Source organism: Frederiksenia canicola (genome assembly GCF_011455495.1).
Classification (GTDB): Bacteria; Pseudomonadota; Gammaproteobacteria; order Enterobacterales; family Pasteurellaceae; genus Frederiksenia; species Frederiksenia canicola.
The window spans coordinates 692,058-749,728 of record NZ_CP015029.1 but is presented as its reverse complement, the minus strand read 5'-3'; the positions used below and the strand labels follow the sequence as shown (position 1 = coordinate 749,728).

47 protein-coding genes, 4 tRNA genes and 3 rRNA genes (2 of these 54 cut by a window edge) are annotated in these 57,671 nt (G+C 44.6%); 19 read left to right on the top strand and 35 right to left on the bottom strand.

Annotated elements, in window-relative coordinates; genetic code table 11:
• The 3 genes in view from yceD to plsX are tightly spaced (at most 25 nt apart) and all read left to right on the top strand, a layout consistent with a single transcriptional unit that may run on beyond the window.
• A protein-coding gene (gene yceD, locus A4G17_RS03695; RefSeq protein ID WP_123957601.1) for a 23S rRNA accumulation protein YceD crosses the window boundary here: on the top strand, positions 1-101 show its 3' end. The gene continues 424 nt to the left of window position 1, outside the view; 101 of the gene's 525 nt are visible here — the last part of the coding sequence; its start codon lies beyond the left edge, outside the window; the stop codon is at positions 99-101.
• 16 nt (positions 102-117) lie between these two features.
• Positions 118-288, top strand: coding sequence for a 50S ribosomal protein L32 (gene rpmF / locus A4G17_RS03690; protein ID WP_121124072.1), 171 nt, complete (start codon positions 118-120; stop codon positions 286-288).
• A gap of 25 nt (positions 289-313) precedes the next feature.
• Complete coding sequence (gene plsX / locus A4G17_RS03685) at positions 314-1,339, top strand: phosphate acyltransferase PlsX (RefSeq protein ID WP_123957600.1); 1,026 nt, start codon at positions 314-316, stop codon at positions 1,337-1,339.
• 34 nt (positions 1,340-1,373) lie between these two features.
• Here the strand turns inward: plsX and A4G17_RS03680 are convergent, their stop codons facing one another.
• Entirely contained in the window at positions 1,374-1,784 is a 411-nt protein-coding gene (locus A4G17_RS03680) for a hypothetical protein (RefSeq protein WP_123957599.1), read from the bottom strand.
• A 318-nt stretch (positions 1,785-2,102) separates the two neighbouring features.
• Here A4G17_RS03680 and A4G17_RS03675 point away from each other — a divergent pair, with 318 nt between their 5' ends.
• The gene (locus A4G17_RS03675; RefSeq protein ID WP_123957598.1) at positions 2,103-3,053 is read left to right on the top strand and encodes a beta-ketoacyl-ACP synthase III; all 951 of its coding nucleotides are present in this window, start codon (positions 2,103-2,105) and stop codon (positions 3,051-3,053) included.
• Between the two features lie 46 nt (positions 3,054-3,099).
• Here A4G17_RS03675 and A4G17_RS03670 read toward each other — a convergent pair whose 3' ends face one another.
• Both A4G17_RS03670 and A4G17_RS03665 read right to left on the bottom strand, forming a co-directional pair.
• Complete coding sequence (locus A4G17_RS03670) at positions 3,100-4,809, bottom strand: ribonucleoside-diphosphate reductase subunit alpha (protein ID WP_123957597.1); 1,710 nt, start codon at positions 4,807-4,809, stop codon at positions 3,100-3,102.
• 29 nt (positions 4,810-4,838) lie between these two features.
• Positions 4,839-5,816 (bottom strand): ribonucleotide-diphosphate reductase subunit beta, encoded by a 978-nt coding sequence (locus tag A4G17_RS03665; RefSeq protein WP_123957596.1) that lies wholly within the window; start codon positions 5,814-5,816, stop codon positions 4,839-4,841.
• A 356-nt stretch (positions 5,817-6,172) separates the two neighbouring features.
• Between A4G17_RS03665 and uhpC the strand changes: the two genes are divergently transcribed.
• Positions 6,173-7,510: an MFS transporter family glucose-6-phosphate receptor UhpC gene (gene uhpC, locus A4G17_RS03660; RefSeq protein WP_123957595.1), complete on the top strand. Its 1,338-nt coding sequence runs from the start codon at positions 6,173-6,175 to the stop codon at positions 7,508-7,510.
• 100 nt (positions 7,511-7,610) lie between these two features.
• On the opposite strand, the gene putA is transcribed toward uhpC, so the two are convergent.
• The 19 genes from putA to wecA all read right to left on the bottom strand — a co-directional run bounded on the left by putA (position 7,611) and on the right by wecA (position 29,146).
• Positions 7,611-11,216 carry a bifunctional proline dehydrogenase/L-glutamate gamma-semialdehyde dehydrogenase PutA gene (putA, locus tag A4G17_RS03655; RefSeq protein ID WP_123957594.1) on the bottom strand — a complete coding sequence of 1,202 codons (3,606 nt, stop codon included), beginning with the start codon at positions 11,214-11,216 and terminating at the stop codon, positions 7,611-7,613.
• A 104-nt stretch (positions 11,217-11,320) separates the two neighbouring features.
• Complete coding sequence (putP, locus tag A4G17_RS03650; RefSeq protein ID WP_123957593.1) at positions 11,321-12,829, bottom strand: sodium/proline symporter PutP; 1,509 nt, start codon at positions 12,827-12,829, stop codon at positions 11,321-11,323.
• A gap of 336 nt (positions 12,830-13,165) precedes the next feature.
• Positions 13,166-13,281 (bottom strand): 5S ribosomal RNA (gene rrf, locus A4G17_RS03645).
• 190 nt (positions 13,282-13,471) lie between these two features.
• Positions 13,472-16,373: ribosomal RNA gene (locus tag A4G17_RS03640) — 23S ribosomal RNA — on the bottom strand.
• 216 nt (positions 16,374-16,589) lie between these two features.
• A tRNA-Glu gene (locus A4G17_RS03635) sits at positions 16,590-16,665 on the bottom strand.
• Between the two features lie 125 nt (positions 16,666-16,790).
• Positions 16,791-18,330, bottom strand: a 16S ribosomal RNA gene (locus tag A4G17_RS03630).
• The 16S, 23S and 5S rRNA genes sit together here with 4 tRNA genes alongside, the layout of an rRNA operon.
• 174 nt (positions 18,331-18,504) lie before the next feature.
• A tRNA-Pro gene (locus tag A4G17_RS03625) sits at positions 18,505-18,581 on the bottom strand.
• A 24-nt stretch (positions 18,582-18,605) separates the two neighbouring features.
• Positions 18,606-18,681 (bottom strand) — tRNA-His (locus A4G17_RS03620).
• 34 nt (positions 18,682-18,715) lie between these two features.
• Positions 18,716-18,792, bottom strand: a tRNA-Arg gene (locus A4G17_RS03615).
• Positions 18,793-18,928: 136 nt separating this feature from the next.
• Positions 18,929-19,651, bottom strand: a complete 723-nt coding sequence (gene wecG, locus A4G17_RS03610) for a lipopolysaccharide N-acetylmannosaminouronosyltransferase (protein ID WP_123957585.1) — start codon at positions 19,649-19,651, stop codon at positions 18,929-18,931.
• Positions 19,644-20,912, bottom strand: a complete 1,269-nt coding sequence (locus A4G17_RS03605; RefSeq protein ID WP_123957584.1) for a WzyE family oligosaccharide polymerase — start codon at positions 20,910-20,912, stop codon at positions 19,644-19,646. Before A4G17_RS03605 ends, wecG begins: the two co-directional genes overlap by 8 nt.
• Entirely contained in the window at positions 20,909-22,003 is a 1,095-nt protein-coding gene (locus tag A4G17_RS03600; protein ID WP_123957583.1) for a TDP-N-acetylfucosamine:lipid II N-acetylfucosaminyltransferase family protein, read from the bottom strand. Before A4G17_RS03600 ends, A4G17_RS03605 begins: the two co-directional genes overlap by 4 nt.
• A complete protein-coding gene (gene rffA / locus A4G17_RS03595) occupies positions 22,000-23,082 on the bottom strand; it encodes a dTDP-4-amino-4,6-dideoxygalactose transaminase (protein ID WP_236941036.1) in 1,083 nt (360 codons plus the stop codon). The genes A4G17_RS03600 and rffA overlap by 4 nt, the downstream gene beginning before the upstream one ends.
• Before the next feature lie 153 nt (positions 23,083-23,235).
• Positions 23,236-23,913: a lecithin retinol acyltransferase family protein gene (locus A4G17_RS03590; RefSeq protein WP_123957582.1), complete on the bottom strand. Its 678-nt coding sequence runs from the start codon at positions 23,911-23,913 to the stop codon at positions 23,236-23,238.
• Positions 23,914-24,022: 109 nt separating this feature from the next.
• Positions 24,023-24,850: a dTDP-4-amino-4,6-dideoxy-D-galactose acyltransferase gene (rffC, locus tag A4G17_RS03585; protein ID WP_123957581.1), complete on the bottom strand. Its 828-nt coding sequence runs from the start codon at positions 24,848-24,850 to the stop codon at positions 24,023-24,025.
• Positions 24,847-26,079 (bottom strand): UDP-N-acetyl-D-mannosamine dehydrogenase, encoded by a 1,233-nt coding sequence (gene wecC, locus A4G17_RS03580; RefSeq protein ID WP_123957591.1) that lies wholly within the window; start codon positions 26,077-26,079, stop codon positions 24,847-24,849. Before wecC ends, rffC begins: the two co-directional genes overlap by 4 nt.
• A gap of 115 nt (positions 26,080-26,194) precedes the next feature.
• Positions 26,195-27,340, bottom strand: coding sequence for a non-hydrolyzing UDP-N-acetylglucosamine 2-epimerase (gene wecB, locus A4G17_RS03575; protein WP_123957580.1), 1,146 nt, complete (start codon positions 27,338-27,340; stop codon positions 26,195-26,197).
• On the bottom strand, positions 27,330-28,076 hold the full coding sequence (locus tag A4G17_RS03570; RefSeq protein WP_236941033.1) for a transporter: 747 nt from the start codon (positions 28,074-28,076) through the stop codon (positions 27,330-27,332). Before A4G17_RS03570 ends, wecB begins: the two co-directional genes overlap by 11 nt.
• Positions 28,073-29,146 carry a UDP-N-acetylglucosamine--undecaprenyl-phosphate N-acetylglucosaminephosphotransferase gene (gene wecA / locus A4G17_RS03565; protein ID WP_123957579.1) on the bottom strand — a complete coding sequence of 358 codons (1,074 nt, stop codon included), beginning with the start codon at positions 29,144-29,146 and terminating at the stop codon, positions 28,073-28,075. The genes A4G17_RS03570 and wecA overlap by 4 nt, the downstream gene beginning before the upstream one ends.
• A 149-nt stretch (positions 29,147-29,295) precedes the next feature.
• Here wecA and hemL point away from each other — a divergent pair, with 149 nt between their 5' ends.
• The 8 genes from hemL (at position 29,296) to A4G17_RS03525 (ending at position 38,185) form a co-directional block, all read left to right on the top strand.
• The gene (gene hemL, locus A4G17_RS03560; RefSeq protein ID WP_123957578.1) at positions 29,296-30,579 is read left to right on the top strand and encodes a glutamate-1-semialdehyde 2,1-aminomutase; all 1,284 of its coding nucleotides are present in this window, start codon (positions 29,296-29,298) and stop codon (positions 30,577-30,579) included.
• A gap of 183 nt (positions 30,580-30,762) precedes the next feature.
• Positions 30,763-31,449 carry a hydrolase gene (locus A4G17_RS03555; protein WP_123957577.1) on the top strand — a complete coding sequence of 229 codons (687 nt, stop codon included), beginning with the start codon at positions 30,763-30,765 and terminating at the stop codon, positions 31,447-31,449.
• Positions 31,450-31,537: 88 nt separating this feature from the next.
• Positions 31,538-31,819 (top strand): DUF1427 family protein, encoded by a 282-nt coding sequence (locus A4G17_RS03550; RefSeq protein WP_032855451.1) that lies wholly within the window; start codon positions 31,538-31,540, stop codon positions 31,817-31,819.
• Positions 31,800-33,695, top strand: coding sequence for an amidohydrolase (locus tag A4G17_RS03545; protein WP_123957576.1), 1,896 nt, complete (start codon positions 31,800-31,802; stop codon positions 33,693-33,695). The genes A4G17_RS03550 and A4G17_RS03545 overlap by 20 nt, the downstream gene beginning before the upstream one ends.
• Before the next feature lie 83 nt (positions 33,696-33,778).
• Positions 33,779-35,362, top strand: a complete 1,584-nt coding sequence (locus A4G17_RS03540) for an MFS transporter (RefSeq protein WP_123957575.1) — start codon at positions 33,779-33,781, stop codon at positions 35,360-35,362.
• 129 nt (positions 35,363-35,491) lie between these two features.
• Positions 35,492-37,198: a 2-succinyl-5-enolpyruvyl-6-hydroxy-3-cyclohexene-1-carboxylic-acid synthase gene (gene menD / locus A4G17_RS03535; protein WP_123957574.1), complete on the top strand. Its 1,707-nt coding sequence runs from the start codon at positions 35,492-35,494 to the stop codon at positions 37,196-37,198.
• Positions 37,198-37,977: a 2-succinyl-6-hydroxy-2,4-cyclohexadiene-1-carboxylate synthase gene (gene menH, locus A4G17_RS03530; protein WP_123957573.1), complete on the top strand. Its 780-nt coding sequence runs from the start codon at positions 37,198-37,200 to the stop codon at positions 37,975-37,977. The genes menD and menH overlap by 1 nt, the downstream gene beginning before the upstream one ends.
• Positions 37,955-38,185: a zinc ribbon domain-containing protein gene (locus A4G17_RS03525; RefSeq protein WP_123957572.1), complete on the top strand. Its 231-nt coding sequence runs from the start codon at positions 37,955-37,957 to the stop codon at positions 38,183-38,185. The genes menH and A4G17_RS03525 overlap by 23 nt, the downstream gene beginning before the upstream one ends.
• A 41-nt stretch (positions 38,186-38,226) precedes the next feature.
• Here A4G17_RS03525 and A4G17_RS03520 read toward each other — a convergent pair whose 3' ends face one another.
• The 5 genes from A4G17_RS03520 to frdA all read right to left on the bottom strand — a co-directional run bounded on the left by A4G17_RS03520 (position 38,227) and on the right by frdA (position 42,144).
• Positions 38,227-38,679: a ComEA family DNA-binding protein gene (locus A4G17_RS03520; protein ID WP_123957571.1), complete on the bottom strand. Its 453-nt coding sequence runs from the start codon at positions 38,677-38,679 to the stop codon at positions 38,227-38,229.
• Positions 38,680-38,822: 143 nt separating this feature from the next.
• Positions 38,823-39,167 (bottom strand): fumarate reductase subunit FrdD, encoded by a 345-nt coding sequence (frdD, locus tag A4G17_RS03515; protein WP_123957570.1) that lies wholly within the window; start codon positions 39,165-39,167, stop codon positions 38,823-38,825.
• Between the two features lie 10 nt (positions 39,168-39,177).
• Positions 39,178-39,570, bottom strand: coding sequence for a fumarate reductase subunit FrdC (gene frdC, locus A4G17_RS03510; RefSeq protein ID WP_123957569.1), 393 nt, complete (start codon positions 39,568-39,570; stop codon positions 39,178-39,180).
• 12 nt (positions 39,571-39,582) lie between these two features.
• The gene (locus A4G17_RS03505; protein ID WP_123957568.1) at positions 39,583-40,353 is read right to left on the bottom strand and encodes a succinate dehydrogenase/fumarate reductase iron-sulfur subunit; all 771 of its coding nucleotides are present in this window, start codon (positions 40,351-40,353) and stop codon (positions 39,583-39,585) included.
• A gap of 6 nt (positions 40,354-40,359) precedes the next feature.
• Positions 40,360-42,144 carry a fumarate reductase (quinol) flavoprotein subunit gene (frdA, locus tag A4G17_RS03500; protein WP_123957567.1) on the bottom strand — a complete coding sequence of 595 codons (1,785 nt, stop codon included), beginning with the start codon at positions 42,142-42,144 and terminating at the stop codon, positions 40,360-40,362.
• A gap of 315 nt (positions 42,145-42,459) precedes the next feature.
• Between frdA and A4G17_RS03495 the strand changes: the two genes are divergently transcribed.
• From A4G17_RS03495 to A4G17_RS03485, 3 genes are all read left to right on the top strand, one after another.
• A complete protein-coding gene (locus A4G17_RS03495) occupies positions 42,460-43,023 on the top strand; it encodes a DUF5358 domain-containing protein (protein ID WP_123957566.1) in 564 nt (187 codons plus the stop codon).
• Positions 43,024-43,129: 106 nt separating this feature from the next.
• Positions 43,130-45,511 (top strand): penicillin-binding protein 1B, encoded by a 2,382-nt coding sequence (gene mrcB / locus A4G17_RS03490; RefSeq protein WP_123957565.1) that lies wholly within the window; start codon positions 43,130-43,132, stop codon positions 45,509-45,511.
• Positions 45,512-45,713: 202 nt separating this feature from the next.
• A complete protein-coding gene (locus A4G17_RS03485) occupies positions 45,714-47,486 on the top strand; it encodes an AMP-dependent synthetase/ligase (protein ID WP_123957564.1) in 1,773 nt (590 codons plus the stop codon).
• Positions 47,487-47,529: 43 nt separating this feature from the next.
• Here A4G17_RS03485 and hemB read toward each other — a convergent pair whose 3' ends face one another.
• The 5 genes from hemB to A4G17_RS10295 form a co-directional block, all read right to left on the bottom strand.
• Positions 47,530-48,555: a porphobilinogen synthase gene (hemB, locus tag A4G17_RS03480; protein WP_123957563.1), complete on the bottom strand. Its 1,026-nt coding sequence runs from the start codon at positions 48,553-48,555 to the stop codon at positions 47,530-47,532.
• A 177-nt stretch (positions 48,556-48,732) separates the two neighbouring features.
• Positions 48,733-49,476, bottom strand: coding sequence for a twin-arginine translocase subunit TatC (tatC, locus tag A4G17_RS03475; RefSeq protein WP_123957562.1), 744 nt, complete (start codon positions 49,474-49,476; stop codon positions 48,733-48,735).
• On the bottom strand, positions 49,466-50,026 hold the full coding sequence (tatB, locus tag A4G17_RS03470; RefSeq protein WP_123957561.1) for a Sec-independent protein translocase protein TatB: 561 nt from the start codon (positions 50,024-50,026) through the stop codon (positions 49,466-49,468). Before tatB ends, tatC begins: the two co-directional genes overlap by 11 nt.
• Before the next feature lie 3 nt (positions 50,027-50,029).
• Positions 50,030-50,254 carry a Sec-independent protein translocase subunit TatA gene (tatA, locus tag A4G17_RS03465; RefSeq protein ID WP_123957560.1) on the bottom strand — a complete coding sequence of 75 codons (225 nt, stop codon included), beginning with the start codon at positions 50,252-50,254 and terminating at the stop codon, positions 50,030-50,032.
• 252 nt (positions 50,255-50,506) lie between these two features.
• Complete coding sequence (locus A4G17_RS10295; protein WP_123957559.1) at positions 50,507-50,731, bottom strand: transposase; 225 nt, start codon at positions 50,729-50,731, stop codon at positions 50,507-50,509.
• Between the two features lie 355 nt (positions 50,732-51,086).
• Here A4G17_RS10295 and A4G17_RS03455 point away from each other — a divergent pair, with 355 nt between their 5' ends.
• On the top strand, positions 51,087-51,230 hold the full coding sequence (locus A4G17_RS03455; protein ID WP_207948563.1) for a hypothetical protein: 144 nt from the start codon (positions 51,087-51,089) through the stop codon (positions 51,228-51,230).
• 101 nt (positions 51,231-51,331) lie between these two features.
• On the opposite strand, the gene A4G17_RS03450 is transcribed toward A4G17_RS03455, so the two are convergent.
• The 3 genes from A4G17_RS03450 to purL form a co-directional block, all read right to left on the bottom strand.
• Positions 51,332-51,574, bottom strand: a complete 243-nt coding sequence (locus A4G17_RS03450; RefSeq protein WP_123957558.1) for a transposase — start codon at positions 51,572-51,574, stop codon at positions 51,332-51,334.
• Between the two features lie 328 nt (positions 51,575-51,902).
• The gene (locus A4G17_RS03445) at positions 51,903-52,913 is read right to left on the bottom strand and encodes a YiiX/YebB-like N1pC/P60 family cysteine hydrolase (protein WP_123957557.1); all 1,011 of its coding nucleotides are present in this window, start codon (positions 52,911-52,913) and stop codon (positions 51,903-51,905) included.
• A gap of 87 nt (positions 52,914-53,000) precedes the next feature.
• Positions 53,001-56,897, bottom strand: coding sequence for a phosphoribosylformylglycinamidine synthase (gene purL, locus A4G17_RS03440; protein ID WP_123957556.1), 3,897 nt, complete (start codon positions 56,895-56,897; stop codon positions 53,001-53,003).
• 245 nt (positions 56,898-57,142) lie between these two features.
• Here purL and A4G17_RS03435 point away from each other — a divergent pair, with 245 nt between their 5' ends.
• Both A4G17_RS03435 and trmA read left to right on the top strand, forming a co-directional pair.
• Positions 57,143-57,472 carry a MaoP family protein gene (locus A4G17_RS03435; RefSeq protein ID WP_123957555.1) on the top strand — a complete coding sequence of 110 codons (330 nt, stop codon included), beginning with the start codon at positions 57,143-57,145 and terminating at the stop codon, positions 57,470-57,472.
• Between the two features lie 51 nt (positions 57,473-57,523).
• Positions 57,524-57,671 carry the start of a tRNA (uridine(54)-C5)-methyltransferase TrmA gene (gene trmA / locus A4G17_RS03430; protein WP_123957554.1) on the top strand. The gene runs 944 nt beyond the window's last position, so the window shows 148 of its 1,092 coding nt (coding positions 1-148); it begins with the start codon at positions 57,524-57,526; its stop codon lies beyond the right edge, outside the window.

Sequence of the window (57,671 nt, the reverse complement as noted above, 5' to 3'; positions counted from 1 at the left end):
GTGAAGTGTCCGTGGCAGAACAGGTGTTTGGTGAATTGCCTGAAGAACTGGCAAGCAAACCGAATCCGTTCGCCGTATTAGCTAATTTAAAGAAAAACTAGATCTAGGAGAAAGCCCGTGGCTGTTCAACAAAATAAAAAATCTCGTTCACGTCGTGATATGCGTCGTTCACACGATGCATTAACTACTGCGGCAGTATCAGTAGATAAAGTAACTGGTGAAACTCACTTACGTCACCACGTTACTGCTGACGGTTACTATCGTGGTCGTAAAGTGATCAACAAATAATTCAAATTATCTCTCGAGGCATAATTTGACCAGTCTAACCATAGCGTTAGATGTGATGGGCGGGGACTTTGGTCCCCGTATTACTATCCCCGCTGCACAAAGGGCTTTGGAACACAATCCAAGGCTACATTTTCTTTTATTCGGCCATCAAGCCGAAATCGCCCCGCTAACTGACCGCTTAGATAGCGAATTGCAATCCCGCGTTCAAATCATTCACACCGAAAAAACGCTCAACAGCGATTTACCCTTCCTACAAGCGATCCGCCAAAGCAAAGGTAGCTCAATGCGTTTAGCCATTGAAGCCGTGGCAAAGGGCGAGGCTCAAGGCTGTGTAAGCGGTGGCAATACTGGTTTACTGATGGGATTGGCGAAGCAGTTGATTGAGCCGTTACCCAATATCGATCGCCCTGCCTTGACTTCGTTGATCCCAACAATGAACGGCAAATCCAGCGTGATGTTGGATTTAGGGGCAAATGTCGAAGCTGACAGCAAGCTACTTTGCCAATTTGCTGAAATGGGCAACATTTTTGCCCAAGTGATGTTGGATTTAGTTTTCCCTCGCTTATCGCTGCTCAATATCGGCACGGAAGAAAATAAAGGTAGCCCGCAAACTCGAGAAGCTCATCAACAACTCAAATTAACTAACCATTTGAATTATCAAGGCTTTATTGAGGGGGATAAACTGATGAATGGCATCGCCGATGTAATCATCTGCGATGGTTTTAGTGGCAATATTGCCTTAAAAACGATGGAAGGTGCAGCGAAAAACATCTTATCATTTTTCAAAAAGCCAACAGAAGAGTCCAACCTCTGCCGTCAAACTAAGCGGTTATTATTGCGAGCGATTTTCTACCGCTACTACCGCAAACTACAGCAAATCAATCCCGACCGCCACAACGGCGCCACTTTGCTCGGCTTATCGTCCGTCGTGGTGAAAAGCCACGGTGGAGCCAGTAATAATGCATTTTTCTACGCCATCGACCATGCGATTTCCCAAATTGAACATAAAATCCCCGAGCGGATTTCGCGGGGACTAGAAAAGTTGGAATAACAAGCGGTTATCTTCAGCACATTTTTTGCAAATATTATTCTAGATGATCAAGGCAATATACAGCACGAGAAGATGTGGACGCTTTATAGCATTGCATATTCCCATCTTTGGAAATTGGAACGCCTTTTGGGATCTCAACGTTAATCGTTTCTCTACTAGAATTCAATGTGACAGACCAATCACCTTGAATTTCATCATCTTTCCCAGTCTCCACATTATCAAGATCAAAGCGAATTCCTATTGATAGGGTGCTCCCATCTTCAAACTCATAAGCCGCGGAATATGCATTCACATTTGCACAGCTCCAAGCCTGTGCGGTATGTTTGGATACTTGATCATTTTCCACATAATAGTAACTGTTTGTGAAGTCAGTACACAGTGCATATGTATTCGGTGATAATGTCACAAAAGACAGCATAACGATGGATAAATACATTTTATTCATAGCCATTTCCTTTATTAAATCATTTCTTCAAATTATACACATTTCATAAATAGGGCCACAATTAACGCCTAGCGCTGTTTTCTATCACATTTGTAAATATGATGACAGTTAATGGATAAATTAGATTTTTGTATAAAACAAGAAATTGGTTTCAAGAACAAATGGCAAACAAGTAAATCTGAATAAATCATGGCATTATGATCGACTACAAGCGGTCAGTTTCGCCAAGTTTTTTGCAAATCTTCCCTTTCCTTACTTTTCGCAATAGCTTGCTTTTGCGTTATAATACGCCCCAGTGAAAATGATTGAGAACAAACTATGTACAGTAAAATTTTAGCGACGGGAAGTTACTTGCCCGCCCATATCCGTACTAATGCGGATCTTGAAAAAATGGTAGATACTTCCGATGAGTGGATTGTGACACGTTCTGGCATTAAGGAACGTCGTATAGCGGCAGCTGATGAAACCGTGGCAACAATGGGGTTTGAAGCGGCAAAAAAATGCTTTGAACAGACCGCTTGCGATCCGCAGTCTATCGACTTAGTGATTGTTGGCACTACCAGCAACTCTCACGCCTACCCAAGTGCAGCTTGCCAAGTACAAGGACTGCTCGGCATTGAAGATGCGATCGCGTTTGATGTAGCCGCCGCTTGTACCGGATTTGTGTATGCATTAAGCGTTGCCGATCAATTTATTCGCTCAGGTAAAGTGAAAAAAGCGTTAGTGATTGGCTCAGATTTGAACTCTCGTAAATTAGATGAAACTGATCGAAGCACCGTGGTGCTATTCGGTGACGGTGCTGGGGCGGTCATTTTAGCAGCGAGTGAAGAACAAGGTGTGATCTCCACCCATTTACACTCTTCACCAGATAAAACCAATGGGTTGTTGCTCACCAATGAAAAGCGTGGTGTGGAAAAATCAGGCTACATTGAAATGCAAGGCAATGCGACATTCAAACTGGCAGTGCGTGAATTAGCCAATGTTGTGGAAGAAACGCTCTCTGAAAATCAATTAGATAAATCGGCAATTGATTGGCTTGTGCCACATCAAGCGAATTTGCGTATCATCACTGCTACTGCGGATAAATTAGAAATGGATTTATCTCAAGTTGTAATTACGCTTGATCGCTACGGCAATACCAGTGCCGCCACGATTCCCGTTGCATTAGATGAGGCCGTGCGTGATGGACGCATTCAACGTGGTCAGTTACTGCTACTTGAAGCTTTCGGCGGCGGTTGGACTTGGGGTTCGGCATTAGTTAGATTCTAATAACGCAAAAAGCCATCGTTTTAAACGATGGCTTTTTAGTTATCTCTTAACCTTCACAACTACTACAGCTTAACAAGTTACGGTTAAATACCTGTGCTGCACTCATTGAGTATTGATAATAAATCGACTTAATGCCTAACTCTTCCGCGGTGAGATAAAGTTGGTTTAAATCCCTTGCTGGCGTTGCAGGGTGTACCATAATGTTGATGCTTTGCCCTTGGTCAATGTGTTTTTGACGCTGTGCGGCTTGCTGAATCACACTTAACTGGCTAATTTCTGAGAACGTTTTAAACACTTCTTTTTCGTGCTCTGTCAGCTCAGCTAAATGCTGAACCGAGCCATCATTTAATAGAATACTTTCCCACGTTTCTTCTGTATCTAATCCTTTTTCTTGAAGTAATTTTTCCAAGAATGGATTTTTATAAACGGTTTTGATCTTCGCTAAATCTTTTACATAGTAGTTAGATTTAAATGGCTCGACCGATGGCGATACGCTACCTAAAATAAAACTACTGGATTTTGTGGGTGCAATACTCATTAATGTCGTATTACGGCGACCATATCCCTTAAGTAGCTCAGGCTCTCCAAAACGCTGTGCTAATTCTTTTGAGGCTTTCAGTGTTTTCTCTTGCAATGTTTTGAAAATCAGGTTGTTTTTCTGCATCGCTTCAAAACTATCAAATGCAATATTATTCGCTTGCAAATAGCTATGCCAACCGAGCACGCCTAACCCTAAAGCACGGTGACGAGTTGCGAAACGATTCGCTCGGTCTAAGAATGGAATTTCTGCACTTTTCTCAATAAATTCTGACATTACCACATCTAAGAAATAGGTGAGAACCTCTGGTGCATCCGTATCTTTCCACTCATCAAAATAGAGCAAGTTCATTGAAGATAAACAGCACACGAAACTTTCGTCTTCGTTAGACGGCAACATAATTTCCGTACACAAGTTTGAGGCGTGTACAGTCATATTTTTATCTTTATAGACATCTGGGCGACCTGCATTCGCATTATCTTTGAAGAAAAGATATGGGATCCCTGTTTCGGTTTTGCGTTGCAAAATTTTTGCCCAAAGTTGCCGCTTGTATGGGTCACCCGCTTTCATTGACTCTAACCAATCATGGCCTACGCATACACCATAGTACATCAACTGAATTGGGTTGCCTTCAGTATGAATATCTAACCACTCATCAATATCGCCATGTTCAATGTCGATATAGCCAGCGAACTGCCCTTTACGAGAAGTGCCTTGAGAAATAACATCAATAACGGTATCGAATAGTTTACTAAAGTTGAAAGAACCGTCTGACTTGCCGTTATTTTTGATCGCAGAACCACGAGGACGAATATCGCCAAAATAAGCCGAAGTACCACCACCAATCTTACTCATCATGCCGACTTCCGCCGTCGTCACCATAATTTCATGAATGGAATCGCCGATGTAACTACCAAAACACGAAATTGGCAAACCACGATCTAAACCGAAGTTTGACCAAATTGGTGAAGAAAGTGAAAAGTAACCACGCCCCATGTAGTAATAGAATTTATCTGCATAGCCTTCGATACCGAGTTTACGCTCAGCATGTTCGGCAATAAAACGGATACGATCTAATGCAGTCGTGCCCTCAAGTAAATAACCACGCTGTAAGAACAGTTTGCTGTCATCATTTAGCCAAGCAAAATCAGGACGTTTTTCATCGGTGTAACCAAGTTCAAATAACTTGGGTTGGTAATAAGAGTTAGAGTAAGTCATCGGCAGTGTCGGTTCTATGTAAGTCAAAGTTAGAATAAGTCGTCAGCAGTAATCTGCTTCATTTTTTTACTGTAATCAGTACTACGTTTGTTAAAGAAGTCAGTCTCTTTGGTAGAGAGAATCTCAATATCAAACCACTCTGTTTCTTTCAGCATATCCGGATCGATATCATGTGGCGGTTCTAATCCTAATGCCATCAGAGAGTTGTTATAACGACTCATAATATAGTTTTCTACGGTTTTACGACTGATAAAACTTAAATCGCCTTCTTCGAAAATCCAATCCAAAATGCCACGTTCAGCTTCTAGTGCTTGATCTGCTAAAACTTTTAACTCTTCATAAAAGGTCGGAGTAAAGAGTTCTGAATGCTCATCACGTAAAATTTCGTATAACGCAATACCAAAACGGCCATGAATTTCTTCTTCTTTAGACGTTGCTTCTACCGCATTCGAAATACCTTTGAATAAGTTACGGTATTTATTGAACGACATCATGACAAGGAATTGTCCGAATAATGAAATATGTTCAACGAAAAGAGAAAAAAGCACTAATGAAAGCACAAATTGTTTATTGCCTTCATCTTTATCACGCATGAAATCTTCCATATATTCAATGCGTTTCATCAACGGCTTGATATCGGTAATTTGCGTGAACATTTCATTCAAACCTAATTTTTCAAGTAAGAACGAATATGCATCTTTATGGCGAACCTCTGATTCTGCGAATGTACCACCCACATCATCAATTTCAGGTTTTGGAAAATATTTATACAAATCGCCCCAGAAACGCTTCACATTCACTTCAACTTGCGAAATGGCTAACATCGTGCGGGTTAAAACATGGCGTTCGTGATCATTGATATTAGTACGATAATCTTGAATATCGCCCGTGAAGTTGAACTCCGTATGTAACCAGTAAGAATGGCGAATTGCATCTTTAAATTCGAGCAATTCAGGATACTCATAAGGCTTGATTTGAATGCGTTTTTCGAAAATATTGCGGGACATAATGGACCTTACACGAGAAATTTATCAGAATACCCTCGTATTCTAGCCATATTTTTTTACAGAACAAGTCTTGACAAAATGGCAGTGCTGATTGGCTCGTAGAATATTTTTGATTTTAAAGGGAATTATTTTTTTGTGAAGAAAGAAACGCAACATCTTGTGTTTACCTTTCAAACAAAACACAAGATGTTGTGGTTACAAGTGGTCAGCCCATGAATTCTTTTACACAAAGTGAAGTCCCATCATCTAAATTGATTATTATTCATCCAGCAAATGCCAAAATTTGATCTAAATAGCTTTTTTTCAAACAAGATCTTCTATACTTAATTTGAAGTAAACTTTATCGGAGATCTCCTATGAGTATTTTTAAAGAAGCTCCTGACCTTCCAGTTACAAAAAGTCAGGAAGAAATTGACAAAACATATCGCTACTGGCGACTTCATTTAATGATCGTAAGCTATATCGGCTATGCGGTTTTCTATTTTACTCGTAAAGGTTTTAACTTTGTAATGCCTGCAATGCTCACCGATCTCGGCTTACAAAAAGCGGATATCGGTATTATGGGTACGGCATTCTATTTAACTTACGGTGTTTCAAAATTCTTATCTGGCGTTATTGGTGACCGTTCTAACCCGCGTTACTTTATGGGTATCGGCTTAATGGCGACAGGTATCGTGAACATCTTCTTCGGAATGAGTTCATCAATCTTTATGTTTGTAACATTATGGATGATCAACGCATTCTTCCAAGGTTGGGGTTGGCCACCATGTTCAAAAATTCTCAACACGTGGTACTCACGTAATGAACGTGGTCTATGGTGGGCAATTTGGAATACTTCACACAACCTAGGTGGTGCGATTATCCCATTGATTGCAGGTGCAGTTACTCTCGCATGGGGTTGGCGCTACGGCATGATTATTCCTGGTATCATCGCAGTTGTTGTAGGTTTAGGGCTTTGTATTTTATTACGTGACCGCCCAAGCTCAATGGGCTTACCAACTGTAGGTGAATGGCGTAATGACATTGCTGAAAAACAACACGAAAGTGAAGGAGTTGGCCTATCAACTTGGGAAATTCTCAAACAATACGTGTTCAAAAACAGCATCATTTGGGCATTAGCAATCTCTTACGGGCTAGTTTATATCGTGAGAACAGGTATCAACGACTGGGGTAACTTATACCTTACCGAAACTCATGGTTACAACTTATTGCAAGCGAATGCGAGCGTGAGTTTCTTTGAAGTAGGTGGTTTCTTAGGTGCATTATTTGCAGGTTGGGGCTCAGACAAATTCTTCAAAGGTAACCGTACCCAAATGAACATTATCTATGTGGTGGGTATCATTGCGGTATCATTAACACTCTGGTTCTTACCAAGCGATAACCGTTTCTTAATGTCTAGTTTATTCTTCTTAATGGGTTTCTTCATTTTCGGACCACAGTTCTTAATTGCAATGGCAGCTGCTGAGAATTCACACAAATACGCATCTGGTGCATCAACAGGCTTCGTAAGTTTATTCGCCTATATTGGTGCGGCAGTGGCTGGTTTACCATTATCATTAATCATTGAACACTTTAAATGGAATGGTTTCTTCGGTACATTGTTCTTAATCTCTCTATTTTGTGCATTACTCCTTGTATTAGTGTATATGCTTCAACGTAGCCGTAACAAAGCAAGAGCACAATTAGCTCAATAATCTAAATAAACAAGCGGTCTGATTTCGTAAAAGTTTTACATTATCAGACCGCTTTTCTTTCCCATAAATCACTCTACTACACCGTAGAGCGATTTTTTTACTAATCCATATCGGCCATCAAACTTGCGTTACCACCTGCTGCTGCGGTGTTGATGCTGATGGCTTTTTCGTGGACAAGTGGCAGTAGCGATAAGGCTAAATCCAAACTTTCGACATAAGTCAAAATTGCCCCTGCTCGTTCGGCGTAGTGGGCTTTCTGATCTGCCGAAAGCGGATCAAGCACAATCATGATGCTGAGTTTATCGACCTTATTGAAGTCGTCCGTCACGCTAACTAAGCCGTCAAATTGGGCTGCGTGTTTGGTGAGATCACTTTCACGCTGTACCACCGCTTTACTGCCACATAATACCACGGCGATCAAGGCTTGGATTTGCTGATAGCGTGAGCCATTTCCGATGGCAATAACAGGACGAGCCTCCAACTTCATGACGTTGTCCTCACCCGTAATGCCTTGCATTTTGAGCACTTTACCAAGTGGTGATTGGCGAGCAAGGCTGGTAATAAGATCCAACGCATTTTGCAATTCTGTGCCAGAAAGCACCGCTTGAATACCCGCTTTGAGCGTGTGAGTATCTACGGCTTTTGCCTCGCCTGATAAACCATCTAGCGTCCATTCGCTGCGATTGACCAGACGTTGCAAATAAAGTGGACCACCTGCTTTCGGGCCGGTGCCTGACAAGCCCATACCACCGAAAGGCTGCACACCAACTACTGCCCCTACTGTGTTGCGGTTCACATACAAGTTACCTGCATGAATGGTGTCAAGCCATAAATCAACGGTTTCATCAATACGGCTATGCAAGCCACTGGTCAAGCCAAAGCCTGTTGAGTTGATATCCGCCATCACTTGAGGCAGTTGCTCCGCATCAAAGCGGATAACGTGTAGCACTGGCCCAAACACCTCGTGCGTGAGCTGGCTGATGTGGTCGATTTCAAGTAAGGTTGGGGGCACAAAAATCCCATTTCGGGCAACTTCAGGATCAATCGCCACTTGGTAGAAATCTTTCGCCGATTTTTTGATATTTTCAATGTGATCGAGCAAGCGTTTTTGTGCCACACCGTCAATCACAGGGCCTACATCGGTAGTGAGTTTCTGCGGGCGACCCACTGTCAATTCCGCCATCGCCCCTTTGAGCATCGTTAAAATATGATCAGCAACATCACGCTGCACATATAGCACTCGTAATGCCGAACAGCGTTGTCCTGCGGAGTCAAATGCGGAGTTCAGCACATCGGCAACCACTTGCTCGCCCAAGGCGGAACTATCCACAATCATCGCATTCTGCCCCCCTGTTTCGGCAACAAGCGGAATAATTTTTTCGTTTCGCTGCAAGTTGCGATTGATATGCTTCGCCGTGTCAGTTGACCCCGTGAAAATGACGCCGTTTACACGGGGATCAGCAACCAAAGCTGCTCCAACGACTTTGCCACTGCCACATAAGCACTGTAACGCCGCTTTTGGTACGCCAGCCTGATAGAACAAACTCACCGCATAATATGCCATCAATGACGTCTGCTCCGCTGGTTTTGCCAACACCACATTGCCTGCGACTAACGCCGATGAAACCTCGCCCACGAAAATCGCCAACGGGAAGTTCCACGGACTGATGGCAACAACAATGCCACGCGGGTTACGATAGCCCTCAGGGTTAAGTCTCACTTCTCTTGCATAATAGCGGCAGAAATCAACCGCTTCCCGCACTTCTGCAATCGCATTATTGAGCGTTTTTCCTGCTTCACGCACCGCTAAATCGAATAATTGCGGCATATTTTCTTCCATGAGATCCGCCATTTTTTCGAGTATTTCCGCACGAGCAACTGGCAAAGTCGCTTGCCATTCCGCTTGGTATTTTTCTGCTGCATCAAAGGCTTTAGCAACATCATCTGCCGTGGCATCGGTCACTTTACCAACAATCTCTTGCACATTGGCAGGATTGCAAATTTTTCGGCAGAACTGACCGCTTGTTGTGCCGTCTGCAAGCTGCGGCTCCGCATGGTAGGTCTGTTTTGCCAACTCATTGAGCTGCGTTTCCAGATCACGCAAGTGAATCGCATCGGTTAAATCGTAGCCTTTGGCGTTTTGACGTTGCTCACCGAATAGTTTAACAGGCAACGGAATTTTCGGATGCATTGTGCCATCTGTTTGTGCGGCTTTCGCCACAGGATCTTGGGCGAGATCGTCAATGCTTAAATTTTCATCGACAATTTGGTTCACAAAAGAGCTGTTTGCTCCGTTTTCTAACAACCGACGAACCAAGTACGCCAACAGGGTTTGATAAGAGCCTACGGGGGCATAAATACGGCATTGGACGTTGAGATTATTTTCACCAACGACTTGATCATAAAGGGTTTCGCCCATGCCGTGTAAGCATTGGAACTCAAAGCGTTTGCCTTTAGCAAGATGGTAAATCGTCGAAAGGGTTTGAGCATTATGGGTCGCAAATTGTGGGTAGATCACATCTTGTGCGGCAAGCAATTTCTTAGCACAAACGATGTAGTTCAAATCCGTATGCACTTTGCGAGAGAAGACAGGGTAAGCTTCAGCACAATCCGTTTGAGCACGTTTGATTTCAGTGTCCCAATATGCCCCTTTTACCAAGCGGATCATCAACTGACGGTTGTTGGCACGAGCTTTTTCAATCAAATAATCAATCACATACGGGCAGCGTTTTTGGTATGCCTGCACCACAAAGCCGATACCATTGAATCCAGCTAAATCAGGGTCTGTCAGTAATTTGTCCATTAAATCAAGGGATAACTCAAGGCGATCGGCTTCTTCGGCATCAATGTTTAAACCAATATCATATTTTTTGGCAAGCAAAAAGAGTTCTTTCAAACGCGGATAGAGTTCGTTCATTACGCGATCGTGCTGTGCCAAGCTGTAACGAGGGTGAATCGCAGAAAGTTTGACCGACACCCCCGATGATTTATACACCCCTAAACCACGAGAGGTGGCTCCCACGGCATGAATTGAAGCAACATAATCATCATAGTAACGCTTTGCATCGGCTTGGGTGAATGCGGCCTCGCCCAACATATCGTAGCTATAACGATAGCCCATTGCGAACCGTTTTTCGCCATTTTTAATCGCCGCTTGAATGGTTTCCCCTGTTACAAATTGTTTGCCGAGCAACCGCATTGCCACATCAACACCACGACGAATTAACGGCTCACCACCTTTTGCAATCAAGCGGGAAAGGGCGGATGATAAACTGCTTTCACTGTGGGTAGACACCAATTTGCCAGTAATCACCAACCCCCACGCCGCTGCGTTCACAAACAGCGATGGGCTGTTGCCCGTATGGGAACGCCAGTCGCCTTTAGCAATTTTATCCCGAATGAGTTTGTCTGCGGTTGCTGTGTCAGGAATACGTAGCAGAGCTTCAGCCAAGCACATCAACGCTACACCTTCTTGGCTCGAGAGCGAAAATTCGTGCATTAATGCATCAACCCCACTGGCTTTTTTACGAGCAGTGCGAACTTTGCCAACTAATTGTGTGGTCAAGGCTTTGATTTGTGCCGCATATTCATCCGTTTTGGCTTGTTCTAACAGTTGCTGCACGAGGATTTGTTCATCAGCACGGTAATGCTCACTTAAAGACGGACGAACGCCTGTAGATTTTGGGAAAATTTGGTATGAAGACATGTTGAACTCCTTTACAAGCGGTCAGATTTGCAAAAAATTTTGCAAATCTGACCGCTTTTGCATTGATAGAAAAAACGGCTGAACCTACGGTCAGCCGTTTAAGATTATTTCTGCATTTCGGTATGATAGGCTTTTTCTGCGTTATCAAAAGTGTCGACAATTTCTGCTTTTGGTTCAGGCGTAATAAGGGAAACAACAACAATAGCTAGTGTCGCTAAAATAAAGCCTGGGATCATTTCATAGATACCACTATCTGGCACAACTCTATTCCAGAAAACAACCACTAATGCCCCCGTGAGCATGCCAGCCATTGCACCTGCGGCATTTATGCGTTTCCAGAAAAGCGATAAAATCACCACTGGTCCGAACGCACAGCCGAAGCCCGCCCACGCATACGACACCAAGCCGAGCACTTTGCTCTTTGGATCTTGTGCAATCACAATAGCTACTGCCGAAATCACCAGTACCATTACCCTGCCTAACCAAACAAGCTCTTTTTGGCTCGCTTTCGGACGCAACATACCCTTATAGAAATCTTCCGTAATCGCACTTGAACAAATTAGCAATTGAGCACTTAAGGTACTCATCACTGCCGCTAAAATCGCCGAAAGCAATACGCCAGCAATCCACGGATTAAAAAGCAATTTGGATAATTCAACAAACACCTGCTCATGGTTTTGGTTCACAATCGCTGCTTGATCTGGATTTGCGAAGAAATAGGCTTGCCCGAAGAAGCCAATGCCAACGGCACCGAATAAGCAGATAATCATCCATGCCATACTAATACGACGAGCATTCGGAATGCTTTTGACGCTATCTGCTGCCATAAAGCGAGCTAAAATATGTGGCTGACCAAAATAGCCCAACCCCCATGCAGACAAGCTCAATAAGCCAATAAAAGTGGTGCCAGTGAAAAGATCCGTGAAATCTTTATTCACCGCTGCCCCCGCTTGCACAATCACATTGTGAGTTTGTTCAAATCCACCTAAATGGATCAATACAAAAATTGGCGTTAAAAAGAGTGCGAATAACATCAAGGTGGCTTGGATAGTATCTGTCCAACTCACAGCCAAGAAACCGCCTATAAACGTGTAAATAATCGTCGCTAATGCACCATACCAAAGTGCTGTCGCATAAGGCACACCAAACAGATTTTCAAATAATCTCGCCCCTGCAACCACGCCTGATGAACAGTAAATCGCAAAGAAGAATAAGATAATTGTGGCTGACACAATTTTCAGTACTCTGGTTCTATCACCAAAACGGTGATGGAAATATTCGGGTAATGTGAGTGCGTTAGCGTTGTATTCGGTGAACATTCGTAAACGTCCAGCCACGAATAACCAGTTCAGATATGCTCCAATGGTCAAACCAATCGCAATCCAGCCTTCGACTAAGCCTGAGGCATAAACTGCCCCGGGCAATCCCATTAGTAGCCAGCCAGACATATCTGATGCTCCAGCTGACAAGCCGGTAACGAAACTGCCTAAACGGCGTCCGCCTAAAATATAATCAGATAAATTGTTAGTAAAACGATAGGCAATAAAGCCAATTAAGATCATTCCGATGATATAAATCAGGAATGTGGTGGTGGTTGGATCAAAGCCAAACATTTGAGTCTCCTATTTCTAATTCGACTAAATATAGCAGAAATTTAATAAAAAACGTTTTATTACCAACTTAAGTGATGACTATTTACGCTTTTATCGATTTTAGAAATAGTATAGCTAAAAACCATGCAACAAATTACAAATCAATAACAAATTTGTGACATAGATAACACTTTTATTTTTGTTCAATAAAATATAAGTATTAGAATGGGATAAGAGAATCTCTTGGAATGCTTTTGCATGATGCAGCCTCCCTGCTTTTCTTTTCCTTTTCCCCTTCCCAAAACAAAAACCCCTTGCACTGTACTCAACCGAGTACTTGCAAGGGGTCCAATAAAACCCTGATGGTGCCCTACTCTCACATGGGGAAACCCCACACTACCATCGGCGTCACTGCGTTTCACTTCTGAGTTCGGAATGGAATCAGGTGGGACCACAGCACTATGGCCATCAGGAAAATCCTGTTGTTGTCTTTGTTCGTCTTTATTTTTTCGTTCTCTATTCTTGGCTTCTTACGTCGCCTTTAATCTGAAACAAGCTGTCTGTTTGATTTTCTTTCACTTCGCTCTCGCTTTGTCTTTTCGTTTAGCTTTCTTCTCAACCGCTTTTGGCTTCTTTCTTCTTTCCAAAAACGCTTGAGGTTGTATGGTTAAGCCTCTCGGGCAATTAGTATGGGTTAGCTCAACGTCTCGCAACGCTTACACACCCCACCTATCTACGTCGTAGTCTACAACAACCCTTACTGACTTAATGTCAGGGATGACTCATCTTGAGGCAAGTTTCGTGCTTAGATGCTTTCAGCACTTATCTCTTCCGCATTTAGCTACCCAGCAGTGCCTCTGGCGAGACAACTGGAACACCAGTGATGCGTCCACTCCGGTCCTCTCGTACTAGGAGCAGCCCCTCTCAATCATCCAACGCCCACGGCAGATAGGGACCGAACTGTCTCACGACGTTCTAAACCCAGCTCGCGTACCACTTTAAATGGCGAACAGCCATACCCTTGGGACCTACTTCAGCCCCAGGATGTGATGAGCCGACATCGAGGTGCCAAACACCGCCGTCGATATGAACTCTTGGGCGGTATCAGCCTGTTATCCCCGGAGTACCTTTTATCCGTTGAGCGATGGCCCTTCCATTCAGAACCACCGGATCACTATGACCTGCTTTCGCACCTGCTCGACTTGTCTGTCTCGCAGTTAAGCTTGCTTCTACCATTGCACTAACCTGACGATGTCCGACCGTCATTAGCAAACCTTCGTGCTCCTCCGTTACGCTTTGGGAGGAGACCGCCCCAGTCAAACTACCCACCAGACACTGTCCGAACACCTGTACTTGGTGTTTCGTTAGAACATCAAACGTTAAAGGGTGGTATTTCAAGGACGCCTCCACAAGAACTAGCGTTCCTGCTTCATAGGCTCCCACCTATCCTACACATCAAAATTCAATGTTCAGTGTCAAGCTATAGTAAAGGTTCACGGGGTCTTTCCGTCTAGCCGCGGGTACACCGCATCTTCACGGCGATTTCAATTTCACTGAGTCTCGGGTGGAGACAGCCTGGCCATCATTATGCCATTCGTGCAGGTCGGAACTTACCCGACAAGGAATTTCGCTACCTTAGGACCGTTATAGTTACGGCCGCCGTTTACTGGGGCTTCGATCAGGAGCTTCTCTTTCGATAACACCATCAATTAACCTTCCAGCACCGGGCAGGCATCACACCCTATACGTCCACTTTCGTGTTTGCAGAGTGCTGTGTTTTTAATAAACAGTTGCAGCCAGCTGGTATCTTCGACTGGTTCAGCCTTCGGAGGTAAACTCCTACAACCTACGCCAGCGCACCTTCTCCCGAAGTTACGGTGCTATTTTGCCTAGTTCCTTCACCCGAGTTCTCTCAAGCGCCTGAGTATTCTCTACCTGACCACCTGTGTCGGTTTTCAGTACGGTTTAGTTATATCTGAAGCTTAGTGGCTTTTCCTGGAAGCGTGGTATCAGTAACTTCATTCCCTTAGGAACTCGTCATCACTTCTCGTTGTTTAAATTGGGTAAGCGGATTTGCCTACCTACCCCAACTACCGGCTTAAACAGACATCCAACAGTCTGCTTACCTAACCTTCTCCGTCCCCACATCGCAATATAACCAAGTACGGGAATATTAACCCGTTTCCCATCGACTACGCTTTTCAGCCTCGCCTTAGGGGCCGACTCACCCTGCCCCGATTAACGTTGGACAGGAACCCTTGGTCTTCCGGCGAACGAGTTTTTCACTCGTTTTATCGTTACTTATGTCAGCATTCGCACTTGTGATACGTCCAGCAAACCTCTCGATTCACCTTCATCCGCTTACACAACGCTCCCCTACCCAACAGATTTGACTCTGATGCCGCAGCTTCGGTGCTATATTTGAGCCCCGTTACATCTTCCGCGCAGGCCGACTCGACTAGTGAGCTATTACGCTTTCTTTAAATGATGGCTGCTTCTAAGCCAACATCCTAGCTGTCTAAGCCTTCCCACTTCGTTTCCCACTTAATATAGACTTTGGGACCTTAGCTGGCGGTCTGGGTTGTTTCCCTCTCCACGATGAACGTTAGCACCCACCGTGTGTCTCCTATGCATTACTCTTCGGTATTCGCAGTTTGCATCGGGTTGGTAATCCGGGATGGACCCCTAGCCGAAACAGTGCTCTACCCCCGAAGGTATTCACATAAGGCTCTACCTAAATAGATTTCGGGGAGAACCAGCTATCTCCCGGTTTGATTGGCCTTTCACCCCCAGCCACAAGTCATCCGCTAATTTTTCAACATTAGTCGGTTCGGTCCTCCAGTTAGTGTTACCCAACCTTCAACCTGCCCATGGCTAGATCACCGGGTTTCGGGTCTATACCTTGCAACTAGACGCCCAGTTAAGACTCGGTTTCCCTACGGCTCCCCTATTCGGTTAACCTTGCTACAAAATATAAGTCGCTGACCCATTATACAAAAGGTACGCAGTCACCAAACAAGTTGGCTCCCACTGCTTGTACGTACACGGTTTCAGGTTCTATTTCACTCCCCTCACCGGGGTTCTTTTCGCCTTTCCTTCACAGTACTGGTTCACTATCGGTCAATCAGGAGTATTTAGCCTTGGAGGATGGTCCCCCCATCTTCAGACAGGATATCACGTGTCCCGCCTTACTTATTTTCAGCTTAGTTCCACACAAGGCTTTTAAAGTACGGGATTATCACCCTCTTTGATTGAGTTTCCCAACTCATTCCTCTAAGTCTTGTGCTATAACTGAATGGCTCCTTCGCGTTCGCTCGCCGCTACTAACGAAATCTCGGTTGATTTCTTTTCCTCGGGGTACTTAGATGTTTCAGTTCTCCCGGTTTGCCTTATTTACCTATGGATTCAGTAAATAATGATAAGCTCTTCGCTTATCGGGTTTCCCCATTCGGACATCTTGGATTAAACGCCTCTTATCGACTCATCCAAGCTTTTCGCAGATTAGCACGTCCTTCATCGCCTCTGATTGCCTAGGCATCCACCGTGTACGCTTAGTCACTTAACCATACAACCTCAAACATTTTTAGATAATATTGTTATTAAACAATCATCAAAATATTTAAAGCTGATAATCAAAAACTACTACTTGTGTGCTTTTGTTCACACAAGATTTTTACTACTCAGACTTTCTTTCGAAAATCTCTCAGTTTTTCAGCTTGTTTCCTATTTTTTAAAGAACATTAGACATTCACTTTGTCTTCCGACAAAAAACATCTTTAAATGGCGTCCCCACGGGGATTCGAACCCCGGTTACCGCCGTGAAAGGGCGATGTCCTAGGCCTCTAGACGATGGGGACAGCATTTAAAGATGCTTTCCTGCCATTTGCAAAACATTTCGCGGAACTGGCCGCTTGTCTTGCCTATGTTTCAACTTTCTATCAAACAATCTGTGTGAGCGCTTATTGTGTCATTTCTACTTCGGTAAGGAGGTGATCCAACCGCAGGTTCCCCTACGGTTACCTTGTTACGACTTCACCCCAGTCATGAATCATACCGTGGTAAACGCCCCCCTTGCGGTTAAGCTATCTACTTCTGGTACAACCCACTCCCATGGTGTGACGGGCGGTGTGTACAAGGCCCGGGAACGTATTCACCGCAACATTCTGATTTGCGATTACTAGCGATTCCGACTTCATGGAGTCGAGTTGCAGACTCCAATCCGGACTTAGATGCACTTTGTGAGATTTGCTCCATGTCGCCATTTTGCTTCCCTCTGTATGCACCATTGTAGCACGTGTGTAGCCCTACTCGTAAGGGCCATGATGACTTGACGTCATCCCCACCTTCCTCCAGTTTATCACTGGCAGTCTCCTTTGAGTTCCCGACCTAATCGCTGGCAACAAAGGATAAGGGTTGCGCTCGTTGCGGGACTTAACCCAACATTTCACAACACGAGCTGACGACAGCCATGCAGCACCTGTCTCATGGTTCCCGAAGGCACATTCACATCTCTGCGAACTTCCATGGATGTCAAGAGTAGGTAAGGTTCTTCGCGTTGCATCGAATTAAACCACATGCTCCACCGCTTGTGCGGGCCCCCGTCAATTCATTTGAGTTTTAACCTTGCGGCCGTACTCCCCAGGCGGTCGATTTATCACGTTAGCTTCGGGCACCAGAGTTAAACCCCAATCCCCAAATCGACATCGTTTACAGCGTGGACTACCAGGGTATCTAATCCTGTTTGCTCCCCACGCTTTCGCACATGAGCGTCAGTATATTCCCAAGGGGCTGCCTTCGCCTTCGGTATTCCTCCACATCTCTACGCATTTCACCGCTACACGTGGAATTCTACCCCTCCCTAAAATACTCTAGATTGCCAGTCTGAAATGCAATTCCCAGGTTAAGCCCGGGGCTTTCACATCTCACTTAACAATCCGCCTGCGTGCCCTTTACGCCCAGTCATTCCGATTAACGCTCGCACCCTCCGTATTACCGCGGCTGCTGGCACGGAGTTAGCCGGTGCTTCTTCTGTGGATAACGTCAATTACCAACTCTATTAAAGTTGATACCTTCCTCACCACCGAAAGAACTTTACAACCCGAAGGCCTTCTTCATTCACGCGGCATGGCTGCATCAGGGTTCCCCCCATTGTGCAATATTCCCCACTGCTGCCTCCCGTAGGAGTCTGGACCGTGTCTCAGTTCCAGTGTGGCTGGTCATCCTCTCAGACCAGCTAGAGATCGCGGGCTTGGTAGGCCTTTACCCCACCAACTACCTAATCCCACTTGGGCTCATCTTATGGCAACTGGCCCGTAGGTCCCAGTCTTTAATCTCTCGATATTACGCGGTATTAGCTACAGTTTCCCGTAGTTATCCCCCTCCATAAGCCAGATTCCCAAGCATTACTCACCCGTCCGCCACTCGTCAGCAAGAAAGCAAGCTTTCTCCTGCTACCGTTCGACTTGCATGTGTTAAGCCTGCCGCCAGCGTTCAATCTGAGCCATGATCAAACTCTTCAATTCAAAAAGTTTAATCGCTCAATAAATACTGACTATAAAAAAATCAATAATATTCATTATGAATTTCAAGTTAAGCACTTATTAAGACTTCAAAATTAAATAATATTTCACTTCAAAATCACATCAACAAGTGCCCACACAGATTGTCTGATTCATTATTAAAGAACAAAATAAAAGTGGTCGGCGAGATAGGATTTGAACCTACGACCCACTGGTCCCAAACCAGTTGCGCTACCAAGCTGCGCTACTCGCCGTCAGTTATACTTTCGTATATTAAATGGGGTGGCTAATGGGATTCGAACCCACGACAACTGGAATCACAATCCAGGGCTCTACCAACTGAGCTATAGCCACCGTCGTCGTTGGTTGCATTGTACCGAAAAGCTTTTGGCGCGCTCGACAAGATTCGAACTTGCGACCTTTGGCTCCGGAGGCCAACGCTCTATCCAACTGAGCTACGAACGCGTTGTTTTCAGTACTGCGTCGCAACGGGGGCGTATATTAGTGATTTCGTTCCCCCTTGTCTAGCACTTTTTGAAAAAATTTTATTACCTGCTCTTAATTTATTCAAAACGTTTACTAATTATCAAAAAAGGCGGTTTTATAGCTGATTTCGCCAATAATGATAGGCGTATTTTATCAGCCTGCGTTGTCGCTGCCAGCGAGTTGGCTGTTTCAATAATCGATAAAGCCACTCCAACCCCGCATTTTGCCAACACTTGGGGGCTCGTTTGACTTTCCCTACAAAGACATCATAACTGCCACCAATGCCCATATATAAAGCATCGGGATAATATGCCTGTGCGTTTTGCATAAATTGCTCTTGCTTGGGCGATCCTAATCCAACGCTGATAATTTTCGCCCCGCTCTGTTTAATTCGTTCAAAAATGGCAATTTCTTGATCTAATGAAAAATATCCATCTTGCGTCCCGACAACCTTCACGCTCATGGCATCTAATTTTGCAAAAGTTTCTGCCAAAACATCCGATTGTCCACCGACCAAAAACACGGGCGTTCCCAAATTCGCTGCTTGTTGCATTAACGCCAACCACAAATCCGCCCCTGCGATACGTTCTAAATCGGCAAATTGCGGATATTTCTTACGGATCGTCCACACTACACTGATGCCATCGGCATATTTATATTCCGCCTTGGCAAGCAGAGAACGAACTTCAGGTTGCTCATCGCTTAGCATGACTTTTTCTGCATTGATCGCCACCAGTTTTCCCGTTTTTACGCCCTGCTCATTCAGCAAAAACGCCAGCAACTCCGCCTGATTGCGAGCAGCAAGCAGCTCAATGCCATTGACGTCCACTTTATCCATTGCGTTTTCCTACTAATATATACGCCAATCCCCAGCACGCCAAAAATACGGCGGTAAAGAAACACCAGCGAGAAATAAACGCATCCGCCCCTTCTCGCACTAGCACGATCAAATTGAACAAATTTGCCAATAAATAACCTTGCCAAAGCGGGCTGGCGGAGCGAAACAAGCGGTCAGTTTCCGCCAATAATTTACCAATCAGCCCCATTCCAACTGCCACCAACGGCAAGCTGCCCATTAAATAGAGAGAACCGAGCAACGTCGGTGACATCGCTAAACCCGAGTGGTTGCCGAGCAGCTCTTTGGTGAAATAGTTCGCAGTATTCCACGCAATATCAGGGCGATCTGCCCACAACGATGGCGGAATATAGACGTAAAAATCCCGTACAATCGGCATTAAACCTTGAAATTCCACGTCCGTGGCTAAAATGCGGGCGAAATTTTCCCACGGTGAAAAGCTATCGCGGGTTAAATAAAGGAAGGTGAAAATCGCTTCCTTTCCCTGCACATCCAAGTTGTAGCGAGCCAACGCCAGCCCAAACATCGCCACCACGCCGAAAATTGCGACTACCACAACCGTTTTTGCTGATAAATAACGATCTTTCCAACCGATCAATAAGAAAAACATCACCGCCAATGCCAAATTCGCCCGAGTGCCGCCCACAGCGAAGTAACTCAGTCCGCCAAAAATCATTCCTACCGATAGCAATCCCCACCACATTCGGCGGCTTGGTGCGAGAAAATAGGCGATCAACAAGGCAGGAAACAGAAAATAGAAAAAGCGTTTTAACGCCACGCCACTGACCAATGGCGAGAAAATTTGGCTATATTTTTCAAGGCGAAGTAGTAAAAATCCGTTGAAATAAATAAAGCCAGCAAGGCTGACAATCGCCAATAATGCGAGCAAGCAAGCGGTCACTTTTGCTGAATTTTTTGCAAACGCACTACCGTTCAACACGCCACTGCGTGTTTTGACCGCTTGTACACGAATGTCAAAAAAACGATAACTCAAAACATAGAGAAAATAGCTCCCTGTCGCCACGGCTAAGGTTTCAAACAGCACTTCAGGGCGTTGCACGCTCACATCAAAGCCATATTTCAACGCCATCGACAGCGGAAAGCCGCCGAAAAAGGTCACGAAATACAGCCCGCTAAAAATCAAGTGAAACGAAAACCGCTCTGCTTGATAACTGCGAGCAATCAATGTTGCCACAGCAGCGGCACAAAGCAAGTAAAAGCAAGTTAATAAAAGGTCTGTCATATTTCTTTAAAAAGCCGCTCAAGCTGCTCTAGCCACATTTGTCGATAGTGTAGCGGAAAAAAGCGGATTTGCGATTTATCCCGAGCTTTCAACTGGTTGTGAGCCTCGGCAATATTGGCGACCGTAAGCTGATCAAGAAACAAAAATGGCACTTGCTCGGCAATCAAATCAACACAAAACGGATTGTTGCGGCTTAAAGCAAAGGGTACATTTAACGCAATCAGCACGCAGAGCGTGCCGATGCCTTGCTGGCGTTCAAACGGAAAATAGCCCAAGTCACAAGCGGTCAGATCCGCCACATATTTTGCAAACTCCACTTTTTCCCGCCAAATCTCACAATTTTCCCCAAACAGCTGCTTGCCAAGTGTAGCAACTTGCTCGATATAAGCATCATTATTTTCAGGATAGCCCATCGGTATTTTGATTTGAATAGCTGAACCAAATTGTTCATGCAGTTGTTGCAAACCAAGCAAATGGCGGTTGGACGGATCGCCCGAATTACCGAGAAGTACGACAAAATCAGCGTCTCTTTTTAGATCAAGAGACGCTCGATCGATGGGAATTTGAGTATTGTGTTCTTGCAAAAAATCCATCGGCATTTTCGTCGGAAAATAGAGCAACAAGCGGTGGGATTTGGGGTGAATTTTACCAAAGTAGTCCAAATCGCCTTGTGTACCGAGAACGAATGTCAGCCGTTTTTGTGCCAAACGGCGTAGCGGATAAAACAGGCGAAAGCCAAAAGACGTCGCATTTTCATACAAGTCCGCTCCCCAAATATGCCACGCACAACGTTTCACAGGCAACAAACCGACCAACATCACCAGCCATAATAGGGCGTTATATTGCCCATGAAAGAAAAAACAAGCGGTCGGATTTCGCCAACTTTTTACCATCACCGCCTTCGCCAACGCCAATTTGCTCGGAAAGAGACGAATGGAAAGCTGCGAAAATTCGCTCGCTAAGTCAGTGTTGCTCACCACCCAAAATTGCGGTTTTTCAGCAAAATTGGGGGCAATTTGCTCGTTAAAAAACGCCAACAAGGTGCGATTGTGATGGGGAATATCGGCACCGAGAATGTGTAGCCAGTTCATTTAAAATACTCCAACGCCACATCAATCACCCTTTGTTGATCGCCTTCGCTCAAATTATAGAACAACGGCAATCGCACAAGCCGTTCACTTTCTTGAGTGGTGAAACGATCTTCGCCCACAAAACGCCCGAAGCGTTGTCCTGCGGGGCTGGTGTGTAGGGGGATATAATGAAACACCGCCAAAATATTATGCTTTTTTAAGTGAGCAATAAATGCTGAACGATCGGCAAGATTGCGAAGTTTAAGATAAAAAAGATGCCCGTTTTGCTGGCAATCGGGCGGAATAGTTGGCAACTCAATTCTCCCAGTAGCAGCCAGTGCCGCAAAGGCCTGTTGGTAATTTTGCCATAAAATCAGTCGCTTGCGATTAATTTGCTCGGCACTTTCTAGCTGAGCGAAAAGGTATGCGGCTTGCAGTTCAGAAGGGAGAAAGCTCGAACCGAGATCCCGCCATGTGTATTTGTCGATCTGCCCACGGAAAAACTGGCTGCGATCTGTGCCTTTTTCTCGCACAATCTCCGCCCGCTCGATCAAAGCAGGATCGTTGATCAAGATTGCTCCACCTTCACCGCCTGCGGTGTAGTTTTTGGTTTCGTGAAAGCTGAAACAGCCCAAATGCCCGATAGTACCTAATGCCCTGCCTTTATAGCCCGCCATCACGCCCTGTGCGGCATCTTCCACCACCCACAAGCCGTATTTTTCCGCCAACGCCATCATCGCATCCATTTCACACGCGACGCCGGCGTAATGCACTGGCACAATCGCTTTGGTGCGAGGGGTGATTGCCGCTTCAATTAAGCCTTCATCCATGTTCATCGTGTCAGGGCGAACATCTACAAACACGATTTTCGCTCCCCGCAAGGCAAAGGCATTGGCGGTGGACACAAAGGTGTAGCTGGGCATAATTACTTCATCGCCTGCCTGAATATCGAGCAAAATCGCTGCCATTTCGAGCGATGCGGTGCAAGACGGCGTCAACAACGCCCGAGCTGTGCCGAATTGCTGCTCAAACCAACTTTCGCAGCGGCGGGTAAAATCGCCATCGCCCGACAGCCTGCCACTTGCCATCGCTTGTTGCATATAGCCTAATTCTGACCCGACCAAAGCGGGTTGGTTGAAGGGGATAATAGATAGATCCTTACTGTTCAAAGAATGATTTTTGGTTATAACGATAACAAAATAGGCGTGATATAGCGATTAAAGGTGATAACTACATCATGCCGTATTGAATAACTAATCAAAAATACTGCCGATAAAGTCAATTGCTCCAGTTACAACAGAATCAATCACTTCTCCGACTTCCTCAACGGTTTCACCGATAAATTCAGTCGTTGAATCCACTGCATCCACAAACGTTTGCTTAACTTCACTATCATCCGAAAGCACTTCTTCAACCATTTTCGTAGCAACCACAGTCGATGCAATTCCCGCTAAACCAGAGATTGCGGTTACTCCCCCACCTAACGATAAAGGAAGTGATGAAGTTGGTACTGTTGTTGCTATTCTCCCGCTGTCGAGCGAAGGTGAACTGAGAGATTTAGAATAAGAAACCGCATCATTTACTTTCTGCAAAGAATCCACTAAATCATTCACTTGTGAACTTTCATGTTTACCATTAATACACCAGTTTACAAAATGTTCACAATTATTCAGTAATACGTTATACCAGTCTTCACCTAATCGCTGATAAGCTCGCTCTACGGTTTCAGTATGGCTAAAAACTCGGAAAGGCCTTTCCAAAACATGCACTGGATTTCCATTACTAAATTCATCTACTGCTGCAATGCAAATTTCACCACTATTCATTCCATTTGCAAAACCAGAATAGTGAATCACTTGTTGATTACCGATATAAATACCGTGGTGAGTGTAACCCGTTCTCGGGGAATAGATATGATCTCCAGCAATCATAATTAGCTCCTTGAAAATAAGTAGTACATTCTCTGTTAGCTATACTGATGTCTAACATTGAGAAAAGTATAACAAAAGTGTTTTTAAGCTGCTTGACAGGGTATGTCGCTTACAAATATTTACAAAAAAATTGATAAAACCAATAATTCGTCTCAGAAATTGTCGCTCCAATAGATTGATAGAGCGAGATGGCGGCTATGTTACTCAGTTGAGTGGTGATGTGCAAATTTTCGGCATTATGGTGTTTGGCGTGTGATATGGCGGCGGAAAGTAATCGCTTCGCGATGCCTTGGCGTTGAAATTCGGAAGCAACGGCAAGTAAGCCAATTTTGGCGGTTTTGCCGTTGAATCTTAGACTGATTGTGCCTTGCAGTTTGCCGTCTTGTTCGGCGATCAAGCAAAGATCATCAAACTCACCTTTCACCGCATTTTCGATCCATTTTGCATAGAAACGTTGGTTTTCTGCTTGGCTGAAATAGGGTGGACGGAAGCGAGTGTGAGGAAAAGCGGAGCCAACGAGTTTTTTTAGGGCGGCGACATCCGTTTTTTCGGCAATTCGGCATTCGCAAGCGGTCAGTTTCTCGGGAAATTTTGCAAATTCAAGTACAAAGGTGATTTCCGTTTCCACCAGTTGAAAACCGTGTTGTTGCAACCAGTGGATTGTGTTGAGATCGGTGGTGGGGGTTTTGGCTTGGAGCAACGAGATACCTTCTATTCTGCCCCCGCTTGCCGGGGAAGTGGTTGAACAAAGCGAAACCGAAGGGGGGAAATTTGTAAAATTTTGGCAAAAACTGACCGCTTGTTCCCCCCTACTCCCTGCTTCGCAGGGTACTTCCCCCGCAAGCGGGGGCAGAATGTGATCCTCTAGCTCAAAAATCAACGAACCAATCTCTCTCCCAAAAAATTCACTTTCCCATTGATTTCGTTCGATTTTCATTGCCAGATTCCTTTTGCATCGACAATCCAACGCTGTGTGGGTTGGGCGGTTTTAAACAGATGATGATCAACCAGCAGTACGGCAATATCTGCTTGGGCTAACGCGGTGTGGAAGTCGGTGAGCGTGGCTTTGCCGTTTAGGCTCTCAGGCAAGGTGGTAATGTAGGGTTCAACAGCCAGTAAGGTGCCGTGGTGCCAATCGGCGAGTTGTTCGGTGATTTGCAAGGCGGGACTGTGACGAAGATCGTCCACATCCGCTTTGAAAGCTAAGCCAAAACAGGCGATGGTGATGTCGCTCGGTTTTCGGTCGGTGGCGGCGGCACAATCGGCAACGGCGAGTTTGATTTTATCTCGCAGCCATTGCGGTTTGTGGTCATTGATATGGCGAGCGGTTTGGATTAAGCGGCTCTGTTCTGGATCGAGCGAAACGATAAACCACGGATCAACGGCTATGCAATGCCCGCCCACGCCAGCTCCCGCTTGCAAAATATTGACACGCGGGTGGCGGTTAGCAAGGGCGATCAGCTCCCACACATTGATTTGGTGGCGGTCGCAAATCATCGACAATTCGTTAGCAAAGGCGATATTCACATCACGGAAGGCATTTTCAGTGAGTTTACACATTTCAGCGGTGCGGCTGTCGGTGGTCAAACATTCGCCTTTGGTAAAAAGCTGATACAAACTGACCGCTTGTTCGCTGCTCTCGGGAGTTAGCCCGCCGATAATGCGGTCGTTGTGGTAGATTTCTTGCATAATGTTGCCGGGTAGCACACGTTCTGGGCAGTAAGCAAAAAAGAGTTGATCGGTGAGATCGGGGCGTAATGCCGTTAGCCATTCGGCAAGTTTTTCCGTCGTGCCAACAGGAGAGGTTGATTCCAACACAATCAAATTACCGTTATTCAACACTGGAGCAAGGCTTTCAATCGCCGCTTGGATATAACTCAAATCGGGCTGATGATCCGCTTGGAACGGCGTAGGCACGGCGATGATAAAGGCGTCCGCAGGTTGGGGGGTGAGCGTTGCAAAAAATCGCCCAGAACTGACCGCTTGTTGCACCGCCTCTGCCAACTGTGGCTCGTGAATGTGAATTTTGCCTTGGTTTAGGGTTTCCACCACCTGTGGATTGCTGTCCACGCCAATCACGCGGCAACCACTTTGGGCAAACACCGCTGCCGTAGGCAAACCGATATAACCTAAGCCAATGATGGAAATACGTTGGTTTTTTTTCATTTTCATAGACATTCTATATGTTGTAGGAGCGGTCTATGTCTCCGCCCAGAACATGCTTTGCAAATTCTTGAATAAATTTGACCACTTGTTTTCGGGAGAATACGCAGCTCCGTCCCTACACTAAATGGTTTCCTACATTTTTCAAAATCCGTACCACGCTTTCGCTTGTTTTACCGTCGCCGTAAGGGCTGTGAGCTTGGATCATTTGGCGGTAACTCGTCTTGTTATGAAGCAGTTGATTGACCGCTTGGACGATGTTGGCAGTTTGGGTGCCAACTAATTTTACCGAGCCTGTAGCGATAGCTTCCGTACGTTCGCTAGTCTCTCGCATCACCAACACAGGCGTGCCTAGGGCGGAAGCCTCTTCCTGAATGCCGCCCGAGTCCGTCAGTACCAAATAAGCCCTATCCATTAAGTAGATAAACGGCAGGTAATCCTGCGGTTCGAGTAAAAACAGGTTCTCAATGCCGCTCAACAAGCGATTGACTGGCTCGCCGACCTGTGGGTTGAGATGCACAGGGAACACAATTTGCACCTCTGGCTGCTGGCGGGCGATTTCTGCTAACGCCAAACAGATACGTTCAAAGCCTTTGCCGATATTTTCCCGCCGATGTCCCGTGACCAAAATCAATTTTTTGTGGTCATCTAAAAACGAATAACGGCAAGCAAGCTGTTCAGCAAGCGGTGGGTTTCGGCGGATTTTTTGCAAAGCGTTGAGCAAGGCATCAATCACGCTGTTACCGACCACAAAAATCCGATCCGCTGGGATATTTTCCGCCAGTAAATTCTGCTTGGCATTTTCCGTTGGGGCGAAATGATACGCCGCCAACACGCTCGTCAAATGGCGGTTGGCTTCTTCAGGAAAAGGAGAATGCAGATCGTAGGTGCGTAGCCCTGCTTCGATGTGAGCGACAGGGATTTTTTGGTAAAAGCACGCCAAAGTAGCGGCAAACGTTGTGGTAGTATCGCCGTGTACAAGTACAATATCAGGAGAACATGCGGTTAAAACCGCAGGCAGCTCGAGCAAGATTTGAGCGGTAATGTCCGCCAAGCTCTGCCCTGATTTCATAATGTTCAGATCGAAATCAGGCGAGATCGCAAATAAATCAAGCACTTGATCTAGCATTTGACGATGCTGCCCCGTCACACACACGTTGGCATCAAAAGTGGGATCTTGGGCTAACGCCGCCACAATCGGCGACATTTTTATCGCTTCGGGGCGAGTGCCAAAGACGCTTAACACCTTGATTTTACGCTGCATTACGGCGGAAGCTCGCAAGTGAAAGAGAAAATAAGCCAAGCAGCAGACCACTTGCCGCCCCAATCATCATCCATAAATTTCGTATAGGCGAATGGGGTTGAACAGGCACGCTCGGTCTTTGCACTAAGCGATAGGCGATGAGTTGGTTGTCTAGTGGCTGCACCGATTTCATGAGAGTCAATTTGCCGTTCCAGTCTTGTGCAGCGATGTGTGAGCCATTTTGGATGGCGCCCAAATTGGTTTCCGCAGCCGTTTTCACTTGTTGGAATAGCACCTTCCATTGACTAATCAGCTCACCATTAAGCGCCGCTCGGCTACGTAAATTGGCGTATTGAATAAATTCGTCCAGCAACGGTTTGGCAGTTTCACGGTGGCTTAAGGTCAAATGCAGTTGTTGCGTTTTTGCATCAAACTGAAATGCATTGATAAGTTGCTCAGGTTGCATTTTTTCGGTTAGAAACTGTTTGATCACATCAGGCGAAGTCAAATTTCGTTTAAACTCGCCGTAGCTTTTTTCACTTAGCCATTGGTCAAATTGATCGATTTTCTCACCGCTTACCAAATGGTAAGTGCTGGCTAATGCATAGTAGTTGCCGAGCTCTTGGACGGTAGGTTGGTCGAATTGAGCGGTGGTTCGCCATTGTGGCGTTTGGATTTCAGCCAAACCAAAACCAACCGCAGCACCAAGAGCGATACAAGCGGTCAGTTTCGCTGTATTTTTTGCAAATCCCATCATGACTTCACGTTCCCTTGTTTTTTACGCAAACGGCGTTTGTGGCGGCGGACAAAACGGGTGATACGCCAGGCGTGCATAATCGAATAGGAATAGAGAAAAAACAGGGAGATAAAGCAAACGAACATCACCCATTGGTTCCAGTAATAGACTTCGCCTAAAATCCCGAAGCCCGCACAGAGTGCCGAGCCGAAGGTAATCACCGCAAGGGCTTGGCGAGAAGTGAGCCCCGCACGCATCATTAAATGGTGAATGTGCAAGCGGTCTGGGCGGAACGGACTTTTCCCCTTTTTCAGGCGACGGAAAATAATCGCCACCATATCAATCAGCGGCACGGCAATCAGCCATAACCCCGTGATTGGGCTAATGGCGTGCCCTTGTCCTTGTGTACTAAGTAGCAAAATCCAAATAATCGTAAAGCCGATGAGCGTGCTGCCCGAGTCGCCCATAAACACTTTCCACTTCGCCCCGAAAACACTCAGGTTGAACATCGCATACGGCAGCAGCACGCAGATAATACCGAAACACCAGTACGCTAGCGTATATTGATCATCGAGCCACATCAAAATCCCGATGCCCGCAAAACTAACGCTCGACAGACCTGCCAACAAACCGTCAATACCGTCAATCATATTGAAGGCGTTGATGATTCCGATAGTGATAAACACCGTCAGCACCACACCAACCGCTCCAAGTTCCAAGCTGAAAGGGGCGATAAGCTGACCCAAGCTGGCGATAGACAATCCACTGTAAATCATTGCTCCCGCCAATGCAGCTTGAATGCCCGCCCGCAAAAATGGGCTGATGTCGAAACGGTCGTCTAACACACCGATCACTAATAAAATTGTCACCGCAGAAAGATAGAGTTCGGGGAACTTCATCTGTTCCCACTGCATCAGGTAAAAAGTGAGATTACCGAGAAAAAGGGCAATCCCACCAATCAAGGGAATGACGCCCTGATGGCGTTTACGGAAATTCGGTTTATCGACTAAACCAATCCACTGTGCCACGGGACGCATGACAATCAATGTTGTGAATGAGACAATAATGACGGAGAGAAAAGTAAGCCACATCGTTTTCGCTTGTCCTAAAAATCACCGATAAAATTGCCATGAAGCATAACATAACCGCAGAAACTCTCAATTTTTTTCCGCTTGGTGGCAAGGATTTTCAATGTTTTTACAGTACAATGTCAGTCATTTTATTAAATTAAGGATTTGCTATGACTTCATCTCAATCTCTCTTCGAAAAAGCCCAAAAAGTGATCCCTGGTGGCGTGAACTCGCCGGTGCGTGCATTTAAAGGCGTGGGTGGCACGCCAGTGTTTATTGAAAGTGCCAAAGGGGCCTATATCACCGACAGCGAAGGCAAGCGTTATATTGATTACGTTGGCTCTTGGGGGCCAATGGTGCTTGGGCACAATCACCCTGCGATTATTGATGCCGTGTTACACGCAGTGCCAAATGGCTTGAGTTTTGGTGCCCCTACGGCGATTGAAATTGAGTTGGCAGAATTAGTCTGCAAACTTGTGCCGTCGATTGAAATGGTGCGTATGGTGAGCTCGGGTACGGAAGCGACAATGTCAGCTATTCGTTTGGCTCGTGGCTATACGGGCAGAGATAAAATCATCAAGTTTGAAGGCTGTTACCACGGGCATTCCGATTCACTATTAGTCAAAGCAGGCTCTGGAGCTTTAACCCTTGGTCAGCCAAGCTCGCCAGGTGTGCCAGAAGATTTTGCCAAGCACACACTCACCTGCGAATACAACAATTTAGATTCGGTGAAACAAGCCTTTGAACAATATCCAAATGAAATTGCTTGCTTAATTATTGAACCTGTTGCAGGCAATATGAACTGTATTCCGCCAAAAGCGCATTTCTTACAAGGCTTGCGTGAGCTTTGTACACAATATGGTGCAGTCTTTATTATTGACGAAGTGATGACCGGCTTCCGAGTCGCATTAGGCGGTGCACAGGCTTACTACGGCGTCACCCCAGATCTCACCACACTCGGCAAAATCATTGGCGGCGGAATGCCTGTCGGTGCTTTTGGTGGTAAAAAAGAAATAATGGAATATATTGCACCAACTGGTCCAGTTTACCAAGCTGGGACTTTATCGGGTAACCCGATTGCGATGTCTGCTGGCTTAGCTTGTTTAACGGAGCTTGCTAAAGAAGGCAATGAGCAACTGCTTGCCATGAAAACCAAAACCTTGGCGGAAGGCTTCAAAACCCTTGCGGATAAGCACAATATTCCGTTTACAGTACAATATGTCGGCGGTATGTTTGGCTTATTCTTTACCGAGCAAACCAAAGTGGAAAGCTATGCAGATGTGATGAAATGTGATGTGCAAGCCTTCAACACCTTCTTCCACAAAATGCTTGAAAAAGGCGTTTACCTTGCACCAAGTGCTTTTGAAGCGGGCTTTATGTCCCTTGCACATAGCGATGAAGATATTGCTTATACCTTGGCAATGGCGGATTTGGCTTTTGCAGAGATGAAATAATCCTCAATTATTCTCTAAAAATAAATGAGCTATGTCGTCTAAATAGCTCATTTATTTCAAAAAAAGAAATAAACAATCAATAAAACAGTCATTTATCCATCATAAAAAAACAATTACACTCGCTACCAATGAATCGGCCGATTTGTTACTACAGTGTTTTTTTATTTTCAATGGAGAATGACTATGTCAAATCGTAAATTTCTTGAAGTTTTAACCCCAGAAAACAGCCAACTTATTTTTATTGATCACCAACCACAAATGGCGTTTGGTGTTCAATCAATCGATCGCCAGACCTTAAAAAATAACGTGGTTGCATTAGCAAAATCAGCAAAAGTATTCAATATTCCAACGACAATCACAACCGTTGAAACTGATGGCTTCTCTGGTCACACTTACCCAGAATTATTAGCGGTATTCCCTGATCACAAAATCCTTGAGCGTACTTCAATGAACTCTTGGGATGATCAAAACGTGCGTGATGCGTTAGCCGCAAATGGCCGTAAAAAAGTAATCGTTGCGGGTTTATGGACAGAAGTGTGTAACTTAAGTTTCGCTTTATGTGCAGCTTTAGAAGGCGACTATGAAATCTATATGGTTGCAGATGCATCAGGTGGTACTTCAGTAGAAGCACACAAATATGCGATGGATCGCATGACTCAAGCAGGCATTATTCCTGTAACTTGGCAACAAGTGTTACTTGAGTGGCAACGTGACTGGGCTAAGAAAGATACCTATGATGCAGTGCTTGATATCGTGAAAGAGCATTCAGGTGCTTACGGTATGGGTGTTGACTATGCTTATACAATGGTTCACAAAGCACCTGAGCGTGTTGAACATGGTGAGCGTATCGGTCCAAACCCTGCGAAATAATATCGCTTAAAATTTAACGCTTAATAAAGTGCGGTGTGATTTTGCAAAAATTTGTCAAAATCACACCGCTTGTTTTATAGGTGATCGAATGAAACTTTATCTTCTCACATTTGGTGTGGGTGTCTTAGTTGGCGTCATCTATTATGCTTTAGATGTTCGCTCTCCTGCACCACCTATCGTGGCATTAGTCGGGCTGCTCGGAATTTTACTCGGCGAGCAAATGATCCCCGTCGCAAAACAGCTTTTTAAAGGCAATGATTTTGTGAATGCCTGCCACGCCACTCAAACAACGGAGCATGTTCTGGGTCAATTACCGGGTAAACATTCATTACACATAAAAGGAGAAAAGAATGACAGTACAAATTCCTGATCTCATTTTCTATAACGGAAAAATCACTACGCTTAATCGTGCACAACCTGTTGCTCAAGCGGTTGCGATCAAAGACGGCAAATTTTTAGCAGTGGGTAGCGATGCGGAAGTGATGCCACTTGCCACTGAAAAAACACGTTGTATCGACCTGAAAGGCAAGGGTGTTCTGCCAGGCTTATTTGATAACCATACCCACATTATTCGTGGCGGTTTGAATTACAACTTAGAATTACGTTGGGACGGCGTTCGTAGCCTTGCTGATGCAATGGCAATGCTCAAAGCACAAGTGGATATTACGCCTGCTCCGCAATGGGTGCGTGTGGTCGGTGGTTTTACGGAACATCAATTCGTAGAAAAACGCCTGCCAACTATTCAAGAAATCAACGCTATTGCACCAGATACGCCAGTCTTTATTTTGCACCTTTATGATCGTGCACTATTAAATGGTGCAGCATTAAGAGCGGTGGGTTATACCAAAGATACGCCAAATCCTGTGGGCGGTGAAATTCTGCGTGATAGCAAGGGCAATCCAACGGGCTTATTATTGGCTAAACCGAATGCGATGATTTTATATTCAACCCTTGCTAAAGGACCAAAATTACCCTTTGAGTATCAGCTCAACTCTACTCGCCATTTTATGCGTGAACTGAACCGCTTAGGCGTAACGGGCGTGATTGATGCAGGCGGTGGTTTCCAAAATTATCCTGATAATTATGAAGTCATTCAAAAATTATCGGACGAAAATCAGCTCACTGTGCGTATTGCCTATAACTTATTTACGCAAAAGCCAAAAGAAGAGAAAGAAGACTTCTTACGTTGGACATCTTCGGTGAAATATAAGCAAGGTACAGACTATTTCCGTCACAATGGTGCGGGGGAAATGTTGGTGTTCTCAGCGGCAGACTTTGAAGACTTCCGCCAACCACGTCCAGATATGCCGCCTGAAATGGAAGGTGATTTGGAAGAAGTGGTGCGTATTCTTGCCGAAAACAAATGGCCTTGGCGTTTACACGCCACTTACGATGAAACGATTTCTCGTGCCTTAGATGTGTTTGAGAAAGTAAATAAGGATATTCCACTAAAAGGCATTAACTGGTTCTTTGACCATGCAGAAACCATTTCCGAAAAATCCATTGACCGTATTGCCGAATTAGGCGGTGGCGTTGCTGTACAACATCGTATGGCATATCAAGGGGAATATTTTGTCGAGCGTTATGGTGCGGTTGCCGCAGAAGCGACACCACCTGTTAAACGTATTTTGGAAAGCGGCGTGAAAACATCGGCAGGAACAGATGCAACCCGTGTTGCTTCCTATAATCCTTGGGTATCGCTCTCTTGGCTCACTACAGGTAACACCGTTGGCGGTACGCATTTATATCCACAACGCAATTTACTTGATCGTGAAACCGCTCTGCGTATGTGGACGGAAAATGTGGCTTGGTTCTCTAATGAAGAAGGCAAACGTGGACGTATTGAAGTAGGGCAATTTGCGGATTTCATCGTGCCAAGTAAAGATTACTTTACTGTTCCAGAAGATGAGATTTCTTTCTTAACCTCACATTTAACCGTTGTGGGTGGACGTATTGTGTTTGGTGATGGAGACTTTGCTTCCTTAGATGAAAATCCACTTCCGCCAGCGATGCCAGATTGGTCACCAACTCGCAAATTTAAAGGCTTTGCCGCTTGGGGCGATCCTGAAGGTGCAGGCAAAAACTCACTTTCACCAATTCGCCAACAAGCCATTGCTAGCTGTGGTTGTGCAAGCTCTTGCGGATTACATGGACATGATCACGCAAAAGCTTGGGGATCATCTATTCCAAGTTCAGACCTAAAAAGTTTCTTCGGTGCATTAGGCTGTTCTTGCTGGATGGTATAAGTTAAGTGCGGTCGGTTTTGGGGGAATTTTAAATACAACGTGCAAATTCTCCCCCAATTCCGACCGCTTGTTTTGGAGATAAAATGAGCGTATCAGAACAAAGCGGTTTTGCACCGCTAAAACAAAAGCTCTTCTTAGTGTTATGGATTGCCACCGTCTTGGGTAACGTGGGGAGCTTTATTCGAGATGTAGCAAGTGGCTGGTTAATTACCGATCTTTCTGCATCACCTGCTGCAGTTTCCCTTATTCAAGCAGCGACCACCTTGCCGATTTTCCTACTCGCCATTCCTGCGGGCGTGATGGCGGATATTTTAGATAGACGCAAATTCCTTATCGGCATTCAATTTATCCTCGCATTTAGTAGCGCAAGCTTAATGTTCCTTTCTGCTACAGGTTTGCAATCTGTCACTACCTTAGTGTTATTCACCTTTATCGGTGGCGTTGGTGCAGCCTTAATGGCACCTACTTGGCAAGCCATTGTGCCTGAATTGGTTTCTCGCGCTGATTTAAAAAATGCCGTTGCACTCAATTCATTAGGCATCAACATTTCTCGTGCCATCGGACCTGCCATTGGCGGTGTCGTCTTAGCCCAACTTGGTGCTTCGTTTGCCTATGGTATTGATGTGATCAGCTACGCTTTCGTGATTGCTGCCTTGATCTGGTGGAAACGGGCGAAAAAAGAAACGGACGAACTGGCAGAGGATTTCACAGGGGCATTTCGTGCAGGCTTACGTTACGCACGCTCAAGTAAAGCCTTACATATCATCTTATTTAGAGCGATTTTCTTTTTCCTATTTGCTAGTGCCGTATGGGCGTTATTGCCTTTAGTCGCTCGCCAATTATTAGAAGGCACTGCAGGGTTCTACGGTATTTTATTAGCGGTTGTTGGTGTGGGAGCGATTATCGGGGCTGTGTTATTGCCACGTTTAAGAAGACGCCTAAATTCCGACCAACTTTTACTCAGTGCAGCTATTCTCAGTGCCATTGTGATGGGCTTTTTAGCACTCTCACCATCAAAATGGACAGCAATTCCTGCTCTTTGCTTACTTGGTTTCGCTTGGATTACTGCCCTCACTACTTTAAACAGTGTTGCACAATCCATTTTACCTAACTGGGTGCGTGGTCGCTCTTTAGCGATTTATTTAACCGTCTTCAATGGTGCAATGACGTTGGGTAGTTTAAGCTGGGGAGCGGTGGCACAATACATCGGCTTACCAAGCACCTTAGTGGTAGCGGGTGTTGCCTTAGTCATTGCTAATGCGTTGGCATACCGCAAAAAATTGCCACAGGGCGAAGATGATCTCAATCCGTCGAACCATTGGGAACAACCGCATACCCATTCCGATGTGGCACTTGACCGCTCACCAGTCATGATTCAGGTGGAATACCAAATCAACTCAGAAAACCAATCAGCTTTCTTAAGTAAGTTACACCAACTTGCCGAACAACGCCGTAAAGACGGTGCTTATGCGTGGGGTGTATTGGAAGATGTGGAAAAACCAAATCATTTTATCGAATGGTTCTTTGTGGAAAGTTGGGCTGAGCATTTACGCCAGCACCACCGAGTTTCTCAAGCAGATGCTGATTTACAAGCAGAAGTCAATGCTTTCCACCAAGGCGATAAACCGAAAGTGAAGCATTTTGTCGGTGCGCAGAAAGTGCATTAATCATACACATAGCATAGAGCAAGGGGGAATATCCACTTGCTCTATTTTTTCTGAGACGGAAATAGACTCTCTATTTTTGCAAATTTTTGTTACAATCCGACCGCTTGTAATTTTAATTAAGAGAAATATATGAATATCAGCACCTTTAATCGTTGTTGGGCAAGAGTGATCATCAATGCCCTTACTCATTATGGCGTGAAACATTTTTGTATTGCACCAGGTTCTCGCTCCACGCCTTTAACTTTAGAGGCATTACTGATCCAACAACAAGGTATTGCTGAATGTCATAGTCATTTCGACGAACGTGGATTGGGTTTCTTTGCATTAGGTATTGCTAAAACAACAAAGGATCCTGTCGCAATTATTGTCACATCCGGTACCGCCGTTGCTAATCTATTACCCGCTGTCATCGAGGCGAGTATTAATCACGAGAAACTCATTATACTTTCTGCGGATCGTCCGCCTGAATTGATTGGCTGTGGGGCAAACCAAGCTATCGATCAGCAAAATTTGTTTGGAAACTACCCGCTTGTTAATCTCAACCTACCGAAACCGAATGCAAATTTCAGCCCAAATTGGCTCATTGCGACTGTAGAACACGCCTGCACCAAGCAGGCAGAGCAAGGCGGTGTATTGCATTTCAATTTACCCTTTGCTGAACCGTTATACGATGCCGATGAAACCGCGATTGGGCAAGATCCTTGGCTCACACCGATCCAACGCTGGCTAAATCAACCGAAAACGAAGTGGATCGACCAACAAGCCACTCAAAAAGATGTGTTAATGCACGAAAATTGGGACTACTGGCGAACCAAACGGGGGGTGGCCATTGTTGGGAAACTGCCGCTTGAGCAAGGAATGGGCTTGAAACTGTGGGCAGAAACGCTTGGTTGGTGCTTGATTAGCGATGTCCAATCGGGCATTGAAGCCAGCCTGCCTTTTGCGGACGTGTGGCTGTCGAACAAAACCGTTGAGCAGCGTTTATTGCAAGCAGATATTGTGATCCAATTCGGTTCGCAAATCGTCAGCAAACGAGTAAACCAGTTCCTATCCGCTTTCCAAGGAGAATATTGGCTGGTGGAGCAATCGAAAGATTATCTCAATCCATTCGCTCACCCACAAACACGTTTTATCGCCAAAGCTCACCACTTCACACGCGTGCACCCGCCCCTTCGGCAAAAACCGTGGTTACTTGAACCACTTGCCTTGTCACAATTCTGTGCGGGATTTATCGAGCAGCAAATTGGCGGTAATTTAAATGAAGCGGGCTTAGCACATCATATTGAGCGGGTGCTTCCCGCCAACGGCAATCTGTTTTTAGGCAACAGCTTGTTTGTTCGCTTGGTTGATGCTCTATGCAAATTGCCGGAAGGCTATCCTATTTATACCAACCGTGGGGCAAGCGGCATTGACGGCTTAATTGCCACGATGGCAGGCGTGGCGAAGGGTTCCGGTGCACCAACGGTAGGGGTGATCGGAGACATTTCTGCCTTACACGATCTCAACTCCCTGGCATTGTTAAAGCAGATCAACCAACCGACTATCCTGTTTATCATCAACAACAATGGTGGAGCGATTTTCGATATGCTGCCAGTGGATAAACAAGCGAAGGAGAAATTCTACCGTTTGTCACACAATCTCGAATTTTCGCAAGTCGCCACCATGTTCGGCTTGGAATATATGCGACCATATACTTGGGCAGATCTCGGCACAAAGCTGAAACAAGCCTACGTTCGCAAAGGCGTCACTTTAGTAGAAATCAAAGTGAACGACCAAGAAGGCAGTAATTTGTATAAATCGTTGCTGGAACAGATTTCACGAGCGTCTATCGACTAATGCTAGGCTATCAATGGTACGCAATGTCAGGTAAGCCAGTGGTTTTTCTACACGGCTTGCTCGGCTCCCAGCACGATTGGGCAAGCACCTTTGCTCATTTGCAAAACATTGCAGGAATCCGACCGCTTGCGTTCGATCTCCCTTGCCACGCCACGAGCCAAAAGCTCTCTTGCCAGAGTTTTTTAGACTTCCGCCAACAACTGCATTCGGCTTTAACCACGCTAATCCACGAACCATTTTGGCTAGTTGGCTACTCTCTCGGCGGACGACTAGCATTGGATTATACTTTTCATCAACCGAACTCCAATTTACTCGGTACTCTCGTAGAAGGGGCAAATATCGGTTTACAGACGGAAGCAGAGCGTCAAGTTCGTTGGCAAAATGATCGAACGTGGGCACAACGTTTTCGTACAGAGCCGATAGAGAAAGTATTAGCCGATTGGTATCGACAGCCCGTTTTTGCCGATTTAACGGATAATAAGCGGTCAATTTTAATCAAAAAACGGCAACAGAATGACGGCAACAAAATCGCAGAAATATTGGAAACCACTAGTTTGGCAAAACAGCCCAATTTTCGCCAACAAACTTGGCAAAATATCCATTTTTTGATCGGCGAGCGCGATCACAAATTTCGCCAAATGGCAGAACAGAACGCCCTGCCCTATCGCTTGATCGCCCACGCTGGACATAATGCCCATTGGGAAAACCCGATAGATTTTGCCGCTCAACTTATTCAAATCATAGAAGGAAAACACAATGGCACTGCATCGTTGCCCTGAATGCCACAAAAAAATTAGCGACAGTGCGGAAATTTGCGTCCACTGCGGTTTCTCCTTTCAGGCCGCTGATTTAGAAATTTACAAACAAAAACTGGAACAACGCCGCCGACACAACCAAGAAACTAACCGAAAAAGCGTCAAATTGCATTTGATTTGGTTGGCGATTTTTACGTTGGTCATTGCCATCGCCAGTTTTCTACAACACTAAACAAAAACAGCGACCGAAGTCGCTGTTTTTTATCAGACAAATTAGAAACTAATTGCACCTTTGAGCTTCTCAAGCGTCGCTTCACCAATGCCTGGCACATTCGCTAACTCTTTGAGATCTTTGATTTTGCCATTTCTAGTGCGGTAATCAATAATCGCTTGAGCTTTTGTTTCACCAATGCCGTTTAAGGTTTGTAGCGTTTTCGCATCTGACGTATTGATGTTTACTTTAGCCGTCTTCCGCGCTTTTTCTTTGGTTGTTGAAGGCTGATCTTTTCCTGCTCCTGCTTTTACTTCTTTCATTTTTTCAGTCACTGCTGATTTTGTCGATTCTTTTGCAACATTTTTCACGGAAGTGACCGCTTGTTTGTCTGCGTCAACAGTTTGCGTTGCATTGTCTTTCAACATAACATTTGCGGTTGTGGTTTCTGCAAAAGTCACTGATGAAACCGCCATTGCAACACCGAGTGTTAAAAGTAATTTTAATGATGTCATTTAAGTCCCTTATAAAAATGAATTGAAATGCCTGATTAAGACGGATTCTCTCTACCAAAGTTCCAAGTTCATTTGGTATCATATTCTAAAAATAAAAACGGCTCTTCGTTAACCCAAGAGCCGTTTTAATATGAGTACAATAATTACAGATTAAATACTGCAAATAACACTAATACACTGTAAAGCATTGATAATCCGTAGAAAATCCAGCCACCTGCTGGCACGTGTACTTTGAAATCGTGCAAGCCAAGGTGAACACGGTGCATACCACACCACATTGGGAAAATCAGTAACGCAAGAATTGCGAGTTTACCGATCCAAGTATGTGCAAATGCCACAATGTTATCTGGAGTGATTAAACCGAATGGCAATAAGAAGCCTAAAATCAACACTAATACGGGGAAGAAAATCGCACTAATTGCCCCGCCAGCACCGAAAAGTAACCACACGGCAGGTTCATTTGAACGTTTTGGGTTAAGTTTATCCATTTTTCGCTCCCTATACTAAAATCAAGGCAAAAAGGCTAACGACAGCGGTAATGCCCCAGAACACTTGCGATACCAATTTCACATTGATGCGTTCATTTTTAACAATGATATTCATCATCTGCGGTGCCATATTGAAGAAGGTCAAGCTATTCAACAACACTGCACCTAAGGTAATAATATTTAACACCACAACTAATGGATTTTGTAAGAAGCTGACGAAGCTGCTTTCAAAGGTATTATTACCAAGGCAAACTAAGCCGTAGAATAATTCTAAACAAAACCAAATGGTTGGTACTGCGGTACTTTCACGCAAAACGTAAAACTTGTAAAAATCTAACCGCTTCCACCACGTTGGTGTGACTTCACGCACATATTTTTTGCGTTTACTTGCTACTGTTGTCATTTTACTTTCTCCTTACTTTTGCGGTTTTAACATGGCAAAAACATAATCTTTGGCACTTTCAATTTTACCTTGGTTCACCGCAGACGCTGGATTAACGTGTTTCGGACAAACTTCGGAACAGTAACCAACGAAGGTACAGCTCCATACCCCGTTTTTACCGTTGATGATTTTCATCCGTTCGGCTTTACCGTTATCACGGTTATCCAAGTTATAACGGTGGGCAAGGGTTAAGGCAGCAGGCCCTACAAACTCTGGATTTAAACCAAATTGCGGACAAGCAGCGTAACATAAACCACAGTTAATACACATTGAGAAAGTACGATATTTCTCAAGCTGTGCTGGAGTCTGTTTGGTACGGCTTTTCGCTAACACATCAGATGGATGTGGATTGCCATCAAGCTCTGGAGCTTTATTGTCGATAATATATGGTTTGATCGATTCCAAACTTTCAATGAAGTGACTGAGATCAACCACTAAGTCACGCTCAATTGGGAAGTTAGCCAGCGGTTCAATTCGCATATAACCACTGTAATCACGTAAGAAAGTTTTACATGCCAGTTTTGGTTTACCGTTTACCATCATGCCACACGAGCCACAGATCGCCATACGGCAAGACCAACGGTAAGAAAGTTCTGGCTCTAATTCATCTTTAATATAGCCTAATGCGTCAAGTAACGAAGTTTGGCTATCATAAGGCACTTCATATTTGGCTAAGAACGGTTCGTTGTCTTGTTCAGGGTTATAACGAAGCACTTCGACCGTCATTTTGCTTTGATTCGTCATCTTCTGTTACTCCTTTTTCGCTGCTTTTTCTTGAGCTTCTGCTTCTGCACCGTAAACCCGTTTTGCAGGCTGAGATTTGGTGATCTTCACATCGCTGTATTTGATTGTTGGTGCACCGTCAGCGTTATAGAACGCAAGGGTATGTTTCAAGTAATTCACATCATCACGTTCAACATAGTCTAAACGCTGGTGTGCACCACGAGACTCTTTACGCTCTGCTGCAGATGACGAAATAGATTGAGCCACATCAAGAATGTAACCTAACTCAATTTTGTAGAGTAAATCAGTGTTGAATACGCTTGATGTATCTTTCACTTTAATGCGTTTATAACGTTCTTTCAGCTCTGCAATTTTCGCCACGGTTTTATCCATACTTTCTTGAGTACGGTAAATACCACAGCCCTCTTCCATTGAGTCGCCCATTTCATTACGGATTTGTGACCAAGACTCCTCACCCTCTTGGCGAGCTAACGCATAAACACGATTTAACACATCTTGTGCTTGAGCATCGATCACCGCTTGATTGCGAGGGCTTGCCTCAACGGCACGACGAGCTGCCATTTCACCAGCTACTTTACCGAATACCACAAGTTCAGCGAGAGAGTTAGACCCCAAACGGTTCGCACCGTGTAAACCAGAAGACGCACACTCACCCACCGCGAACAAGCCTTTAATATTGGTTTCTGCTTGTTGATCTACTTCAATACCCCCCATGGTGTAGTGAACTACTGGACGTACTGGAATTGGTGCTTTAGCTGGATCCACACCTTCATAAGCTTTGGCTAATTCACAAATGAACGGTAAACGCTCAAGCAAATATTTTTCGCCCAAGTGGCGTAAGTCTAAGTGCACCACGTCCACGCCTTTTGCGGTTTTTAAGGTATTGCCTTTACGCCATTCTTGCCAGAACGCTTGGGAAACTTTGTCACGTGGACCAAGTTCCATATATTTATTTTCTGGTTTACCGATTGGCGTTTCTGGTCCTAGACCGTAGTCTTGTAAGTAACGGTAGCCATCTTTATTGACTAAGATACCGCCCTCACCACGGCAACCTTCCGTCATCAAAATACCCGTATTTGGTAAACCTGTTGGGTGATATTGAACAAATTCCATATCACGCAATGGTACACCATGGCGATATGCCATAGATAAGCCGTCGCCAGTTACGATACCGCCATTGGTATTGAAGCGATATGCACGGCAACCACCGCCCGTTGCGATAACCACTGCATTGGCGTTGATTTGTACGAAAGTACCTTCCATCATATTCATCGCGACACAGCCACGAGCTTGCCCTTCATCGACGAGAATATCGACAACGAAGTGTTCGTCAAAGCGGATAATTTGCGGATATTTAATAGACGTCTGGAAAAGAGTATGAAGTAAGTGGAAGCCCGTTTTATCGGCGGCGAACCAAGTACGTTCAATTTTCATTCCACCGAAACGACGAACGTTAATATCGCCGTCATCTTTGCGGCTCCAAGGGCAACCCCAACGTTCTAATTGGGTCATTTCCACTGGAGAATGTTCAACGAAGTATTCCACCACATCTTGTTCACATAACCAGTCACCACCACCTACAGTATCATGGAAGTGTTTATCGTAAGAGTCAGTATCTTTTACTACCGCTGCTGCACCACCTTCTGCGGCAACTGTATGGCTACGCATCGGATAAACCTTTGAAATTAAAGCTATTTTTAAATTTGGATTTGCTTCAGCAGCCGCAATTGCCGCTCTTAAACCACCGCCGCCAGCACCCACAATGGCGACATCAACATTAACAGTTTGCACAATTTCCTCCTTGGGAAAGTAAAATATGTCAACTTAGAACATCATTATTGTGCCATTATTTCAGCCGATTTATAACCGTTTTTTACAATTTGGTAACATAAAAAAATTTGTTTTGTGATCTATCTCAAAAAACGGCTTCTGAAAAGCTAAGTTATTGATAATCGCTATTATTAAGCGGCAAAAATTCTGTCATTTTGCCTAACAAGCGGTCAGTTCCCTGATCGTTTTTGCAAAAAAACCAGCGGATCTGCCCGCTTGTATAAGTCATCAGGTTACTGATACAATTCCGCCATTTTTATTCTGGCTAATCTTACGATGCAACCTTTATTCAAAACCACATTTATGATGAGCGGCATACTTTTGGTATCCGCCTGCTCACAAAATCAAACCGAGCTGCCTTTTCCTGGCGAGTTTTTAGGGGCAGACTATATTCTTTCCGATGAAAACGCGGAGCGTTGGGCAATCGCTAGTCGTCAAGCGGAACAGTGTATTTATCCCAATTTAACCCGCATTCAACAACAACACTTCTCTCCTGAAGATGCTTATGTCCACGCACAATATGTGCTGTTTTATCCACTTGAAAATATTATTGGTGAAGAATATGTCAAAATTCTTCAAGAAGATGAAAAATCAATGGGTTATGCACAACGCCAATTCAAAAAATATAAGACGTCTAAGGTGAAGCCGCTTGATCAGCAGAGTTGCCAAACCATTCGAATGAATGCTAAAGACGATCTTGCCGTGTTAAAAGGCGAATATAAGAATGGTATGGTCAGCGAAGGGAAAGTGACGGAGCAAAACGATCCCGATGGCGTGGCAACAAATCAAAACAAATTTTTCTTTGACATCATTAAATGGGGTGCTGCATTGTTGCTGTAATGCAATAAATCTTCCTCCCACCTATCACTGCAAGCGGTAAGATTTGTTCATAAATTTGCAAATTTCTTGTAGAATCGAACCGCTGTTATCATTTTATAGTCAATTTATGTCGAACAATTCGCACGAAAAGCCAGAAACGCCTGTCAAAAAACCTTATTTTATCCCCACTTGTTTAAAAATCTTGTTGTTGGGAGCCTGTTATGTAGGACTTTATGGCATCTACCTTGACGGCAAGATCCGCGCCAAAATGGACGGGCAAGTGTGGCAATTGCCTGCGGAAGTGTATAGCCGTATTGAACGCATTCGGATCGATGATGATTTGAGTTTAGAACAAGTCAAACTGGCATTGATTGACAACGGCTATCGGGAAGTGTCGGTGATTGCTACCCCAGGCGATTTCAAAATTGAAGACAACAATTTAGTCGTGTTACGTCGGGCATTCCAATTCCCTGAAAATCCTGAAGCCCAACGAGTACTGCGTTTACGATTTGTCGGCGATAAATTGGCTCGCATTGAAGATTTGGTTCGTTTAAAAGAAGTGGATGAATTTCGCCTTGACCCCAAATTGATCGCCATGCTCCATTCTGATAATGATGAAGAACGGGTGGCATTACGCTTGCGGGATTATCCAAGTTTGCTGATCGACACGTTGATTTTGACTGAAGATAAACGCTTTTACGAACACAACGGCATCAGTCCGTTGAGTATTGGGCGTGCGTTGATCACTAACTACCAAGCAGGCAGAACGGTGCAAGGGGCAAGTACACTCACCCAGCAGTTGGTGAAAAATCTGTTTTTGAGCAGTGAAAAATCGCTCGAACGCAAAATCAACGAAGCCTTGATGTCGATCATTTTAGATGCTCGCTACGACAAAAATCGCATTCTCGAAACCTATCTCAACGAAATCTATCTCGGGCAAAACGGCAGCTACCAAATCCACGGTTTTGCTTTGGCGAGCCAGTTCTATTTTGGCAGACCCGTGCAAGAAATTAGCTTATCGCAAATGGCATTGCTCGTCGGTATGGCGAAAGGGGCATCGCTTTATAACCCTTGGCGAAATCCGCAAGCGGCGTTAGAACGACGCAATGTGGTACTGAAAATTTTGCTCGATCACCAAAAAATTTCCCAAGCAGATTACGATTTTCTGATTCAACAGCCACTCGGCGTGAAAGAAAAAGGTAACGTCTATCGTCAGCAGCCTGCCTTCATGCATGCGTTAAATCAAGACATCAAAACCAAACTGGGCGAATCCAAACTGAATTTGCTTTCTGGGGCGAAAATTTTCACTACCCTTGACCGTAAACAGCAACGTTCTGCCGAATTAGCGGTGATCAACGGTGTAGCAGAACTGGAAAATAGCAATAAGAAAATCAAAGACTTGCAGTCTGCGATTGTGGTTGCTGAATATGCAACAGGCAAAGTGCGAGCCATCGTGGGCGGCGTGCAAACCCAATACGCTGGTTTTAACCGAGCGTTACAAACCAAACGCCAAATCGGCTCATTGGTGAAGCCGTCTATCTATGCCATTGCTTTGGCTCAGCCCGAATTATTCCGTTTGAACACGCCCGTAAACAACCAACCGATCACCATTACCGTTAAAGGTAGCCCACCTTGGTCACCACGCAACTACGACCGCCGTTTCAGCGGCTCGGTGATGCTAATGGATGCACTGGTTCGCTCACTGAATATTCCAACAGTGAATATCGGGATGAAAATCGGCTTACGCAACGTGATTGAAAAACAAAAAGAAATGGGCTGGGACAATGCTGAAATTCCGCCATATCCCGCCACCTTGCTCGGCTCCTACTCGATTTCACCTTATGATGTCACGAAATCCTATCAAGTATTGGCAAATGCTGGCAAAAAAACGCCCCTAACGACCATTGATGCCATTATTTCCCGCCAAGGTGAAATGATTTATCAACCCAATGTTTCTGAACAAGGTAAGCAAGTGTTACCTGCGGAGGCAGCGATCCAAACACTGTATGCCATGCAGCAAGTTGTTGAACGGGGAACAGCCCGCAGCCTGCAAGCGGATTTTGCCCAACTCAGACTTGCTGGCAAAACAGGAACAACCAACAAAGCTCGCGATACGTGGTTTGTTGGCATTGATGGGAAAAATGTCACTACTGTTTGGCTTGGAAAAGACAACAATAGCGATACAGGGCTAACAGGCTCCAGTGGTGCATTACAGATCTATAAAGAATATTTAAAACGTGCTTTACCACAACCGTTTAAATTACCACAATCGCCAAATATTCAATGGGTTGGGATCAACAGCTACGGTTCTTGGGATTGCTCTAGCTCACGGCAGATTCCTGTTTGGAAAGATAAAGGGCAACAGTATTGTACTGGCGGCTCCACCGTGGACTCCAAACCAAGCGTTTGGGATGCCCTCTCACTTGGCAAAGAGCCCCCTGCTCAATCAACCACAGCAGAAGAAGCCGAAGGCCAATCCCCAATGGAAGAAGTTGCCCCTAGGGAATAGCATTTGCAAAACTTGGCTTGGAACTGACCGCTTGTAGATGCGTTTTCTACATTGACAAGCGGTCAGTTCCGACAAATTTTTTGCAAATCTGACACCCCTCACAATTTCAGCGTACAACTGTTCATTTTTCTCTGGCTTTTTCAGACGTAACCTTTTATATTAGCGGGCATTTGCCAAACTACTATTTAACAGGTTTTATACAATGGATTTACTCGATTTTCACTTTGTAAATCGTTTCCGCTATCAAGCAGAACGGCTCGTTGATCGTGTCGCGTTACGTTTTTTAGACGAAGGAAAATGGATGACATTATCGTGGGCACAGTTCCAATCTCACGTCAATCAACTCTCTCACGCCTTGCTTGCCAATGGCATTGGCATTCAAGATAAAATTGGCATTTTCGCCAACAATATGCCCCGCTGGACTATCGCGGACATCGGCACGATGCAAATTCGTGCGGTAACCGTGCCAATTTACGCCACCAATACGGCCAAACAAGTCGAATATATTTTAAACAATGCCGACATCAAAATTCTCTTTGTGGGCGATCAAGCACAGTACGATCAAGCGATCGAAATAGCGAACAGTTGTACACAATTAACCAAAATCGTGGCGATGAAACCATCAATTAACCTGTTCAGCCGACCGATTGCGTGCTATTGGGAAGACTTTATCCAAGTTGAGCCACAAACAGTCGAATTAAACCAACGTCTTACAACAAAACGCTTAGACGATCTGTTCACGCTGATTTACACCTCTGGCACCACGGGCGAGCCAAAAGGCGTAATGCTTGATTATGCCAACCTTGCCTGCCAATTCCAAAACCATGACCAAGCCTTGAATGTCAATGAAGACGATGTGTCGCTTTCATTCCTACCGTTTTCGCATATTTTCGAACGGGCGTGGATTTCCTACATTTTACATCGTGGGGCAACCAACTGCTATTTGGAAGACACTAACTTAGTGCGTGAAACCTTGGCAGAAGTGAAGCCAACCTTAATGTGTGCCGTTCCCCGTTTGTATGAAAAAATCTACGCCGCCGTTTTAGATAAAGTGCAAAAAGCCCCAGCTCATCGCCGAGCGTTGTTTAACTGGGCAATCCGTGTTGGTGAAAAACATTTTATGGCGAAAAAACCATCGTTATGGCTGAACGCTCAATATGCGATCGCAAACAAATTAGTGCTTTCGAAATTACGGGCGTTACTGGGCGGACGCATCCGAATGATGCCTTGCGGCGGTGCGAAGTTAGAACCAACGATTGGCATGTTCTTCCACAGTATTGGGATCAATATCAAACTCGGCTACGGCATGACCGAAACCACCGCAACGGTTTCTTGCTGGAGTGATAAAGGCTTCAACCCAAATTCAATCGGTACACTGATGCCAAATGTGGAAGTAAAAATCGGCGAAGACAACGAAATTCTCGTCAAAGGCGGCATGGTGATGCGGGGCTACTACAAAAAGCCCGAAGAAACCGCCGCAGCCTTCACCGAAGACGGCTTTTTAAAAACGGGCGATGCCGGCGAACTGGATGCAAGCGGTCATTTATTTATCACCGATCGCATTAAAGAACTCATGAAAACCTCAAATGGCAAATACATCGCTCCGCAATATATCGAAGGCAAAATCGGTAAAGACAAATTCATCGAACAAATTGCGGTCATTGCCGATGCGAAGAAATACGTTTCAGCCTTGATCGTACCTTGTTTTGAGAGCTTGGAAGAATACGCCAAACAACTCAATATCAAATATCACGACCGCTTGGACTTGATTAAAAATTCCGAAATTGTGCAGATGTTTGAAAAGCGGATCAATGAGCTACAAAAAGAGCTAGCGAGCTTCGAGCAAGTGAAAAAATTCACCCTATTGCCCGAAGCCTTTACACAGAAAATGGAAGAGATTACGCCAACGCTCAAACTTCGGCGCAAAGTGATTTTACAGCGGTATAAAGAACAGATTGAAAAAATGTATCGCTAAACATAAGGGCTTATATCTCAGATATAAGCCCTTTTTAATCCTATCAGTTACCTTGATTGTCTTGATACAACCACTCAGCCACTTGTTTGGCGAAGTAAGTTAAAATGCCGTCCGCTCCCGCTCGTTTGAAGCACAGCAGCGACTCCATAATGCACTCTTTTTCTTTCAACCAACCGTTTTGAATTGCCGCCATATGCATCGCATATTCGCCTGAGACTTGATAAGCAAAGGTTGGTAAGCCAAAGGTATCTTTCACACGATAAACCAAATCTAAATACGGCATTCCCGGTTTCACCATTACCATATCCGCCCCTTCTTGAATATCGAGTGCAACTTCGTGCAAACCTTCGTTAGCATTGGCGGGATCAAGTTGATAGGTTTTCTTGTTGCCACCTTTGAGATTACCGGCGGAGCCAACGGCATCACGGAATGGGCCGTAATAGTTGGACGCATATTTTGCGGAGTACGCCATAATTTGCGTGTTGATAAAGCCGTTTTCCTCCAACGCCTGACGAATTGCCCCAATACGCCCGTCCATCATATCGCTCGGAGCCACCACATCCGCCCCCGCTTGGGCATGGGAAAGGGCTTGTTTGATCAGCACATCAGTGGTGATGTCGTTTAACACATAGCCTTCATCATCAATGATGCCATCTTGTCCGTGGGTAGTGAATGGATCAAGCGCCACGTCCGTAATCACCCCCAATTTCTCACCGAAGGCTTGTTTCAAGGCTTTCACTGCACGCTGTGCCAAACCGTTCGGGTTGTAAGCTTCTTCTGCCATTAGCGATTTTTTGTCACCTTCCACCACGGGAAATAGCGCCACCGCTGGTACACCATATTTCACCAACAATGCGGCTTCAATCAGTAATTGGTCAATGGTTAAACGCTCCACGCCAGGCATTGATGGCACCTTGACCCGTTGATTTTCACCTTCAATCACGAAGATAGGATAGATCAAATCATTGGCCGTTAGCACATTTTCTGCAACTAAACGGCGACTGAAATCGTGCTTACGTAAACGGCGTAAACGGCGAGTCGGGAAAGAAGACGAAAGAAATTGGGTCATTTTATTGTCCTTTTGCGATTAAGATTAGGGTCAGCCGACAGGGAATTTTTGTAGGGCAGGACTTGCGTGTCCGTCCATAACAAGCGGTCGGTTTGACCGAATTTTTTGCAAATTGAAAACGGGCGGACACAAAGGCCCGCCCCTACATTATGCGGCGATAGCCACCGCATAGTACCATTAAATTTTATTTTCCTGCTCTGTTTCTGGTGCAGTATAGAAACGAGAAACAAGCAACCCGACTTCAAACAGTAGTACCATTGGCACGGCAAGCAAAGTCTGTGAGAAAATATCGGGTGGCGTCAACAACATACCAATAACAAATGCTGCAACGATAATATACGGCCGTTTCGCTCGCAGATCATCAGGGCTAGTGACTCCTGACCAACAAAGCAAAATAATCGCCACTGGCACTTCAAAACAGAGACCAAATGCCAAGAAAATCGTTAGCACGAAATCCAAGTAGCTACTGATATCCGTTGCGATAGTAACGCCTTCTGGTGCCGTGCTGGTTAAAAAACCGAATACAAGCGGGAAAACGACATAGTAGGCAAATGCTACGCCGATATAGAACAGCAAGGTGCTTGAAACCAGCAGGGGATATACCAACCGCTTTTCTTGCTTGTATAACGCAGGCGCGACAAACGCCCAAATCTGATACAAAATGTACGGCACCGATAAGAACACGGCGACAATCGCGGTCAGTTTAATCGGGGTAAAAAATGGCGTTGCAACATTCGTCGCAATCATCGTTGCCCCAGCGGGCAAACGCTCAGTCAGCGGGCTGGCAAGTAAAGCATAAATATCATTTGCCCAATACACCAACACCGCAAATACAATTAAAACGCAAATAACCGCTCGAAGTAAGCGGTTACGCAGTTCAATTAAATGGCTAATAAGGGGTTGCGATTCATCAACTGACATTCTTTTTATCCTGTCCTTCAGGGGAAGCTAAATCATCGTCTGGCGGATAATACGCCATCAGTTTTTCTTCATCGGCTTCGGCAAGCTCAGCGATTTCTGCAGGGGAAAGCTCGGCGTGTTCAGGTTCTGCAAGCGGTGCGTTTTCATCGACATGTTGCACATCCGCATTGTCGGCAAGCTGTTTATCTTCCTGCTCAATCCGATCTTGGATGTCAGCGACTTGTTCATCGGTCAAGGCTTGAATTTGCCCTTTTGCCGACGCCAACTCGCCTTTCATTTTTTCCGCCGATTGTTTTAAATCCGCCACCGTTTTTTCTAATTCAGGCGACAGGCGACTTAAATTCAGTTCTTCCGCTTTTTTAATGCTCTCTTGCAACTCCTGCAACTTTAGCTCTTGTGCTAATTCATTCTGCACATTTGCTGCCAGGCCACGAACCGTCCTTACCCAGCCCATCACCGTACGAATGGCGATCGGCAACCGCTTCGGACCAAGCACCACCAAACCGATGATAAAAATCAGAATGAGTTCAGAAAAACCAATATCAAACACGAATTACGCCTGCTCTTTTTCTTTCGCTTTTTGTTCTACGGCTTGTTCCGCTTTTTGCTCAACTTTGTTGAATTCAGCATCTTGCGGTTTGTCTTCGCTCATCGCTTTTTTGAAACCTTTGACCGATTCGCCAAGATCAGAACCTAAATTACGCAATTTTTTTGTACCGAAAAGTAACAAAATAATGACCGCAACAATCACGAGTTGCCAAATACTGATACCACCCATAGTGTTTACCTCTTTTTGTATAAAAAATTAAAGAAAAAGTGTGCCGATTATACGAGTTTTTGCAGGGGAAAACAGTGAAAATTTACAAGAAATTCGCAGAAAAGTAGATTCAATGGAAAACAACAAAAAACGATGCCCCTTGAAACCATCGTCTCAAGAGGCACACAACATAAGACAAGCGGTCCGTTTTTGGGAAAGTTTTGCAAGTCTAAGAAAAGATAGCAATCGTCTGAGACGGGTGATTATCTAATATTAAACAGCTAAATCTATTTCTAATATAGACGTTAAACCACAATAATTTTTTGCACTGCTATATTTCCATTCCCATATTTCAGAAACAAAACCGCTAACGACAGGATTATTGTGAATATAGTTTAGTTTTTCTTCAAAAAACTTTTGGGAATAAATTTCAATAGGCTGATTATGATGTTGCCAAAATTGATATTTTTGAACATTAGATCTTTTTTTCGTGTTCACTCAAAGATCCATAAAAGCCATTCTTTATGACAAAATGCTAAAGACTGAATGATCGCTTGAAAATGTTCTCCTGAATGAAAATATCAACCCAATAAACCGTTGCAAAACTCACAAAATAAGCACCATCAGGATTATTCATTTTATATTTTCTGCTCATCTTATTATCGTTTATCTCTTTCTAAAAAGAAGTTAACTTTAGCAAAAAATATTGAATTGAATAGTTCTCTCATTTTGTTTCTCGATACAGATCACAAAAAGAAAAATTTTAGAGAGCTAAAAGTAAGACTAACAAGGAAGATAGCGCTCGTCTGTGACGAGTGCTTTTAACTGAATTAGGTATTAAAAAGGCACTCGTGTGGACATGAGCGCCATCGGGGGGTGGATTCTACGTAAAATCCTTAATCCAATGGGCGAAGTGGAAGCGATGGAATTCCTTATCGACAAACTGGTGGTCGCCAAAACCAACGAAGAGTTCTTCGAGATTATGAAACGTTCGTAAGGAATGGCAAAAGTTAAAAACAGCACGTTAATTAGCGTGCTGTTTTTTGTTTTGAGGCTCGTTGTTAAGGGAAAAGTGCGGTCAGTTTTTGAGGCTTTTTTTTAATTTATATTTATGGTATTGAAATTGACATTTTGTTCCTTTGCCTGAAATAACAAATGAATATGACTAGGCATAATGCAATAACCATAAATCAACATACCCCGTTCTTTACGACAAAATGCCAATGCTTGAATAACAGCTTCAAAATAAATTTCCCGAATAAACACATCAACCCAATAAACGGTTGCAAAACTCACAAAATAAGCACCGCTCTTTTCGTGAAATTTATATTTTTGGCTCATTGCCCCTCCTTAAATGGGATAAGCATAAATAGCTTATATAAAAACACCATCACACAATACAATTTTGCGACCGAGATCGCAAAAATAATCCTGCCTTTGCAAACTTTCACAAAAATCTGACTGCTTGTTATTTGTGGAAACAATGATTTACAACAAATGATAGGAAAAGCTAACGATGGCGCAAGCACCCACGCTTGTGCCAAAAGATAAAGCCCAAATATCCTGATTTGAGTTGGATATTTGGGCTTTTAGATAAGCATTAAATTAGGAACTAATAGGCACAAGCGTGAACGCTTGCGCCATCGGAGGGGATTTTCTATCAAAACGACTATTTCTTATGTTTAATTCGTCTTAAAAATCGTTCTGCTGAGTTGCAATGAATATTAACTAATCTAGTGTACAAATCATTTATCAGGTCAAAATATTTTAGATTTAAATCTATAGCATTATTTTTAGCTTGAATATATGTTTCATAATGTCTTTTACACAATTTTTTTTGTAATTCATATTCGAAAATAAGATCAATATCTGTAGTATTCAAAAATTTATCTAATTCATTATCATCATACCTATATTTGTTTTTAGGTATTTCAAAATCTTCTAATAATGTTAAATATCCTGATTTCTGCAATATATCAGAGAAACATTGGTCGAATTCTCTATTGTTTATAAGAAATAATTCTACATCCTGCAGAGTCAAAAATTCAGCATTCGCTAACTTGGAACACTCATCAATTAAAAAGTTTGTACTTTTCTTTTGAACCTCTAAAAAATTTTCACTTTTTGCAAACTCAATTTCTTCTTGTGTTGCTAAATCTATACAATCATTTACACATTCAAGCTCTTGACTATTTTCAAGATCAGCGGGTGTACAAATTTCAGCCTCCTGAACTAAATTTATTCCTGCATCTTTAAATGCTAAAGCTACTAACTTTGAACAAAATTGTTTACGATCATCATCAGTAATAAAAGGAATCTTAGTTCCAATTGCCAATAATGTAGAATATGGTGTTCCAATTTTACTCCTTACGCTAGAAACTATCCTATCAACATAAGGAGTAATATCTTTTTTATACCTTAATACTTTAACATCACTAGGTTGTTTATATAGCGTCCTCTTTATATTATTGGAATGAACGCCATCAGACAATGCTTCAATACAAGAACCTTGACTCCAACAAATTTTAGCATGTGAGTATTGGCTGTTTGTTGCAAGTTTTATACCATTCGAATACCATGAATCCCCAGACTCTAATATGATATCCCCTATCTGTAATTTTGCAATATTTAAGATATATAGAGCTTTATCTTCTCTAGGAGTTATTTTTTGTTTTACCATAAATATATTCTCATTAGCTTATGATGCTTTTATTTACACATGGAAAAGACAATCACCTAGTAGTTGCCTTTTCCCATTTATGCATAATTATTTAAACACCACTCTAGCATTCCTAAACAATCTCATCCACGCCCCATCTTCCGTCCAGTCATCAGGGCACCAAGAGTTGCTTACCGCACGGTAAACACGTTCCGGGTGTGGCATCATAATGGCGACACGTCCGTCTAGGTTGGAAATGGCGGTAATGCCGTTTACCGAGCCGTTCGGGTTGGCAGGGTACACTTCGGTTAAGTTGCCGTTGTTGTCGATGTATTGGGCGATGACGAGGTTCTGTTTTTGCAGATTTTCGAGCTGACCTGACTGCTTAAATTCCACCTGACCTTCGCCGTGCGAAACCGCAATCGGCATATGGCTACCTGCCATTCCTTTAAACCAATGGCTGTGGGTATCGTTGATTTTCACCAAGCCGACACGTGCCTCGAAGCGTTCTGATTTGTTACGCACGAAGCGAGGCCAGTTTTCTGTACCGGGGATAATTTCTGCCAAGTTCGACACCATTTGGCAGCCGTTACACACGCCTAATGCTAAGGTATTCGGGTTGGCGAAGAATTGGCTGAACTGGTCACGCAACATTGGGTTAAACAGGATTGATTTCGCCCAGCCGCCGCCTGCACCGAGTACGTCACCGTAAGAGAAGCCGCCGCACGCTACTAACGCATTGAAATCTTTGAGGTTTCTTCTACCTGCCATTAAGTCAGACATATGCACGTCAATCGCATTAAAGCCCGCACGGTCGAACGCTGCCGCCATTTCATAATGGCTGTTCACGCCTTGTTCACGCAAGATGGCGATACTCGGTTTCACGCCTTTATTGATGAACGGTGCAGTAATGTCTTCGTTCACGTCATAGGTCAAGAATGCGGATAAGCCTTTGTTATTCGGGTCTTTTTTGGTTTCAAATTCTTGGTCGGCACATTCCGGGTTATCACGCAAACGTTGCATTTGGTGGGTTAATTCCGCCCAAATACCACGCAATTCCGAGCGTTTTTCACTGAGCAATTTGCGGCTGCCACGGCTGATTTCAAATAAATCGCCATCCACCACCACACCTAATTCTTTGGTTAAGCCGAGTAAATCGTGGGCTTTCAGCACTTCACGCACGCTCGCTAATTCGCTGTCGGCAACTTGGATTACCGCCCCTAATTCTTCGTTAAATAACACCGCAAGATCGTCATCGCCCAAGGCTGAAATGTCGATTTCCACGCCACAATGCCCTGCGAATGCCATTTCCGCTAAGGTCGTGATTAAACCACCGTCCGAGCGGTCGTGATACGCCAATAATTTACGCTCCGCCACTAACGCTTGCATTGCGTTAAAGAAGTTTTTGAGGTTTTCTACGTTTACGACGTCCGCAGGTTTGTCACCAAGTTGTTTGTAAACTTGAGCCAAAGCCGTTGCCCCTAGGCGGTTTTTGCCCTCGCCCAAGTCAATAAGCAACAAGCGTGAATGCCCTTTGTCGGTGCGAAGTTGTGGGGTAACCGTTTTACGTACGTCTTCCACACGAGCGAACGCAGAGATCACTAATGATAATGGAGCGGTTACCGATTTTTGCTCGCCGTTTTCTTCCCAAGTGGTACGCATTGACATTGAGTCTTTGCCCACTGGAATGGTGATGCCTAACGCCGGGCAAAGTTTTTCGCCTACCGCTTTCACGGCTTCGTATAACCCTGCGTCTTCGCCCTCGTGACCTGCTGCTGACATCCAGTTCGCTGAAAGTTTAATGCGTTTGATGTCGCCAATGTCGGTTGCGGCGATGTTGGTAATGCTCTCCGCCACCGCAAGGCGTGCAGACGCACCGAAATCAAGCAATGCCACAGGTGCACGTTCGCCCATTGACATCGCCTCACCGTGATAGCTGTCAAGGCTTGCGGTGGTCACGGCACAGTCTGCCACAGGAATTTGCCACGGACCGACCATTTGATCGCGTGCCACCATACCCGTTACCGAGCGGTCGCCAATGGTGATAAGGAAAGTTTTTTCCGCCACGACAGGCAAACGAAGCACTCGATGCAAGGCTTCTTTGAGCTGGATTTCATCTTGTGCAAGCGGTTGGTTTTCCACCGTTTTTGACAACACATTTCGGGTCATTTTCGGGGTTTTGCCGAGCAATACATTCATCGGCAAATCAATCGGATTATTGTCGAAATGGCTATCGTGCAAGGTGAGATGTTTCTCTTCGGTTGCTTCGCCGATAACCGCAAACGGAGCACGTTCACGCTCACAAAGTGCGGTGAATAATTCGAGTTTTTCAGGGGCAACTGCTAACACATAACGCTCTTGCGATTCGTTACACCAAATTTCTAACGGCGACATGCCTTTTTCATCGCATAAAATCGAACGTAAGTCGAACTTACCACCACGCTCACCGTCGTGAACTAATTCAGGCATTGCGTTAGATAAACCGCCCGCACCCACATCGTGAATAAATAAAATCGGGTTGTCTTCGCCCAACTGCCAGCAACGGTCGATCACTTCTTGGCAACGGCGTTCCATTTCTGGATTTTCACGTTGAACAGAAGCGAAATCTAAATCTTCTTTGGATTTACCCGATGCCATTGATGAAGCTGCACCACCGCCTAAGCCGATATTCATCGCTGGGCCACCAAGCACGATTAACTTCGCCCCTACTGGAATTTCACCTTTTTGCACGTGTTCCGCACGAATATTACCGATACCGCCTGCGAGCATAATTGGCTTATGGTAGCCACGCACTTCTTCTCCTGCAAAGCTGTTTACTTTTTCTTCATAAGTGCGGAAATAACCGAGCAAGGCTGGGCGACCAAATTCATTGTTGAAGGCAGCTCCACCGAGTGGCCCTTCAATCATAATATCTAACGCCGAAGCGATACGGTTTGGTTTAGAAAGCGGATTTTCCCAAGGTTGTTCAAAATTTGGGATCACAAGGTTAGACACCGAGAAGCCCGTTAAACCGGCTTTCGGTTTTGCCCCACGCCCTGTTGCCCCTTCATCACGAATTTCACCGCCTGAACCTGTCGCTGCACCTGGGAATGGCGAAATGGCAGTTGGGTGGTTATGGGTTTCCACTTTCATTAAGATGTGGGCATCTTCATTGTGGTAGCGATATTGCCCGTCTTGATCAGGGAAGAAACGCCCTACTTTTGAGCCTTCCATTACTGCAGCATTATCTTTATAGGCAGAAAGCACATAGTCAGGGGTTTTCTCAAAGGTATTTTTAATCATTTTGAACAGGGATTTATCCTGTTTTTCGCCATCAATCACCCAGTCGGCATTGAAGATTTTATGACGGCAATGCTCCGAGTTGGCCTGGGCGAACATATACAGCTCAATGTCGTTCGGGTTGCGTCCAAGTGCGGTGAAATTTTCCACTAAATAATCAATTTCATCTTCCGCCAACGCTAAGCCCAATCCCACGTTCGCCACTTCCAACGCCTTGCGACCGCCACCTAGCACATCAACGGTCGTAAATTCTTTCGGCTCGTGTTGTGCAAACAATTTATCCGCTTGCGATGCACTGTCTAACACCGTTTCTAACATACGGTCGTGCAATAAGCCTTTTAACGTTTCAAGCTGTGCCGCCGTTGGCGGTGTAGAAAAGTCAAAATAGTACGCTAAACCACGCTCAATGCGATCCACTTCCGCCAAGCCACAGTTATGAGCGATGTCGGTTGCTTTCGATGACCATGAAGAAATCGTGCCAACACGAGGGGTAACGATCAGGCAGAATCCCACAGGATCGTGCTCTGCCAAGGTTGGGCCATAATGTAACAACTCTTTCAGCTTACTTTCCTGCTCGCTGGCAAGCGGTCGGTTTAGCTGAATAAAATGCAAATACTCAGCGTAAACAGACTGAACAGGCAATTGATTTTGTTGGAATTTTTGTTGAAGTTGCGTTAAGCGAAAAGAGGATAAAGCAGGCGAGCCGCGGAAAGTTTGTACTGTCATTAGGTGATTCCGTAAAAATGAAAACAAAATTGTCGGCTATTATAACGGATAACGCAAACGTTTGCATTAATTGAAAAATGTGTAAATTATCAACGGCAAGTGACCGCTTGCTAGACGTGAAATGAGAAGAAAAGCCCAATTCAAATGAAATTTTCAAGCAAAAACCATTGATTTCTACGCGAGTTTTGGCTTTAATGCTTCCCCCAATTTTAATTTAGCGAAACAGAGCACAAAAGAGGCAGATTATGGCAGAGAGTTTTAGCGTTACTCGTCGTTTTTTTGATGATAAAAACTACCCAAGAGGTTTTTCCCGTCACGGAGATTACACCATTCGTGAATCCCAAACATTAGAGCAATTTGGTCAGGCGTGTTTAGCCCTTGAAACTGGCGAACGTAAAGCAAAAACTGCGGATGAAAAACAGTTCGTTGCTGTCGTAAAAGGCGAAAAAGCGCCTGAAACCTTCTTAGAAAAAACGTGGGTAAAATATCGTACTTTAACTAGCAAAACCAAACGGATTTACACCTTGTCTGGCGATGTCAGCGGTGACATTGGTTCAAGCGACGATTCTGAATAATCTTTTCATTTTAGGGACGTATTGAATGCGTCCCTTATTCCTTTAAATACAATGACATTACCAATTTCCCAATATCCCGATCTACTTGCAAAAAAGACGGCGAATCTCACCGCTTTACTTGCCCCTTTTTCTGCCCCCGAACTTGACGTATTTGGTTCTGAACCTCTGCATTTCCGCCTGCGTGCTGAATTTCGGGTAT

Coding starts and splice junctions, on each gene's coding strand:
- A4G17_RS03570 (WP_236941033.1), bottom strand. CDS start 28,076: ATGATGGGATTTGCAAAAAATACAGCGAAACTGACCGCTTGTATCGCT.
- A4G17_RS03670 (WP_123957597.1), bottom strand. CDS start 4,809: ATGACTTACTCTAACTCTTATTACCAACCCAAGTTATTTGAACTTGGT.
- A4G17_RS03550 (WP_032855451.1), top strand. CDS start 31,538: ATGAAACTTTATCTTCTCACATTTGGTGTGGGTGTCTTAGTTGGCGTC.
- mrcB (WP_123957565.1), top strand. CDS start 43,130: ATGTCGAACAATTCGCACGAAAAGCCAGAAACGCCTGTCAAAAAACCT.
- menD (WP_123957574.1), top strand. CDS start 35,492: ATGAATATCAGCACCTTTAATCGTTGTTGGGCAAGAGTGATCATCAAT.
- frdC (WP_123957569.1), bottom strand. CDS start 39,570: ATGACAACAGTAGCAAGTAAACGCAAAAAATATGTGCGTGAAGTCACA.
- A4G17_RS03590 (WP_123957582.1), bottom strand. CDS start 23,913: ATGATTGCTGGAGATCATATCTATTCCCCGAGAACGGGTTACACTCAC.
- A4G17_RS03450 (WP_123957558.1), bottom strand. CDS start 51,574: ATGAGCCAAAAATATAAATTTCACGAAAAGAGCGGTGCTTATTTTGTG.
- A4G17_RS03505 (WP_123957568.1), bottom strand. CDS start 40,353: ATGACGAATCAAAGCAAAATGACGGTCGAAGTGCTTCGTTATAACCCT.
- A4G17_RS03665 (WP_123957596.1), bottom strand. CDS start 5,816: ATGTCCCGCAATATTTTCGAAAAACGCATTCAAATCAAGCCTTATGAG.
- A4G17_RS03555 (WP_123957577.1), top strand. CDS start 30,763: ATGTCAAATCGTAAATTTCTTGAAGTTTTAACCCCAGAAAACAGCCAA.
- putP (WP_123957593.1), bottom strand. CDS start 12,829: ATGTTTGGCTTTGATCCAACCACCACCACATTCCTGATTTATATCATC.
- tatC (WP_123957562.1), bottom strand. CDS start 49,476: ATGTCAGTTGATGAATCGCAACCCCTTATTAGCCATTTAATTGAACTG.
- wecB (WP_123957580.1), bottom strand. CDS start 27,340: ATGCAGCGTAAAATCAAGGTGTTAAGCGTCTTTGGCACTCGCCCCGAA.
- menH (WP_123957573.1), top strand. CDS start 37,198: ATGCTAGGCTATCAATGGTACGCAATGTCAGGTAAGCCAGTGGTTTTT.
- purL (WP_123957556.1), bottom strand. CDS start 56,897: ATGACAGTACAAACTTTCCGCGGCTCGCCTGCTTTATCCTCTTTTCGC.
- A4G17_RS03445 (WP_123957557.1), bottom strand. CDS start 52,913: ATGGTAAAACAAAAAATAACTCCTAGAGAAGATAAAGCTCTATATATC.
- rffA (WP_236941036.1), bottom strand. CDS start 23,082: ATGCAACAAGCGATGGCAAGTGGCAGGCTGTCGGGCGATGGCGATTTT.
- A4G17_RS03675 (WP_123957598.1), top strand. CDS start 2,103: ATGTACAGTAAAATTTTAGCGACGGGAAGTTACTTGCCCGCCCATATC.
- A4G17_RS03600 (WP_123957583.1), bottom strand. CDS start 22,003: ATGAACTGGCTACACATTCTCGGTGCCGATATTCCCCATCACAATCGC.
- A4G17_RS03485 (WP_123957564.1), top strand. CDS start 45,714: ATGGATTTACTCGATTTTCACTTTGTAAATCGTTTCCGCTATCAAGCA.
- A4G17_RS03520 (WP_123957571.1), bottom strand. CDS start 38,679: ATGACATCATTAAAATTACTTTTAACACTCGGTGTTGCAATGGCGGTT.
- hemB (WP_123957563.1), bottom strand. CDS start 48,555: ATGACCCAATTTCTTTCGTCTTCTTTCCCGACTCGCCGTTTACGCCGT.
- wecC (WP_123957591.1), bottom strand. CDS start 26,079: ATGAAAAAAAACCAACGTATTTCCATCATTGGCTTAGGTTATATCGGT.
- wecA (WP_123957579.1), bottom strand. CDS start 29,146: ATGTGGCTTACTTTTCTCTCCGTCATTATTGTCTCATTCACAACATTG.
- A4G17_RS03495 (WP_123957566.1), top strand. CDS start 42,460: ATGCAACCTTTATTCAAAACCACATTTATGATGAGCGGCATACTTTTG.
- A4G17_RS03545 (WP_123957576.1), top strand. CDS start 31,800: ATGACAGTACAAATTCCTGATCTCATTTTCTATAACGGAAAAATCACT.
- putA (WP_123957594.1), bottom strand. CDS start 11,216: ATGTCTTCATACCAAATTTTCCCAAAATCTACAGGCGTTCGTCCGTCT.
- frdD (WP_123957570.1), bottom strand. CDS start 39,167: ATGGATAAACTTAACCCAAAACGTTCAAATGAACCTGCCGTGTGGTTA.
- A4G17_RS03605 (WP_123957584.1), bottom strand. CDS start 20,912: ATGACAGACCTTTTATTAACTTGCTTTTACTTGCTTTGTGCCGCTGCT.
- A4G17_RS03435 (WP_123957555.1), top strand. CDS start 57,143: ATGGCAGAGAGTTTTAGCGTTACTCGTCGTTTTTTTGATGATAAAAAC.
- rffC (WP_123957581.1), bottom strand. CDS start 24,850: ATGAAAATCGAACGAAATCAATGGGAAAGTGAATTTTTTGGGAGAGAG.
- wecG (WP_123957585.1), bottom strand. CDS start 19,651: ATGGATAAAGTGGACGTCAATGGCATTGAGCTGCTTGCTGCTCGCAAT.
- uhpC (WP_123957595.1), top strand. CDS start 6,173: ATGAGTATTTTTAAAGAAGCTCCTGACCTTCCAGTTACAAAAAGTCAG.
- A4G17_RS03540 (WP_123957575.1), top strand. CDS start 33,779: ATGAGCGTATCAGAACAAAGCGGTTTTGCACCGCTAAAACAAAAGCTC.
- tatA (WP_123957560.1), bottom strand. CDS start 50,254: ATGGGTGGTATCAGTATTTGGCAACTCGTGATTGTTGCGGTCATTATT.
- A4G17_RS03680 (WP_123957599.1), bottom strand. CDS start 1,784: ATGAATAAAATGTATTTATCCATCGTTATGCTGTCTTTTGTGACATTA.
- A4G17_RS03525 (WP_123957572.1), top strand. CDS start 37,955: ATGGCACTGCATCGTTGCCCTGAATGCCACAAAAAAATTAGCGACAGT.
- hemL (WP_123957578.1), top strand. CDS start 29,296: ATGACTTCATCTCAATCTCTCTTCGAAAAAGCCCAAAAAGTGATCCCT.